Here is a 57,671-nt window from a genome sequence, read left to right on the forward strand (position 1 = left end):
CTTTCATAGTCGAGACCATATTTCTCAAGACCACCAAGCTTGAAATTCTCAATCACCACATCCGCATCACTTATGAGCTTATACACAAGCGCCCGCCCCTCATCAGAGCGAAAATCCGCAATAACGGATTGTTTGCCACGATTACAGGCATGAAAATAAGCCGCTGACTTTTCGCCTTCAACCTCGATAAAGGGTGATCCCCATGTACGAGTGTCATCACCTTCAGGACTTTCAACTTTGATAACATCTGCACCAAGGTCAGAAAGTGTCTGCCCAACCCATGGGCCAGCCAGAATGCGGGCCAATTCGATGACTTTCAGACCCGCAAGCGGTGTATTTTGCATCTCTCAAAACCTCACTGAACGATAGAAAACACGATCAGAAAAATGCCTGAATGCCGGTCTGCGCACGTCCGAGAATCAGCGCATGAACATCATGTGTGCCCTCATAGGTGTTGACCGTTTCAAGATTCTGCGCGTGGCGCATGACGTGATATTCGATCTGGATACCGTTGCCGCCATGCATATCACGGGCCTGACGTGCAATATCGAGCGCCTTGCCGCAATTGTTACGCTTGACGATAGAAATCATTTCCGGGGCCATTTTGCCTTCATCAAACAAACGGCCAACACGCAAGGATGCCTGTAGGCCAAGCGTAATTTCAGTCTGCATATCAGCCAGTTTCTTCTGATAAAGCTGTGTCCCGGCCAAAGGCTTGTCAAACTGCTTGCGGTCAAGACCATATTGACGTGCGCGGAACCAGCAATCCTCTGCCGCGCCCAGCACACCCCAGGAAATACCATAGCGTGCACGGTTGAGGCAGCCGAATGGACCTTTGAGGCCGGATACATTCGGCAACAATGCATCTTCCGATACTTCCACACCATCCATGACAATCTCGCCGGTAATCGACGCACGCAGAGAAAGCTTGCCGCCAATCTTGGGTGCAGAAAGCCCCTTCATACCCTTTTCGAGCACAAAGCCACGGATAGCATTGTCATGAGCTGTCGATTTGGCCCAGACTACGAAAACGTCGGCAATCGGCGAATTGGAAATCCACATTTTGGAGCCACTGATGCGATAACCGCCATCGATCTTGTCTGCACGGGTTTTCATGCCGGCTGGATCAGAGCCGGCATCAGGCTCAGTTAAACCAAAGCAGCCGATCAATTCGCCGGAAACCAGACCCGGCAGATATTTTTTACGCTGCTCATCAGAACCATAGGCATAGATCGGATACATGACGAGCGAGGATTGCACGCTCATCATCGAACGATAACCCGAATCTACACGCTCAACCTCGCGTGCCACCAGACCATAAGAAACATAACCGGCATTGGCCGCACCATATTCTTCAGGTAACGTGACGCCAAGAAGACCGGCCTGCCCCATCAAGCGGAATAATTCAGGATCGGTCGTTTCATCCAGATAAGCTTTTTCAATGCGCGGCAGCAGAACGTCACTCGCAAATGCCTGTGCCGAGTCGCGAATCATCCGTTCATCTTCGGTCAATTGCTCATCAAGCAGAAACGGATCTTCCCAGTTAAATGCGGCACGTGACATGAAGTATCTCCTCAATTTTGATTGCCAGACTATGGCGCAGCATTATTCCGCATGCAATTTACGTTTACTCATCGATCTATTCCATTTAGTAATAGATAATGACTTCATTATCGAGACGCCTGCTTCCATCCACAAATGCGCTTGCTGCCTTTGATGCAGTGGCGCGGCATGAGAGCTTTTCTACTGCTGCGGAAGAGCTGTCCCTGACACAAGGTGCAGTCAGCCGCCAGATTGCAGCGCTGGAAGAGCAGCTTGGCGCCACTTTGTTTGATCGCACCAGCCGCCGCGTCATGCTAACCGATGCCGGACGCGCCTACCACGATGTTATAAGCACTGCCCTCGCCTCCATTCGTGCAGCATCATTGCAGGTCATGTCACAAATGCGTGGGACAACGCTCAATCTCGCATTTCTGCCCACTTTTGGTACCCGCTGGCTGATCCCGCGAATACCGCGTTTTGTCGAGCAACATCCCGGTATTATTCTGAATTTTGCAACGCGCATCGGTCAATTCGACTTTGAGCGTGAAGGTCTTGATGCGGCAATCCATATAGGTCAGCCAGACTGGCCCAATGCCGATTGCACATTCTTAATGGAGGAGATGGTTGCGCCGATATGCAGCCCGGATTTTCTGAAACAGCACGCGATCAACGAGCCGACTGACCTGCTGCACCTGCCACTTTTCAATATGGCATCACGTCCTGACGCTTGGAACCACTGGTTCAAAAGCCTCGACATTGCTGCACCTGTGACAAGTGGAATGCGTTTTGAGCAGTTCTCGAATGTTTCGCAAGCCTGCATCGCAGGCCTTGGGGTTGCGCTGATGCCGCTATTTCTGATCAGTGCTGAAATTGAAAGTGGGCAGCTTGTTGTAGCCTATCAGCATACAGTCAAAAGCCCGAGCAGCTATTACTTTGTAACACCGCAGGCGCGTGCAAACACGCCTGCGGTTAAAGCCTTTCGCGATTGGCTTCTTACTGAGGTCAATCGCGCGTTCGATCCTCACGCCATCGAGTTGCTGACAATCTCATAGGAGCGAAGCCGCTTCTGATGGTCATAGATCATGCCGGTTATCATCAGTTCATCAGCGCCGGTACGTTGGGCAAATTCGCGAATGCCCTTGTCGACGATTTCGGGACCACCCACGACACGGCATGACAGCATCTGACGCACAAGTGCCTGTGCTGAGGGATCAAGCTGTTCCTGATACCCCGCAACAGGTGCTGGCAACTTACCCGGGCGACCACTGCGCAAATTCACAAATGCCTGCAATTGCGAGGTAAAGATGAAATGCGCTTCTTCATCCGTATCAGCTGCGATAACGTTCAGCCCAAGCATGACATAAGGCTTCTGCAGATATTCAGATGGCTCAAAACGTTCGCGATAAAGCTCAACCGCGCGTTCCATATCTGCCGGTGCAAAATGCGAAGCAAAGCCATAAGGCAGCCCCAGCATAGCAGCCAATTGCGCACCAAACAGGCTGGAGCCGAGAATCCAGACCGGAACATTCAACCCCGCACCGGGGACTGCCTGCACCCGCTGCGCCGGATCAACCGGCTTGAAGTAATTAAGAAGCTCGACCACATCACGTGGAAAATCATTGGCACTGCTTTCGAGATTTCGGCGCAGTGCATGCGCAGTCAGTTGATCTGTGCCTGGCGCACGACCAAGCCCCAGATCGATACGCCCCGGAAATAGCGAAGCCAGCGTGCCGAACTGTTCAGCAATCACCAATGGCGAATGGTTCGGCAGCATGATGCCGCCGGCACCAACACGAATGGTTGATGTGCCTGCCGCCACATGGCCGATCACAACGGAAGTTGCGGCACTGGCAATGCCCGGCATGTTATGATGCTCGGCCAGCCAGTAACGCGTAAAGCCCAGTTTTTCAGCATGCTGGGCGAGTTCAAGCGTATTACGCAGAGACTGCCCTGCATCGCTGCCTTCAGGAACGGGTGAAAGATCGAGTACGGATAAAGGTATCATGCTTTCTCATATGGTGTGGAACAGCTGGAATGCAAATTTATCCCAATAAAAAGGGCGACCCACATGTGGCCGCCCTTAGTCTGATTATTCAATACAAGTTTCAGTGATGTACTGCTGGCGCTGGCTCTTTGCCCTCATCCTGTTCTGGAACAAACTCGCCTTCCACATCCTTTTCGGCAATGAATGTGTAGAACATCGGAACAACAAACAGCGTGAAGATCGTGCCGATTGTGATACCGCTGAAGATAACCAGACCCATCGCGTAACGAGCAGCCGCACCAGCGCCACTGGCAAGAATCAGTGGAACAACGCCAAGCGCCATAGCCGCTGTGGTCATTAGAATCGGACGCAGACGGGTTTCCGCAGCAAGAATGATAGCTTCGCGACGCGAGTGCCCATGCAGACGACGCTGCTGATTGGCAAACTCCACCATCAAAATACCGTGCTTGGTTATCAGCCCCACAAGGGTGATCATGCCAACCTGCGTATAAATATTGATCGTACCCAATCCGAGATTAAGCGGAACAATCGCACCGAAAATCGAAAGCGGAACCGACATCATAATAATGAAGGGATCGCGGAAGCTTTCAAATTGTGCAGCCAGCACGAGATAGATCACAATAACAGCAAGGCCAAAGGCGATCAGGATCGTATTGCCCTGTTCAACCTCCAGACGGGACTGGCCTGAATAATCGAGAAAGAAACCCTCCGGCATCTTGGAGCGCGTCAAGTCAACAAGGGTTTGCAGACCCTGACCAGTGGTGACACCCGGTAAAGGCAGCGCAGAAATTGTTGCTGAATTGAGCTGGTTGAACTGCTCAACAGCCGCAGGAGCACCAACCTGTTTGATCTCGATGAGTGCTGAGAGTGGCACCATCTCACCTGACATGCTGCGAACATAGAAATCGCCCAGCTTTTCAGGATTTGAACGATAGACATCCGGCACCTGCGTGATGATGTCATAGCTGTTTGAATCACGGTCAAACTTTGCAACAGACGCACCACCCGTCAAAAGACCAAGCGTGGAACCGATTTCGCTGACCAGAACACCAAGTGTCGCAGCACGGTCGCGATCAATGGAAATCCGTGTCTGCGGCGCGTTGAACGACAACGAGTTCTGCACAATGATGTACTGCCCGGATGCCTGTGCTTCGTTCTTGATCTCTTCTGCAAGTTCAAAAACCTGATCAGCAGGACCAGTTGATTGCAGGGCAATCGAAATAGGCAGCCCACCACCGGTTCCCGGCAATGAAGGTGGGGCAAAAATAAACGACTGAACACCAGTCACTTTCGCAAGGCGATCAGTCAGATCCTGCTGGATTTGCTTTTGTGAACGATTGCGATTGTTCCAGTCATCAAGAACCCACAGAGCAATACCGGAATTGGTGCCACCATCCATACCAACAATCTGGAAGCGTGTTTTAATATCTGGCGTATCTTTCGTCAGATCATCAATTTCACGTGCATAAAGATCGGTATAGGCCGAGGTTGCATATTGCGGCGCATTGATAAGAGCAAACAAAGCCCCTGAATCTTCTTCAGGTGCCAGTTCGCTTGATGTGTTGACGAACAAAAACCCTGTCAGCGCAATCAGTGAAGCAACAATGAGCAAGGTTACTGGCCGATAATTGAGCGAGCCGGAAACCAACCGATGATAGATTTTTTCAAGCTTTGAAAATCTGGTGTCGATGAATGTCTGAAACTTCGAAGCATTGCCATGTTTGAGCATGCGTGCACACATCATTGGCGAAATCGTCAATGCTGCAATACCGGAAATAATAACCGCACCTGCAAGTGTGAAAGCAAATTCCCGGAACAAAGACCCCGTCAAACCACCGGTAAAGCCAAGAGGCGCAAACACCGCAGCCAGAGTAATTGTCATCGCGATAATCGAGCCGGTAATTTCCTTCATACCCTTGAAGGCCGCATCCATCGGTCGCAATCCTTCCTCGATATGCCGATGGATATTTTCAAGCACGACGATGGCATCATCGACCACCAGTCCAATCGCAAGAACCATTGCAAGCAGCGACAGAAGATTGATCGAAAAGCCAAGAATATAAAGGAAAAAACAAACACCAATCAGTGAAATCGGAATTGTAACGATTGGAATAAGAACCGAGCGGAACGAGCCAAGAAAGACAATGATAACCAGAATAACGATCGCCACTGCTTCGCCGATGGTGGAGAACACTTCATTGATCGATGAACTGATCTGTTCTGTCGCATCATAAACCAGCACTATCGTCATGCCTTCCGGCAGCGAACTCTGGATGGAGGGCAATTCCTTACGCACGGCATTGGCCATATCGATCGGATTGGCAGCAGGCGTCGGATAAACACCAAGGAACGTACCGGCAGACCCATTGAATGAAACAATGGTATCTGTGCTCGCCGCAGCAAGCTCGACCTTCGCCACATCGCGCAACCTTACGATTTCATCACCCGATGACTTGACTGGCATTGCACCAAAGGCTTCAGGCGTCTGCAATGTAGATTCAAGCGTGATCGACGAAGACACATATTCATTCTTCGTTTTTCCAGGCGCCGAAAGAAAGTTGGAAGCCTTGATGGCAGCGAGAACCTCTGGTGCTGTTATCTGACGCGCTGCAAGCTGGATCGGATCCAGCCAGATACGCATCGAATAGACTTGCCCACCCATAATTTCAGCATTTGCAACGCCCTGAATGGTGGACATGCGCGGTTGAATAACCCGCTCAAGATATTCCGTAATCTCTTCATTGGACATATTCGGATTCTGAGCCGCAAGATACATTGTAGCAAAGCTTTGCCCTGTACCTTTGGAGATCACAGGATCATCAGATTCATCCGGCAACTTGCCACGAACCTGATTAACCTTGGCAATAACCTCTGTGAGCGCCGCATCCGGGTTTGCTCCAAGTTTCATCTGCACGGTCACTGTGCTTGATGATGAGCGGCTTGAAGATGTCACATAATCGATGTTTTCAGTGGTCGCCACGGCTTCAGCAATCGGTGCTGTGATAAAGCCCTGTATAAGTTCGGCGCTGGCACCCGCATAAGTGGTCGAAACTGTAATAACAGTTTCATCCACCTTCGGATATTCACGCACTGATAATTGAGCAATCCCCTGCAAACCAAGAAGAATGATCATGAGTGCAACCACAGTAGCAAGCACTGGTCGCCGGATGAAAATATCTGAAAAACTCATCTCTAGCGCCTATTTCTTGTCTGCTGCGGGGATCGGATTCACACTATTGTCGATTTTGACCGACATGCCTGCGGAAAGCTTGTTCTGGCCAGCCGTAATCACAATGTCGCCATCCTTGATACCGCTGGTAATTTCAGCGACTTCACCAAACCGGCGCCCAACTTTAACAAAAACCTGATGCGCAATAAGGCTATCAGCTTCAGGGGCTTCTTCGCCCTCTTTCTTTTCAGCAGGACGTACGACAAAAACATAATCGCCATAAAGGCTGGATACGATAGTCGTCTGTGGCAATGTGATAACGTCATTTTCGGTTGGTAGCTCAACGCGAACTTGCAGGAACTGACCCGGCGTTAGCTTATGATCCGGGTTCTCAACCTCAGCACGCACGGATACGAGACGTGTTGAAGGATCAATCTTGGGGTCGATACCGGTTATAACTCCGGTAAAATTAAGAGAATTCATATTTTGACCCAGCTTGATGGTCTGACCAAGCCGGATATTGGGGAGCGAAAGCTCAGGAATTGTGAAATCAACACGCATCGTATCGATCTGCTGAAGTGTTGCAATCACGGTTCCCGGCGTAAGATACTGCCCCAGATCAATCTTGGCGATACCGATAGTTCCACTAAATGGTGCAACTACAAATTTCTGATCCAGAACAGCCTGAGAACGGACGACAGCGGCTTTTTTTGCACGGGCTGTCGCTTCGGTCGTGTCTGCGTCGGACACAGTACCAAACCCGCTGGAACGCAAGCTCTGAGCACGCTTGAGATTCTGATCTGCCAGAATGGATTCCGCTTTCGCAGCCGCCAGTTCTGCTTTTTCAATGCTGTTTTCCAATTCAAGCAGCAAGTCGCCCTGCTTCACATCCTGATTGGCTTTAAAACCAATATTCTGCACGATGCCACTAAGCTGAACAGTCAGGTCAACACCGTTTTTCGCATTTGCCGTGCCTATAGCCTCGATACCCGGTGTCCAGCTCGAGGGCGAAACAGTAATCGTCGAAACAGTCTGGGCAGGCTGTTTCATATTGGCAAAAAAGTCTTTAATGGCTTTATCTCTGAACAAATTAAAGCCAACCAGCCCTCCAACGACAATCACCAGAAATATTATAGCCAGAATAAGGCGTTTGATCATCGCGGTCGCACTCCAGGACGGCTCAAGCGCATATCTGCCTGTGGCAGAAATTGCGCGTATTTTAGTTGAATGTTATGCTGAAATAACTGTACCGTCTGGACGGTATTGTCAACCTTCGAACTGTCAGGAGACCCACAGAATTGCATATAAAAAAGAAGGTCTCTTCGCGCGAGCGAATCCTGCGGGCGGCAGTGGAGCTTGCTCAGGAAGTCGGTCCTGCACATATTTCGCTCGAAGCAGTTGCGGCGCGTGCAGGTCTTTCAAAAGGCGGATTGCTCTATTCTTTTCCAACCAAGGCAAAACTTCTGGAAGCGGTGGTTGAAGAATATATGAAAGTGCATGAACATGCGATGGAAGTTCAGGAACGCCTGCAAAGCGGTGATAAAAACCGTATTGCCAGAGCTTTCTTTGATGTTTTCCGCGTTCAAGCCGATGATGAGCCGCCAGCAAGTGGAATTCTGGCAGCACTGGTTGAAAATCCAGACTTCATGATTCCTGTCAGACATTATCATCGCACTGTACTGGATCGAATGCTTGAAAATGCCACCGATCGTAATCTTGTGCTGATGACCTATCTGGTACTTTCCGGCCTTGAATGCGGTCGGCTGCTGGATTGTGACATCATCAGTGATGAAGAGCGCCATTCACTTCTCTGCCGATTAGAAACCCTTCTTGAAAAAGGTTAGAGATATCGTCCAGTTAAATATAAAAAACGCGCCTTAAAAAGCGCATTTTTATTAAAGAGCAGGGATATCGCCCCTCTCCCAACCATTGGTCGTTTCTGCAGAAAAATCAACAAAACAACCTTCCGATATGGCCTTACGAATACCCTGCATCAAATACTGATAATAAGCCAGATTATTCCAGGTCAGCAGCATTCCACCCAGCGCTTCACCTGATTTAACCAGATGGTGTAAATAGGCACGACTGTAATCACGCGCCGCCGGACAGCTTGATTCAGGGTCCAGAGGTCGGTGATCATCGGCATGACGTGCATTGCGCAGATTCACCTTTCCAAAGCGTGTGAAAGCCAGACCATGACGACCGGCTCGCGTCGGCATCACACAATCGAACATGTCTATGCCGCGGGCAACCGATTTCAAGATATCATCGGGCGTGCCAACACCCATCAGATAACGTGGTTTTTCCGATGGCAAAATCGGGCAAACCACTTCAAGCATGTCGAGCATGACATTTTGTGGTTCACCAACGGCCAACCCGCCGACAGAATAGCCTTTGAGGTCCATTGCCTTCAATGCTTCAGCCGAGCGTTCCCGCAGTCGCGCATTATCACCGCCCTGCACAATCCCGAACATCGCCTTGCCAGCCTGTGTGCCAAAAGCCGCTTTGCAGCGCTCTGCCCAGCGCAGCGACAATTCCATCGCACGCTCGGTATTTTTTTCAGGTGATGGCAGCGCCACGCATTCATCGAGCTGCATCTGAATATCACTATCAAGCAGTCCCTGAATCTCGATGGAACGCTCCGGCGTCATTTCATAAGGCTTGCCGTCAATATGCGAGCGGAAAGTCACACCGTTTTCATCAAGCTTGCGTAATTGTGCGAGCGACATAACCTGAAAACCACCGGAATCGGTCAGAATAGGACCTTTCCAGCCACCAAATTCATGCAATCCACCAAGACGAGCAACGCGCTCCGCCCCCGGACGCAGCATCAGATGATAGGTATTGCCAAGAATGATATCGGCACCCAAATCTTTCACCTGATCCATATACATGGCCTTGACGGTTCCGGCTGTACCAACCGGCATGAAGGCAGGCGTACGCACCACGCCGCGCGGCATGGAGATTTCACCCTGACGGGCTGCGCCATCACGCGCAAGCACTTTGAATTCAAAATTTTCGCTGGTCATACCATGTCTTTAATGAATTATGCCGAAAAAGGAAACGGGTTCATGCACGCTCTAACAGGCTTGAATCTCCATAGGAGTAGAAACGATAGCCTGTTTTGATTGCGTGTTTATAAGCATCATGCATCACCTCGAAACCGCTAAAGGCTGATACCAGCATGAAAAGTGTCGAACGTGGCAGGTGGAAATTGGTCATCAGCAGATCAACTGCCCGGAACTTATAGCCCGGTGTAATAAAAATATCGGTCGGACCTGCCCATGGGCGAATGATACCATCAGCACCAGAAGCACTCTCAATGAGACGCAGCGATGTCGTACCAACACAGATGATACGACCACCGCGTGCATGCACGGCATTCAGCGCATCCGCCGTTTCCTTTGAGACATAACCAATCTCGGAATGCATCTTGTGGTCTGTCGTATCGTCGGCTTTTACAGGCAAAAAGGTGCCAGCCCCCACATGCAACGTCACGAAATGTTCTTCGATACCGCGTTCGCGGATTTTTGTGAGCAGTTCCGGTGTAAAATGAAGCCCGGCAGTCGGAGCGGCGACAGCTCCCTCCTCACGCGCATAAACTGTCTGGTAATCGCTGCGATCACGCTCATCTTCAGGACGTTTGGATGCAATATAAGGCGGCAAAGGAATATGGCCCACAGCAGCAATCGCTTCATCAAGCATTGCGCCTGAAAGGTCGAATACCAGCAGCACTTCTCCTGCATCACCCTTTTCGGCAACCGTTGCACCAAGCGTGCCCATGAAACAGCTTGAGCCGGAATGACCGAAACGGATTCGGTCGCCCTCCTTCACACGTTTGGCCGGACGCAGGAATGCTTTCCAGCGATCAGCACCAATACGCATATGCAGTGTAGCACTCACCTGCGAAATATTACCGTCGCGCTCGCGCATACCTTCCAACTGTGCGGGAATGACTTTTGTATCGTTGAAAACAAGTGCATCACCCGGTTGCAACAGATCCGGCAATTCAAATACCTGCCGATCTTCAAATGGCTGGCCGGGGCGCACGCGCAAAAGCTTCGCATGGTCACGCGGTTCAGCTGGACGCAGGGCAATGCTCTCGTCCGGCAAATCGAAATCGAAAAGATCAACACGCATTATGAACCTCGAACCAAGAGCGGCCCCGGCAAAACCGGAGCCGCTATAATTTTATTAAAGCAAAGAAATCAGATATCGGAAGCGATACGTGCCGTTACGATCACGTCAGGATCAGTAACAGGTTCGCCGCGCTTGATCTTGTCAACATTATCCATGCCTTCGATAACCTGACCCCATACGGAGTACTGACGATCAAGCCATGGAGCATCGGTGAAGCAGATAAAGAACTGCGAATTTGCCGAGTTCGGGTTCTGCGAACGAGCCATCGAAGCAGTGCCACGCTTATGCGAAGTATTGGAGAATTCAGCCTTGAGGTCAGGCTTGTCCGAACCACCCATACCAGCCCGTGAGCCATTGAAATGCGCACCACCGGTCTTACCGAACTTGACATCGCCCGTCTGGGCCATAAAGCCGTCGATCACACGGTGAAACACAACACCGTCATATGCACCTTCACGCGCCAGTTCCTTGATGCGTTCGACATGGCCAGGAGCCAGATCAGGGAATAATTCAATAACAACATTGCCCTTGGTGGTTTCAAGAACGAGTGTATTTTCCGGGTCTTTATAAGCCATCGGGCCTCTCCTGTTGAGCATATCCACAAAAGTTTAGATGATTTTTGAGACAGGGATATGCGTTATATTAAAAACTTATTTCTTGTCGATCGTGGCTTTGATGATTTTGTCAGGGTTTTCAACCGAGCCATTGTCAGATTCACTACCCTTTTTGATCTTATCGACAACATCCATACCACTGACAACCTTGCCAACAACAGTGTATTGACCATTCAAAAATGCACCATCATTGAACATGATAAAGAATTGCGAGTTAGCAGAATCCGGTGACTGGCTGCGTGCCATACCAACCGTACCGCGCACAAAAGGTTCCTGAGAGAACTCAGCTGGAATATTGGGCAGGTTTGATCCGCCAGTGCCAACGCGCGATGCATTGTAACCCTTGTCTAGATTGCCAAATTTCACATCGCCGGTCTGAGCCATGAAACCAGGAATCACGCGATGGAACGCCACCCCATCATAAGCGCCTTCCTTCACAAGTTTTTCAATCTGTTCGACATGTTTTGGCGCAAGCTTGGGGTCGAGTTCAATAGCGACATTGCCGTCTTTAAGCTGCAAATTAAGTGTGTCAGCGGCGAAAGCAGCGCCTTGGGAAAGCACAACAATAGTGGCTGCGGCAAAAGCCGAACGGATGAATGACATGATTGAGAAACTCCCTGGATCAGGATTTGAATTTTGCTTCCAGTGCCTTAGCTACAGCAGCTGGAACGAAGGGCTTGATATCCCCCCCCATTGAGGCAATCTGACGAACCAATGTGGCAGTAATTGTGCGCACCGCCGGATCAGCAGGCAAAAAAACAGTCTGCAATTCTGGTGCCATTGTCCCATTCATGCCAGCCATCTGCATTTCATAATCGAGATCAGTACCATCCCGAAGACCACGCACCATTAACTTCGCATCATGCTCACGCGCAGCATCAATCACCAAAGCATCAAAAGAAATCACAGAAACACGCTTTGCATCTTTGCCCAGCACGGCTTCAGCACTTGCATTGATCAGCGCAACACGCTCTGCGAAGCTAAAAAGCGGTTTTTTGCCGGGATGCACACCAATAGCGACAATCACTTTGTCTGAAAGACGAAGTGCGCCTTTCAGAACATCCATATGGCCGTTGGTGATGGGATCGAAAGAACCCGCGTAAATCGCAATCGTCATTTCTTCCAGCTAGCCTTTTCTCATCAGATTTTCAACAACAACCACAATTGGAAAGAAATCAGAAACCAAGAAAACAAATTTAATGAGCGATAAAGCCCATTTTCCCATGAGATTCACAACCAGTTTACCAGCAAAGGTGCAGGTTTGGTGCAACCTTTTTGCTTCTCAAGCGTATCTATAATGAAAGGATACCGCGATGATGATATTTCTTCTGGCATTATCCATGATGGTAGCAATGGCTGCGTCGGCAATTATTCTGCTTCTGGAAGAAAATGAAGCAAAGCGCAAGCGTGTTCGTCCTGCCGCATTCAGTCTGAGCGCCATGCGCAAACTGGGTTCGCATTAAAACTATTCTTGAGTTTCAAAGAATCGTCAGTCCCCTCCAATATTAGAGCGCCATGCTCCCTTCCAGCGCACAAAACTCGCTCTAACAACTAAAATCATACGAAGAAATTTCAAAAAGGCCGATGGCTTCCGCCACCGGCCTTTTAATTATAAAGAACATCCTGACACGTTGCGCATCAGGAAATTCCATTATTCCTCCTCACCAGCCAAAGGCACACCACCTTCAGAAGCGGTCCCTTCAGCTTCCACAGAGCCATTCTCTTCATCGCTTTCCGTCTCCGAAATGCGCTCGACCGAGACAACTTTTTCGCCGTCAGCCGTGTTGAAGATCGTGACACCCTTGGTCGAACGTCCGGCAATACGAATACCACCAACCGGCACACGGATCAGCTGCCCACCATCGGAAACAAGCAATATCTGATCACTTGCTTCAACCGGGAACAGTGCAACAAGCTTGCCGATTTCGTCTGTCTTCGACGTATCAGTTGCACGAATGCCCTTGCCGCCACGGCCTGACACGCGGAACTCGTAAGACGAAGAACGCTTGCCATAACCATATTCACTGACAGTCAGAACGGTCTGCTCGCGTGCTTTCAGTTCCTGATAACGCTCATCATTGAGTTCGGTTTCATTTTCGACGTCTTCACCGACAACAACAATATCATCCGCATCGTCCGCTCCCTGCGCACGACGTTCAGCAATTGAACGCTTGAGATAGGCAGCGCGTTCAGCGGCATCCGCATCAACATGATGCAGGATCGCCATCGAAATGACCTTGTCACCTTCAGGCAGATTGATACCGCGAACACCGATAGAGTTACGGCCCGCAAAGACGCGAACATCGGTCACGGGGAAGCGAATGCACTGGCCACCGGCACAAGTCAGGAGAACATCATCGAATTCAGTACAAGTATCGACCGAAAGGATTTCATCGCCATCTTCTTCCAGCTTCATCGCGATCTTACCATTACGGTTGACCTGAACGAAGTCGGAAAGTTTGTTACGACGCACCGTACCGCGAGTCGTCGAGAACATGACATCGAGATTTGCCCAGGATTCTTCATCCTCCGGTAGCGGCATGATCGTGGTAATGCGCTCACCCTGCTGCAATGGCAACATGTTAATGAGTGCCTTGCCGCGCGATTGCGGATTACCGACCGGCAGACGCCAGACTTTTTCCTTATAAACAATGCCGCGCGAAGAGAAAAACAGAACCGGCGTATGCGTATTGGCAACAAACAGACGTGTTACGAAATCCTCGTCTTTCGTTGCCATGCCTGAACGGCCCTTACCGCCACGGCGCTGCGCACGATAAGTCGCCAGCGGCACACGCTTGATATAGCCTGCATGACTGACGGTAACGACCATATCTTCACGGGCGATGAGATCTTCATCATCCATTTCGGCACCGCCGAGACCAAACTCGGTACGGCGTGGCGTTGCAAACTCGTCACGAACGGCAATCATCTCTTCCTTGACGATTGTCATAACGCGCACACGCGAGCTCAGAATATCCAGATAATCGCGGATTTCTTCGCCGATCTTGTTAAGTTCATCTGCAACTTCATCGCGGCCCAGCGCAGTCAGGCGCTGCAAACGCAGATCAAGAATGGCACGGGCCTGTTCTTCAGACAGATTATAGGTATTGTCTGCATTGATCGCATGGCGCGGATCATCAATAAGACGGATCAGCGGCGCAACATCTGCCGCAGGCCAGCGACGCTCCATCAACTGCTCACGCGCAGTAGCCGGATCCGGCGCACGACGAATGAGAGCAATGATCTCATCAATATTTGCAACCGCAATTGCCAGACCAACCAAAACATGCGCACGATCACGCGCCTTGTTAAGAAGGAATTTGGTACGGCGCGTAACGACTTCTTCACGGAACGCTACGAATGCACGCAGCATATCGAGCAGATTAAGCTGTTCCGGCTTGCCACCATTCAGCGCCACCATGTTGCAGCCAAACGATGTTTGCAACGGGGTGTAGCGATAAAGCTGGTTCAGAACGACATCGGCAACGGCATCGCGCTTGAGTTCGACCACAACGCGATAGCCTTCGCGGTCAGATTCATCACGCAGATCGGAAATGCCTTCGATACGCTTGTCGCGCACCAGTTCAGCCATTTTCTCGATCATCGAAGCCTTGTTCACCTGATATGGAATCTCGGTGATAATAATGGCTTCGCGATCGCCACGCATTGGCTCAATCGCCACACGTCCACGCATTATGACCGAACCACGGCCCGTGCTGTAGGCAGAGTTAATGCCGGCGCGTCCGAGAATGATACCGCCGGTAGGGAAATCCGGGCCAGGAATAATTTCCATGACCTCTTCCAGCTCGATAGCCGGATTATCAATCAACGCTATACAACCGTCGATAACTTCGCCCAGATTGTGCGGCGGAATATTGGTTGCCATACCAACCGCAATACCACCCGAGCCATTGACAAGCAGGTTTGGAAAACGCGCAGGCAGAACCATTGGTTCGCGCTCACGACCGTCATAATTATCCTGAAAATCAACCGTATCCTTGTCGATATCCGACAAAAGGGATTCTGTGACTTTTTCCAGACGGCATTCGGTATAACGCATCGCCGCTGGCGGATCGCCATCGATGGAACCGAAATTACCCTGCCCATCCACGAGCGGATCACGCAACGAAAAGTCCTGCGCCATACGCACAAGGGCATCATAAATCGATGCGTCACCATGCGGATGGTATTTACCCATCACCTCACCGATCACACCTGCCGATTTACGGTATGGGCGATTGTAAGCGAGATTCATCTCGTTCATGGCGTGGAGAATACGACGATGTACGGGCTTCAAACCATCGCGAACATCAGGAAGCGCACGACTCACGATAACGCTCATCGCGTAATCGAGATAGGAGCGCTGCATCTCTTCAATAATAGAGATCGGTTCAATACCACTCGGGCCGCTTGGACCACCATGCATATCTTCAGAACCGGGTGGAGGCGTTAGATCTGACACTATTCAGATATCTTTCTCAACAGAATCGATAAAGTCACTTTATAGAGCAAACTGACACAAAATGCCAATTTAGAGACCATTTCAGGCAGATAAATTCCATCATCATATCAATAAGTTGAAAGATATTCACATAAACCTCGCGCAATGATGTTGTGTGAAAGCATGCATAGCGTCGACCATGCGTCTCTGATCGGCTACAATCCACTTCACAAATCAAACAACAAATACCAAAAACAGGGGCAAATTTAGCATGGGTTTCTACGATACGGTTTTCAGCGCCTTCGTCACCCTGCTCGTCACCATTGACCCGCCCGGTCTGGCGCCGTTGTTTCTGGCATTAACACCGGGGATGGACCGTAACCATCGCGGTCAGGTCGCCTTACGCGCGACTATCATCGGATTTATTGTCATGGCACTGTTTGCAATTGCTGGTGCTCAGATACTCACCATGTTTGGCATCTCGATCGGCGCATTCCGCGTAGCCGGTGGCCTGCTGCTTTTCTGGATCGCTTTCGAAATGATTTTCGAAAAACGCACCGAGCGTAAAGAGAAGAGTGCTGAAGTTGCCATCACAAAGGATCACATACGCAATATCGCAGCCTTTCCACTCGCAATACCACTCATCGCAGGCCCTGGCGCTATCTCTGCAATCGTGTTGACATCAGATTCCTTTAACGGCATCGGTCCCCGCACAGCCCTTCTTGGCGTGATAGCTGTCTGCCTTTTGATTACCTATATCGTGCTCTTGCTTGCAGAGCGCGTTGACCGTTTTCTTGGTGAAACAGGTCGTTCCATATTGACCCGTCTACTCGGCGTCATCCTTGCAGCATTGGCCGTCCAGTTTGTTGCTGATGGCGTAAGGTCACTGATCAGTGGTTGAAAATCAGCGTTTCTGAAGATCATATCTTCATACAACAAAGCAATCTAATATGCTGATTTAGATGATATTTTTATGAGGTGATCGACAAATAGACCTGTGGCTGAATCAATGTCACCTGAATTATCTATCGTGACAATATTACCAGCCGGATCATCCAGTCGAACCTCACGCGCCAGACGCTTTTCTATCTGTTGGCGGGTTTCCCTTCCTCGCGAAGATAATCGCTCAACAAGAATGGATGGTTGCGCAGTTATCAGAACCACTAAATATGATTGATATTGCCTGCGGATATCCACCAATACCTGTCGCGATACATTTGCGACCACAATGGCACCTTCTGCAAGCCTGGTGTCCATTGAACATGGCAAACCATAACGTAAACCATGGGCCTGCCAATGAAGTGAATAAGCCCCCTCATACGCAGCTTTCTGAAAGGATGCAGCATCGAGAACATCATGATCCTCATTGCCGGGCATCCCTTCCCGGGTGATAACACGGCGTACAAAATGAAAACGGGGATTATTTTTCAACGCACCACGCGCCGCATTTATAATTGTATCCTTGCCAGCCCCGCTGGGACCAACAACAGCAACAAAACACCCCTGCTCACCAGAACAAACCTGCATCACAGAACGTACTCAAAACCAGACAGAAGATCAGATAGAGTTCTGCTGCCCACGCAGATACCCACAGGATCAGCGTGGGCAGCAGAAACAACAATCTTGCGTCTATCAACTCTCATCTTATCAATCTACATAACAATAAGCTAAATCAGTAACTTATAAAGCCAATTTAACTTATCAATATAATTAAAAAAACGGGCGCCAAATGCGCCCGTTTTTTATCATCAGAATGGAATTTCGTCGTCGAGATCACGGGAGAAACCGCCACCGCCGCCGCCCTGACCCGATGGGCCGGACGATCCAAAATCACTGCCACCGCCAGAGTAATCCGACATCTGGTTGCGATTACCGCCGCCGCCGCTACCACCGAACGAACGTCCCTGATCGCCACTATCACCACGGCTATCAAGCATCTGCAATTCACCACGGAACTTCTGCAACACGATTTCAGTCGTGTAACGGTCATTACCGTTCTGATCCTGCCATTTGCGGGTCTGCAACGCACCTTCGATATAAACCTTGGCGCCCTTTTTCAGATATTGTTCGGCAACCTTGGCAAGGTTTTCATTGAAAATCACAACGCTGTGCCATTCGGTACGTTCCTTGCGCTCACCAGTCTGGCGATCACGCCAGCTTTCCGAAGTGGCAATGCGCAGATTAGCAATCTGATCGCCCGAATTAAGGCGGCGAATTTCAGGATCGGCACCAAGATTGCCAACCAGAATGACTTTATTGACACTACCAGCCATCGAAAACTTACTCCGGGTCTTACAAACACCGCTTTGTACATTACTGCCTGCAGAATGCTTCCGGGTTTACCGGACAAGGTGCTTTCCAAAATAAAGATCAGGCGCAAATAAGCGCCATCACAAAAAACTCAGGTAACACTCTACAACAGCTATTTCCGATAAGCGCTTACCTGAAAGACGATTTTAAAAATGTTCCACAGAAGTTATGTTCCTGTTTTGTTCATAAAGCAACAGTTTTCAGGTTTTTTGGCCCATAAAATGTGTTTAAAACAAAGCGGGTAAAATAATGGCCATTTAGAGTCCTGACCCTAGCAAGGGTAGCCCTGCCGCTCACTGTTTCTTAGGCGCGCAGGGCTTGTAGGTGAGCAAAGCTCTTATATCGACACTTCTTCGCCGATAAATCATTTCGGAAACACACGATAAAAAAACGCATGATTTCCGCGCATAATCCAGATTTTCTGCAATCAACCAACGCTATCAATGTCGTATCTAAACATAGATGACAATACATCAATAACGGAAGTGATTGTGCTTTCACTCCTGTGAAAGCCAGGCAACTCAGTCAGGTGGACTCATGCTCCTTTACCTCCCTGTTGCATTCACTCGACTGGCTGGACCTCTTGCCGATATCGTTTCATCTCTTCCGATATCTCTCCACCATCAAGCAAAGATAGTTTGCTCCTGTCAGGAGTAAAGGTCAACGCTCTTGCGTTCACATTTCGTATCGCTTATCAGAAACCTGGTTGTTCGATCTTTGTTCCGGTGATAAATCTGCATCGAACGATTGACTGGCCCCCTTCCAAAGAAGGGATTCATCCCCATATTATGGAGCGGTGCGACCTGAACTTCGGCGCCCGGATACTCCATGGCATGACCAGACAGGCAGGACGCGGAATGAGCGATCAGAAATTCATTTCCATACGTGGCGCACGTGAACACAATCTGAAAAATGTCGATCTTGATCTGCCGCGCGACAAGCTGATCGTGATGACTGGACTTTCAGGCTCGGGCAAATCATCGCTGGCCTTCGACACAATTTATGCGGAAGGTCAGCGCCGTTATGTCGAAAGCCTTTCGGCCTATGCACGTCAGTTCCTTGAAATGATGCAAAAACCGGATGTCGATCAGATCGACGGTCTGTCGCCTGCTATTTCCATCGAACAAAAGACAACAAGCCGCAATCCGCGTTCAACTGTTGGTACCGTAACCGAAATATACGACTATATGCGCCTGTTATTCGCGCGTGTTGGCGTGCCCTATTCGCCAGCCACGGGCCTGCCTATTGAAAGCCAGACTGTCAGCCAGATGGTTGATCGTGTTCTGGCTCTGGAAGAAGGCACACGTCTTTATATCCTCGCGCCTATCGTTCGCGGTCGTAAAGGTGAGTACAAGAAAGAGCTGGCAGAGCTTCAAAAAAAGGGCTTCCAGCGCGTGAAGGTTGACGGCACTTTCTACGAAATCGCCGATGTCCCTGCACTCGACAAGAAATACAAGCATGACATTGATGTCGCTGTGGATCGTGTCGTGGTGCGTGGTGATCTTGGAACCCGTTTGGCTGACAGTCTCGAAACCTGCTTGAAGCTTGCTGATGGTCTGGCGATTGCAGAATTCGCTGACAAGCCTTTACCATCAGAAGAAACAGCCTCCGGCGGCGGCGCAAATAAATCAGCCAATGAAACGCATGAACGCATCATGTTTTCTGAAAAATTTGCCTGCCCGGTTTCCGGCTTCACGATTCCCGAAATCGAGCCGCGCCTGTTCTCGTTCAACAACCCTTTTGGTGCCTGCCCCACTTGTGATGGCTTAGGTACCCAGCAGGCGATCGATCCAAATCTTATCATTCCGGATGAAACAATCTCCCTCAAAGATGGGGCGGTTGCACCATGGGCACGCTCGTCCTCGCCTTACTACAATCAGACGCTCGAAGCGCTCGGCAAAGCCTATGATTTTAAGGTCAGCACCAAATGGTCAGCTCTTTCTGATGAAGCAAAAGAAGCTATTCTATATGGCACAAAGGGCCGTGAAATCACCTTCCAATATGATGATGGTCTGCGCTCCTATCAAACCACCAAGGCTTTTGAAGGAGTTATACCCAACCTTGAACGCCGCTGGAAAGAAACAGATTCGGCATGGTCGCGTGAGGAAATCGAGCGTTTCATGTCTTCGACGCCCTGCCCTGCCTGTAAAGGCTTCCGCCTGAAACCGGAAGCTCTGGCGGTCAAGATTGGCATGAAGCATATTGGCGAAATCACTGGCATGTCGATCCGTAATGCTGATGCCTGGTTTCGCGAAATCGATAACACATTCAATGACAAGCAGCGCGAAATTGCCGCCCGTATTCTCAAGGAAATCCGTGAACGCTTGGAATTCCTCAACGATGTCGGCCTGGATTATCTGACACTTGCGCGTAATTCCGGCACATTATCGGGGGGGGAAAGCCAGCGAATCCGCCTGGCTTCACAGATCGGCTCAGGTCTGACCGGTGTGCTTTATGTGCTCGATGAGCCATCGATTGGTTTGCATCAACGCGACAATGCCCGTCTGCTCGACACGCTTCGTCACCTGCGCGATCTCGGCAATACCGTTATCGTTGTTGAACATGATGAAGATGCAATCCTGACCGCAGATTATGTGGTCGATATTGGCCCGGCAGCAGGTGTTCATGGTGGTAAAATCATTGCACAAGGCACACCAGAGGACGTCATGTCCAATCCGAATTCTCTCACTGGCAAATATCTGTCGGGGGCGATGGAGGTTGCTGTTCCTGCCGAGCGCCGGAAGCTCATCAAAAACAAGCATATTCGAGTTGTTGGCGCACGCGGCAATAACCTTAAAAATGTATCGGCGGATATTCCTCTCGGCACATTCACCGCTGTTACCGGCGTTTCCGGCGGCGGCAAATCAACCTTCCTGATTGAAACGCTGTTTAAGGCTGCATCGCGACGTATCATGGGTTCGCGCGAACATCCCGCAGAACATGATCGCATAGAAGGTCTTGAATTCCTTGATAAGGTCATCGATATCGACCAGTCGCCGATTGGCCGCACACCGCGTTCTAACCCGGCAACCTATACGGGCGCTTTCACACCGATCCGTGACTGGTTTTCAGGTCTGCCGGAGGCAAAGGCTCGCGGTTATCAACCGGGGCGCTTCTCGTTCAACGTAAAAGGTGGTCGTTGCGAGGCCTGTCAGGGTGATGGTGTCATAAAAATCGAGATGCACTTTCTGCCGGATGTTTATGTAACTTGTGACGTCTGCCATGGAAAACGCTACAATCGCGAAACTCTGGAAGTGCAGTTCAAGGGCAAGTCCATTGCCGATGTTCTCGATATGACGGTTGAAGAAGGGGCGGAATTTTTCACAGCCGTTCCCGCAGTGCGCGACAAGCTCGAAACACTTGTCAAGGTTGGCCTCGGCTATATCAAGGTCGGCCAGCAGGCAACGACACTTTCTGGCGGGGAAGCGCAGCGCGTCAAACTCGCCAAGGAGCTTTCACGCAAGGCAACCGGAAAAACGCTCTATATCCTTGATGAGCCAACCACGGGCCTGCACTTCCACGACGTTGCCAAGCTTCTAGAAGTGCTGCACGAACTGGTCGAACAAGGCAACACGGTTGTGGTCATCGAACACAATCTGGAAGTTATCAAGACTGCCGACTGGGTTATTGATCTGGGACCTGAAGGCGGTGACGGTGGCGGTGAAATTGTGGCAGTCGGGCGCCCTGAAGACATTGTGAAGGAAAAACGCTCTTATACAGGGCAGTTTCTCAAAGAGCTGCTTGAACGGCGTCCGAAAAACAAGGCAGAGGCTGCTGAATAGAGCATAAGTCCAACCTGATTCAACCGGATCAAAACGCGCTTTAAACAAAAAACCGGGTGTAAAGCCCGGTTTTTTTTATAGTTCTTTATTCCACCAGTCCGATAATCGGACCATATCCACCATGCCAGGAAATATTATTTCTGCCCATGGCAGGATTATAAATTCCTGCACCATTGCCCCCATCAAGAAACAATACATTGGGACATTTCAGCTCATCGCGAAACAGCCTGGCAAAATCATAAAAATTCACGGCATCTTCGCTGATGGCAAAGCGGATGGATTGATCAGCACAGACACCCACACCGCTTCTGCGTGTCCGGTCTGTCGATCCATTGATCAAAATCGGGTTGAGTTTGTTCTCAATAACCAGCATAGGCCCGGATTGTGTGGCAAAGCGCAGCTTCGGCCGTTTTTTCAAAAAACTGTCCGTCGAAACGATACCGGCATTCTCTTCATCAAAATAGAAAATACCATTGGGCTTTTTATAAAAATTCGGAACCGGACCAGAGACACGCGGTGGCGCTTTTGTATCAGCAGAAACCAGTTCCTGCCCATCCTCAATATAAAGACCAAGCGGAGTGAAATCGACCTGATACATTCCCGCATTCAAGGCAAATGTTAATGTCTTGCCTTGCAGGGCCACAGCATCTGCAACTTTCGAGAAATTACGATAGGGCTCACCCTCGGCATTCTTCCAGAACAGACGCAGATTTTCCTTATCCTTCACCGTGCAGACAATAAATTTTGTGTCCTGAAAGACCTGCGGGCTACAGACACCCGCCTGTGACGACTGGATGCCGAAAAACAGTCCTGCAAAACCAAAAACCGGGAGTGCTACACTCATTTTACGAAAAAACATCGCTAAACCTCCCTCAGCCAAACTATCAAAATAAAAAAGCCCGACCAAGTAGCCGGGCTTTTTAAATCTACATTATTATAAACAATTACTGTGCTGGCTGCTCAGGCTCGGCGGTTGCGCCTGCCTGTGCAGCAAGAACTTCACCAACAGAGGTTGCCAGATCGCGAGCAATACCGTTCTGCCAGATATTTGCAGCCTTAACGACTTCACGGGTTACGAGTGGACCCTCTGCAAGGAGCTTCTTGCCTGCATCCGAGGTATAGAATGCAGTGATTGCCTTGAGTTCATCTTCGGTAAACACATTGGCATAAGCACGGGCAGATTCAGTTTCGAGGTCTGCGCGACGGGCAGCAAGCGCAATTGCCTTGTCATCGACCGTCTTGGTGATAAGCGCTTCAAGGTTTGGATCCTTCTGGATCAATTCACCTTTAAGAGCGCGGGCAGCACTTGGCAGGATTTCATCGAACTGTTCAGTTGCCTGAATAGACGCAATCGCCGCACGGGCAGCATCCAGATGCGAAGCGGAAATTTCCTGTGCAACAGCCGCATGGACGCCCGACAGCAGGACGAGTGCGGATAACGGTGCAATCAGACGGCGAAAGCCAGTTGCCGGGATCATATGGTCAATACTCCGTTCAAACAATTCGTATCGGCGGTTTAAGGCCGGTTCATAGTTCGGATACCGTCAGCACCAGCAATGATTGCTGTGCGTGCCAGTCCGATAAATAATCCATGCTCTACAACACCCGGTATGGCGAAGAGAGCGTCTGATAGATTCTTTGGATCGGGAATGCGGCCAAAAGATGCATCCACGATATAATGTCCACCATCTGTAACAAATGCTACGCCGTCTTTTAAACGCAGGACAAGTGAACCTGCAAGACCGCATTGCGCAGCCGCTGCTTCAATAGCAAGTAAGGTTGCTTTAAGACCAAAGCGATTGACTTCGATTGGCAGCGGAAAGCGACCAAGTGTTTCGACAACCTTCGAGCGATCGGCAATGACTATCATCGAATCGGATGCTGCCGCTACAATCTTTTCACGAAGAAGCGCACCACCGCCCCCCTTGATAAGGGTGAGAGCACTATCGACTTCATCTGCACCATCAATGGTCAGATCAAGATGCGGGGTTTCTTCAAGTGTTGTCAGTGGAATGCCCAGTTCTGCACAAAGAGCAGCCGTGCGTTCAGAGGTTGGCACCCCGATAATCTGGAATCCATCATTAACTTTTTCAGCGAGGAGACGGACGAATTCTTCAGCAGTAGAACCGGTGCCAATTCCCAGACGCATGCCATCCTTGACATGTGTCAATGCTTCTGCAGCAGCGGCTATTTTAAGCTTTCTTGCTTCATCCATGCCTGAATTCCTGTTTTCCCAACGGATTCTCATCCGGCTCCGCAAACGCCTCTAGCATGTGCGTGCAGTACAACAAAGCTTCTATTGCAATTATAGCATTTTTTTAAGAATGCCTCTCGTTTACGCTGCACCTTGAGCCTATCTGAAAGATCGTTTAGCAATTTGCTGTCATTAAATATCCTGAAATATCGTGAGGAAGCCATGTCTGTCGCCAGCGCAAAACCCATTATCGTTTTTGATCTCGATGGAACATTGGTTGAAACAGCACCTGACCTTCTGGACAGCTTGAATCATTGCCTGTCGATTTCAGGTTTGCAGACGGCAGATAATGATTCACTTCGCCGTTTTGTCGGTCAGGGTGGACGTGTCATGATTGAACGAGCTTTCGCAGCCCAGCAAAAACAGGTGCATGATGCAAGGCTTGATGAATTGGTTGAAGAGTTCCGCGAACATTATGCAGCACATATGCCCGGACACTCCTCCTTTTACCCGGGCGTGCTTGAAGCAATGGATCGCTTTAGTGCGAATGGCTATACACTGGCCGTTTGCACGAACAAATATGAAGCGCTGGCTGTAAAGCTGCTAACCGCAATGGGTGAAGCGCATCGTTTTGCAGCAATATGTGGTGCGGATACATTTGCATTTCGTAAGCCGGATCCTCGCCATCTGACAGAAACAATTACTCTGGCCGGCGGTCAACACGATAACGCCATTATGGTTGGAGATAGCCGAACTGATATTGATACGGCAAAAGCAGCAGGTATTCCTGTCGTTGCAGTTGATTTCGGCTATACTGACTTGCCAGTTCATCATTACGAACCAAGCCGTGTCATTTCGCATTATGATGAATTTACGCTCAAAATGGCAGATCAGCTTCTGGAATCCGTTGCCGACAGAATATGAGAAAATGGAGTAATTTTATGAAACAAACCGTTATAATTACTGCTATTTTCTCGTTGCTGCTCTCAGCCAGCGCCTATGCAAATGAACCGTCACCAACGGGGCTTCCCGGCGTAAGGACGCAAACGCCGATTGTATCAGCGCCACCGCCTGCACCGGAACCAGACAATCAACCTGCCGGGACGTGGAAACATTTTCGTGTCGGCAATACTGATGTATCCATTTCAGGGAGTGTGAACGTTGATGTCGGCACCGGCAACAGCCGCAGATCAGGCCGCTGAATTTTCAAGTGCAGACAAAACAGACGGCAACAGCTCTGGAAGATCCTCGGCAATCAAACCATAACCGAAGCGCCGGGCAGCATCGGCATGCATCCAGACAGCTGCACTGGCAGCTTCAAATGCAGGCATTGCTTGCGAAATCAATCCGCAGACAATGCCGGCAAGCACATCGCCTGACCCGGCAGTTGCAAGAAGTGGCGTGCCGTTGGAATTGATCGCCGCGCGTCCGTCCGGCGATGCAATGACCGTATCCGGCCCTTTGTAAATCACCACAGCATTGGCGCGGCTTGCTGCCTTGCGTGCCTTATCGAGCTTTGATGTATCTTTTTCATCCGCAATATCAGGAAAAAGACGCCGAAATTCTCCCTCATGCGGGGTTAAAACAAGGGCAGTACCGGCATTTCTTTGCGCTTTGAAAAGCTGCTCCGGCTGATCTTCAAAAGATGTAATGCCATCAGCATCCAACACAAGCCCTTTGAGTTGCTTTGCGCGATCATTGACTGCGCTCAACAACAAAAGCGTATGCGCACGCGCAAATGTAGAATTTCCGTAACCGGGACCGAGAACACAGGCTGCGACCTTGCGTTCAACAATAAAACTTTCGACATCTTTGATGCTTCGGGTTTCACGCACCATAATGCTGGTCAGATGGGTGGCATTGATGGATACAGCGTCTGACGGTGATAGAACTGTAACAGCACCTGCACCGCTGCGTGCTGCACCCTTTGCTGATAATCGTGCAGCGCCAGTCGCATGCCCCGGCCCGGAAAAGACCGCCACATGGCCACGGCTATATTTATGCATGTTGATAGCTAATAGCGGTAGCTGATCACGCCAGTTTTCTGGTGCATTTTCATATGCATCTGGCCTGATTGATGCCAGAACATCATCATTGATACCAATATTTGCGACATGAAGAACACCGCAATGCGCCCTGCCCGGTTGCAAAATGTGCCCCGGCTTTTTACGAAAAAAAGTCATGGTTGCACGTGCATTGATCGCCGCACCATACACCTGCCCACTTAGGCCCGAAATGCCGCTTGGTAAATCCACAGCAAGAACAGGTATATCAGATGCATTAATGTCTGCGATCACTGCAGCCTCGACATCATCAATATTGCGAGCCAAGCCTGCCCCATAAAGCGCATCAATAATTCCTGTAAATATTGTCGGCAAGAAATCACTGAGCCTGCGGAGTTCACCCTTATAAAACTTTAAAGCTTGCATGGCATCGGTGTCTGGCCGGGGTTCTGCGGTTGCAAAACATATGACATCCCGACCAGCATCCCGCAAAAGCTGAGCGGCAACATAACCATCACCACCATTATTTCCCGGGCCACACAGAACAGCTATCGGACCAGTGGATGAAAACATTTTCAAAGCTATATCTGCCACCGCCCGGCCTGCGGCAAGCATAAGAGAAAAACCATCATATTTGCCGGATTCGATAGTCATTCGATCCGCCAGTGACATTTGCGCAGGTGTCAGCAGTTCAAACATGACATCCGTTTCCCTTATGGCTGAAGTGATTAATTAAACAGCATTCGATGAAAATCAAATTGACTAACTTATACGCATAATGTCTTTTTTTTAATCATCACCAACCAAGTTTAAACCTTGTTGAAAATCTTTCATCTGCAAAGCCTTGTTTCGATGACAATTATAATGCCAATCTAATGCATGGAAAGTTGGACTTCTGAATCTACTGAAAATGCGCTAGCGTCAACTCAAGCGCGGTTTTGATGGGCAAAATTAGTACAACTTGAGAAAAAACATGCTTGAAAAAGCCTGAATCGTAAAAAGATTGATCGATATGGATCAAATTGGCACAGTTCCTGCTTCTATATCTTTGAAACGGGCACAATGTCCATTTCCGAACAAGAGCGGAGACCATTCTCTGATGAAAAAGATCGAAGCCATCATTAAGCCTTTCAAACTTGATGAAGTGAAGGAAGCCCTTCAGGAAGTTGGTTTGCAGGGTATTACTGTAATTGAAGCCAAGGGTTTTGGCCGACAGAAGGGCCATACCGAGCTTTACCGTGGTGCGGAATATGTCGTCGATTTTCTTCCAAAAGTGAAAGTCGAAGTCATCGTGGCTGACGAAACCGTCGATGGCGCTATCGAAGCTATTCGCAAGGCAGCCCAGACCGGGCGCATCGGCGACGGTAAGATTTTCGTCTCGAATATTGAAGAAGTTATCCGTATCCGTACCGGTGAATCCGGCGTGGATGCGATCTGATAAAATCACAGCCTATCGAACCCAGCCTACCGAAAATCGTCGTGCAAACAGGATATTAAAATGACGACTGCCAATGACATTCTGAAACAGATCAAAGACAACGACATCAAGTTTGTCGACCTCCGCTTCACTGACCCCAAGGGCAAGCTGCAGCACGTCACGATGGATATTGGCCTCGTCGACGAGGAAATGTTTGAAGATGGCGTCATGTTTGACGGCTCTTCAATCGCTGGCTGGAAGGCCATCAATGAATCCGACATGGTTCTTATGCCGGACCCGGAAACGGCTCACATCGACCCATTTTTCGCACAGTCCACATTGGTAATTCTTTGCGATATTCTCGATCCTATTTCGGGTGAAGCCTATAGCCGTGATCCACGCACGACTGCAAAGAAGGCCGAAGCATATATGAAGTCGCTTGGTATCGGTGACACCGTATATGTTGGCCCGGAAGCTGAATTCTTCGTTTTTGATGACGTTAAATACAAGGTTGATCCGTTCAATACCGGTTTCAAGCTCGATTCAACCGAGCTTCCATCGAATGATGATACCGATTATGAAACAGGCAATCTCGGCCACCGTCCACGTGTCAAGGGTGGTTATTTCCCGGTTCCGCCAATTGACAGCGCACAGGATATGCGTTCGGAAATGCTCACCGTTCTGACGGAAATGGGCGTAACCGTTGAAAAGCATCACCACGAAGTGGCTTCGGCTCAGCATGAACTGGGCGTCAAGTTTGACAGCCTCGTTCGCAATGCCGACAAGATGCAGATCTACAAATATGTTGTCCATCAGGTTGCCAATGCCTATGGCAAGACTGCCACCTTCATGCCAAAGCCGGTTTTCGGTGACAATGGTTCGGGGATGCACGTTCACTTTTCGATCTGGAAAGATGGCAAACCTACCTTCGCCGGTAACGAATATGCCGGTCTATCGGAAAACTGCCTTTACTTCATTGGCGGCGTTATCAAACATGCCAAGGCAGTGAATGCATTCACCAACCCGTCCACCAACTCCTACAAGCGTCTGGTTCCGGGTTATGAAGCACCGGTTCTGCTGGCTTACTCAGCGCGTAACCGTTCGGCTTCCTGCCGTATTCCTTTCGGTTCTTCTCCAAAGTCAAAGCGTCTTGAAGTTCGCTTCCCGGACCCGTCCGCAAATCCATATCTCTGCTTTGCAGCCCTGCTGATGGCTGGTCTTGACGGTATCAAGAACAAGATTCATCCGGGTCAGGCAATGGACAAGGATCTCTATGATCTTCCTGCAAAGGAACTCAAGAAGATCCCAACCGTCTGCGGTTCGCTTCGTGAAGCTCTACAGTCGCTCGACAAGGATCGTGAATTCCTCAAGGCTGGCGGTGTATTTGAAGACGACCAGATCGATAGCTTCATCGAACTCAAAATGGCTGAAGTGCTGCGTTATGAAACAACGCCACATCCAATCGAGTTCGACATGTACTACTCGGTTTAATTGAGATTGCGGGCTGGAAACGGCCCGCTGCCGTCAAGACAGTTACCGAGGGGAACGACGTGCAAAAATGCACGCGAAAGAAAACCCGGCGAAAGCCGGGTTTTCTTTTATTATCAATTCATTACATTAATTAGATGAATATTTAATAGAGGGCCTTCAGCACCCGGTCGGCAACCATCATTTCGCCTTCACGCATCTTGCGTCGCGCCTGTGCTTCAGCATCACTACCCCAATGCTCGATAGTCCAGTCTTCATCAAGATGTGCACGCTTCCAGCCGTCCTCGACCGAAATTTCATTTTTAGCGATTGCCAGCGCAATCAATGCAGAACCTGTAAGGGTTGTCATGGTATGAAGCGATGCAAGCGCGATTGGATTTTTAAATTCTGACAGGTGTACGCCAAAAGCTGCAATTGCTTCACGCGATTGTTCGATATGCATCACACCTTCGGCCAGTGCAAAACGTGCGCCAAGGCTTTCCGCCCAGTCGATCAGCGAATCCCATTGCTCAGTCTGACGCGCGACCAGTTCTTTTGGACTTGCTGCGCGATAACAGATCATATCGGTCCCGGCAAAACGTAGAATATCTTCGAAAACGGCCTGAGGGTCTTGTGCAATACCATCAATGGCAGTGTTTACAAGCCGCGTCGCAGGCATTTTGGAGGGGTCGATAACTTCTATCTGCGCACGAAATTCTTCGGCAATGATTTCAGCAGCTTCCGCTTTTGGCAGAAGCAGAACAGCCCGCGCAGGCGTTTTGACCGGACGATCATCCAGATGCACAGTGAAACCACCTTCGGTTTCAGCCACTTCCGCCTTTTCGTAAAAGCGTTTTGGCAAAGGTGTGCGCATCAGTTCCTGCGAGCGCTTTACCGGGTCGATTTGTGAAACAGGCATTTCAGCTTGAGGGTCGCTCAGTGTGTCGCGCATAATTTGTCCAGTTCAATAAGCTATCGGTCAAACAACCGGGGCATTCATTTGATGCAAGATAGCATGGAGCTCTTCAGGCTTGTTAATGAGATGATGTGCGCCTGCATCTCTGAGTGCATCGGGACTGTGATAACCCCATGAAACACCTGCGGCACGCGCACCTGCTGAACGAGCCATTTGCATATCGTAAATTGCATCACCAATCACGATTGTTCGTTCTGGTTCTATCCCCATTTCGGCACAGGATTCAAGCACCATGGCCGGATGTGGCTTGGATGGGCAATCATCGGCTGTGCGAATAATCATGAAATGATGCCCAATCCCATGGCGTTCAAAGACTGAACGCACGCCGCGCTGCGACTTGCCCGTGACAATACCCAGCAGCAGATCATCGCGACTGCCAAGCTCATTAAGAAGTGGCAGGATACCGTCATAAAGCGGCTCTGCGAAATCGGGACTCTGACGGTATTTTACAAAATTTTCTTTGTAACGCTGCGTGAGCCAATGCGCCTGTTCATCCACTTCGCGACCAAGCAATTTTGCAATGGCGTGCGGTAGCGAAAGGCCGATGATTGAATGTGTCTGCTCAATTTCCGGCGGCTTTAGGCCGGCATCTATAAAACATGCTGCCATGCAATGATGAATAGTGTCGCCGCTGTCGACAAGTGTCCCGTCACAATCAAAAAGAACGAGTTTCATCTTGCGGCTCCGGCTTTTGCTGGTCGATTGATAATGATGAGTCCCAGACCGATCAGGGCAAGAGCTGCCAGGATTTTCCAGCCGAGTGGTTCATTAAGCAGCAACCCGCTCAGCAGCACGCCAAATGCAGGCGTAAGAAATGCAAAATTCGACAATTTGGAAGCGGGATAGCGACTTATCATCCAGAACCAGAGCGGATAAGTCACGGCAACCACAAACATTGACTGAAACAGGAATGACAGTACCGAAAGCATATCAGGATCACGGATTAACGGGCCGCTTAAATACATGAATGGCAGCGGCACGAGTGCAGCCACCGCCAATTGATAAAGCAAAGTCTTTTCAGGTGCAGCACTTGCAAGTTTCGAGCGCTTGATGACGAGCGTGGTCATTCCCCAAAGCATACCGGAAATCAGTGCAAGAAGATCGCCATAAACCGCATCAGGACCGGGGCGACTGATATGGTCTGAAAAGACCACGAAAACACCAATAAAAGCAATGCACATACCAATGAAGGCACGCATGGACATGCGCTCGCCCAGCAGAAAATGACTGCCGATTGCGACCCAGAATGGCATGACATTCATCATCAGCGTAACACGCCCGACGCTGGTCAGTTCCATTGCCAGAAAGATTAAAACAAATTCGATACCAAACAGAAGGCCAGCCAGAATGCCGGGTTTCAATGTATCATCATGGCCAAACAGTGGAATACGCTTCCAGTAGCACCAGAGAAAAACACAAACACCACCAAGTGCTGCACGACCGGAGGCCATGAGCATGGGATTAAAACCACGATTGCCAATTTTAATGGCAACCTGATTAAGTCCCCAGATGAACATAATGAACATCACAAGGGCAATTGCCAGCCCGTCAAATGACATTCGGCCCTGAACATTTCCCCCTCGCGCATCCGACATATTTATTCTTCCGCGTCTGCCTCATCAAAGCCCAGCAAATTCCACGACTGCACCATATGCGGCGGTAATGGTGCTGTAACATCAATCAGGCCGCCAGCTGGATTTGGAATGCGGATACGGCGCGCATGAAGATGCAATTTCTTTTGAATGCCGCCCGGAAATTCCCAATTTTGATCAGCTTCAAAATATTTGGGATCACCTATGATCGGGTGACCAATATGCGCCGCATGAACGCGCAACTGATGGGTACGCCCTGTATAGGGCTCCATTTCCAGCCATGTCAGATTGTTGCCGATCTTTTCTATAATCCGGTAATAAGACACAGCGTGATCGGAGTCAGGCTCCCCGTGCTGGCAAACACGCATCTTGTCGCCATCCGGTGTCTGATCCTTGACGAGCCAGGTCGAAATCTTGTCTTCGCGCTTGCGCGGAACCCCTTTAACCAAAGCCCAATAGGTCTTCTTGGTATCACGTTCGCGAAAAGCGGCTGTCAGCGCCTGTGCGGCACCGCGCGTACGCGCAACCACCAGAACACCCGACGTATCGCGGTCGATACGATGTACGAGACGAGGCTTCTCACCCTTCTTGTTGCGCCATGCTTCCAGCATGCCATCGACGTGTCGGGTAAGCCCTGAGCCACCCTGCACTGCAAGACCTGCCGGCTTGTTGAAAACAAAGACCTTTGGGTCCTCATAAATCAACATCTGCTTGAGAACATCGCCATCCTGTTGACTGCGAATGGTTCTGGCCGTGACCGGACCATTTGCCTTTTCATCAACGCCAAGTGGCGGAATGCGAACCGATTGTCCTGCCTGCAAACGGGTATCTGACTTTGCACGCCCCCCATCCACACGTATCTGACCGGAACGCAGTAATTTCTGCAGATGCCCGAAACCCAATCCGGGAAAATGGACTTTGAACCAGCGATCAAGGCGCATACCCGCCTCGTCTGTAGCCACATTTTTTTGCTCAATGCCTGCCATGAAAAACCCGATCAATACTTCTTTGGGACACAAGTTCGTGTGCCTGTCTTTATGTCTGTCAATAGCTGCGCAAGGAGCAGATTACTAGGCATAAAAAAAATAGCACTGTTAGGGTCATGACCCTACATAGAACCATAGCGTCTTCACGCTCGGTTACATCTGTTTTTAATTTATGGTCAACCTTGCCACCCATTCGCCACTTCTTGCCATCATTGCATATTGATAGAATAAAGCGACTGCACCATGTAGTCGTTTGAAATAGACCGAGCGGGAGTCCCAAGGTGTCATTGCTCAAAATCTACTGGCGTGCCATGGAATATCTTGCAGCTGAGAAAGCTGCAACAATCACCATGTGTATTGCAAGCGTGCTGGTTGCCCTTGTCATGCTGGCTGAACCGATCCTTTTCGGTCAGGTCATTCAGGCTATTTCGGATAAGGGTGCTATATTTACGCAGCTCGCCATGTGGGCAGCATTGGGTGTGTTTAACATTATCGCAGCCGTGTTTGTGGCCCGTGGGGCTGATCGCCTCGCCCATCGCCGCCGCCTTGGTGTGATGATCGACTCTTATGAGCGTATCATCACCATGCCTCTGTCATGGCATCAGAAGCGCGGCACATCAAACGCGCTGCATACGCTGATCCGTGCAACAGATTCGCTCTTCACACTCTGGCTTGAATTTATGCGCCAGCACCTGACAACCGTTGTGGCTCTGGGTGCGCTTATTCCTGTTGCCATGACCATGGATATGCGTATGTCCATGGTTTTGATCGTGCTTGGTGTTATTTATGTGATGATTGGCCAGCTCGTCATGCGCAAGACCAAAGATGGTCAGGCCGCAGTTGAAAAGCATCACCACAAGCTGTTTGAACATGTAAGCGATACAATCAGCAATGTGTCGGTTGTGCAGAGCTATAACCGCATTGCATCTGAAACACAGTCACTGCGTCAATATGCAAAGAACCTGGAAAATGTTCAGTTCCCGGTTCTTAACTGGTGGGCACTGGCAAGCGGTCTCAACCGTATGGCATCGACTCTCTCCATGGTTATCGTGCTGCTGCTGGGTGCCTATTTCGTTACAAAAGGTCAGATGCGCGTTGGCGATGTCATTGCCTTTATCGGTTTTGCACAGTTGATGATCGGGCGTCTCGACCAGATCAGCGCTTTCATCAACCAGACTGTTACGGCGCGTGCCAAGCTTGAAGAATTCTTCGAGATGGAAGACGCAACAGCCGATCGCCAGGAACCGGAAGGTGCCGTCGATCTTCAAGACGTTAAAGGCGACATTGTTTTCGACAATGTAACCTTCGAGTTCCCTAATTCAGGCCAGGGCGTTTATGACGTATCGTTTGAAGTAAAACCCGGCCAGACTGTGGCCATCGTTGGCCCAACGGGGGCTGGCAAGACCACCTTGATTAATATTCTTCAGCGCGTGTTTGATCCGGCAGCCGGTCGCATTCTGATTGATGGAGTGGACACACGCACTGTCAGCCGCCGCTCGCTGCGCCATGCCATTGCGACCGTGTTTCAGGATGCGGGTCTGTTCAATCGTTCGATTGTCGATAATATTCGTGTTGGTAATGAAGAGGCTTCCAACGAAATGATCCATGCGGCTGCCAAGGCTGCAGCTGCGCATGATTTTATTCTGGCAAAAGGCAATGGCTACGATACGATCGTCGGCGAACGCGGTTCACAGCTTTCCGGTGGCGAACGTCAACGTCTGGCAATTGCACGTGCGATACTCAAGGACTCGCCAATCCTTGTGCTTGATGAGGCAACCAGTGCACTCGATGTAGAGACCGAAGAAAAGGTCAAGCAGGCCGTTGATGATCTGAGCCAGAACCGCACAACCTTCATTATTGCGCATCGTTTGTCGACCGTCCGTTCTGCCGATATCGTCCTGTTCATGGACAAGGGACATCTGGTGGAGCATGGCAGCTTCGATGAATTGGCTGCTCGCGGTGGCCGCTTCTCTGATCTGCTTCGTGCAGGCGGCTTACAGCTAGAAGACAAATCGGCAAAGATCGAAAATACAGAAACTGAAACCAGCAATGTCATGCCCTTCCCGGTCAAAGGGACAGCTGCCTGATCATGGGATTGATTATGAAAAAAGCCCGCTGCGAGATTTGCAGCGGGCTTTTTTATTCAACAGGCACTTTAAAACTTAATCCGTCATAGCCGGGTTCTACATGATCCGGCGTTTCACGCATGAGTGTGTCATAATCGAGGGGCACATGCATATGAGTCAGGATTGCACGTTTTGGTCCAAAAAACTCGATCCATTCCAGTGCCTGCTCCAGTGAAAAATGACTGGGATGCCGTCGATATTGCAGAGCACCGATAATCAGCACATCAGCATGGCGGATATATTTCAAACTTTCATCAGGAAACGCGCTGACATCTGTACAGTAAGCAACATTGCCAATACGAAAACCAAGCGATTCAATATCGCCATGTATCTGGCTGAATGGTTCAAAGCGGATTGCCCCGCCCGCCCCTGTGATTGAGAATGACGTTTCAGCCATGATGTCGTGCATCGACAGAATTGGCGGATAGCTTGATCCCACAGGTGTCTCAAAACAATAACCAAAAGCATCAAACAGCCGGTTGCGTGTGAGCCGATTGGCATAAACATCCATTAATTTGCCGTTTTCAACGACATAGGTCCGCAAATCATCAATGCCATGAATATGATCAGCATGGGGATGAGTATAGATGACAGCATCCAGCGATGTCACATTCGCACTGATCATCTGCTCTCTGAAATCCGGGCCAGTGTCGATAACAACACTTGTGCAGTTCCCTTGATCATCAAATCTCTCAACGAGCAAAGAGGCGCGGCGGCGTTTATTTTTCGGATTTTTCGGATCGCAATTGCCCCAATCCCCATTGATGCGCGGCACGCCGGGGGATGAACCGCAGCCGAGAATTGTAAAACGCAGACAATTGCGAGAAGAAACCACGATGATTATTCCCCGGCAGGTTGTGGCATTTTGGAAAAAAGCCGGAAGGTGTTTGCGCTGGTAATATCAGCGATCTCTTCGCGACTTACACCAATCGTTTCGGCTAGCACGGCAGCAGTATGCTGCACGAATGATGGTTCATTACGCTGCCCACGATGCGGCATTGGTGCGAGATAAGGTGCATCTGTTTCAACCAGCAGACGCTCACGCGGAACAATCTGTGCGATTTCGCGAATCTCAGCCGAATTCTTGAACGTTAAAATGCCAGAGAACGACACATAGCCGCCAAGTTCAATACCCTTTTCAGCCAATGCTTTTCCTGACGAGAAGCAATGCAGAATGAAAGGAAATGCACCCTTCGCCGTCTCAGATTCCAGAATATCGGCCATATCCTGATCGGCATTGCGTGCATGAATTACAAGTGGCAATTGCGTGCGGCGTGCCGCTTTAATATGTGTGAGAAACCCCTGACGCTGGGCTTCAGGCGGCGCATAATCATAATGATAATCAAGCCCTGCCTCGCCTATGGCGACAACTTTTGGATGTTCTGCCAGCCGCACCAGATCATCGGCAGTCACATCCAATTCTTCATGGGCATTATTCGGGTGAGTACCAACCGAGCAATAAACAGATGGATATTGCTCAGCAAGTGCAAGGATCGTATCGAACTTGCGCACACGCGTTGAAATTGTGACCATGCGTTTGATACCGGCATCAAGCGCACGCTGAATGACAGCGTCGCGCTCTGGTTCAAAATCCGCAAAATCGAGATGACAGTGACTATCAACAAGCATGTTCAGTTCTGTTCTTCCGCTTCAACAAAGCGCGGGAAAACCGGCTGCGGTGCGGGAAGCTCTCTGCCTCCAACAAGCGGGCTTTTTGCAACATCAGAGAACTGACGCTGGTCTGCCGGGATTGCCAGAGTATCAAGGAGCTTCTCTGCCGACTGCGGGATAAATGGCTGCACCATGATACCAACGCGGCGGATCACTTCTGCTGTTACATAAAGCACAGTGCCCATGCGTTCAGGATCGGTTTTGCGCAGTGCCCAAGGCTCCTGCCCTGCAAAATAACGATTTGCTTCAGCAACGACTGCAAAAATGCCGCCTAGTGCGATATGCAAAGCCTGATCACCAACTGCCTTACGCGCAGTTTCCAGCGCGGCATCAGCCTGATCAAGAATAGCTGTGTCCGCATCCGAAAATTCACCCGGAACCGGAACTTTGCCTTCGCAGTTTTTAGCAATCATCGACAAAGAACGCTGTGCCAGATTGCCAAGATCATTGGCGAGATCGGCATTGGTGCGGTTAACGATTGCATCATGGCTGTAGCTGCCATCCTGACCGAATGGCACTTCGCGCATCAGAAAGTAGCGTAGCTGATCAAGACCGTAACGTTCGACCAGTTCAAACGGATCGATAACATTGCCGAGCGACTTCGACATTTTCTCACCACGGTTGAACAGGAAACCATGTGCAAATACGCGCTTAGGGAGCGGAATACCTGCTGACATCAAAAATGCCGGCCAGTAAACGGCATGGAAACGCGAAATATCCTTGCCGATAATATGTGCATCCGCAGGCCAATAGCCCCATTTGTCACTCGTCATATCAGGATAGCCGAGTGCGGTAATATAATTGGTCAGTGCATCGACCCAGACATACATGACGTGTTTTTCATCGCCCGGAACAGGAATGCCCCAGTCAAAGGTCGTACGCGAAATCGACAGATCTTTCAGGCCGGACTTCACAAAACTCACAATCTCGTTGCGTCGTTCAACCGGCATGATGAAATCAGGGCTGTTTTCATAAAGTTCAAGCAGCCTGTCCTGATAGCTCGACAGGCGGAAGAAATAGCTTTCCTCTTCAACCCATTCGACTTGTGTGCCCTGTGGACCATAACGAACATTATCGGCACGAACTTCGGTTTCTTCCTCGCCGTAATAGGCTTCATCGCGCACTGAATACCAGCCCGCATAACCACCCTTATATATATCGCCATTGGCAGACATGGCCTGCCAGATCGCCTGACTTGCCTTGTAGTGGCGCTCTTCCGAGGTGCGAATGTAATCGTCGTGTGAGCTGTTTAAAAATGCGCCCATACGCTGAAAAGCGGCCGTATTGCGATCTGCCAGTTCACGTGGGCTTATGCCTTCCTTGCGTGCGCTCTGTAACATCTTGATGCCGTGCTCGTCAGAGCCGGTCAGGAAATAAACATCCTTACCATCCAGACGCTGAAACCGCGCCATGGCATCGGTCGCGATCAACTCATAGGCATGGCCGATATGCGGCTTGCCATTGGGGTAGGCAATTGCTGTGGTGATATAGAATTTTTCGCGGCTCATCGAAATCCGGCTTCTTCAAGTGTGATGTTCAAAAACGTTAGCGGTGACATAACGCATGTGAAGCACCATGTCACGCAAGCGGAGGCACGCCAGACCCAAAAGCGCGATAGGTTTTTTGCAAAAGGATCATAACAGCCTGTTTACGGTCCAGATTATAGGTCTCGGCATTGGTAATTTCGCGGCTGAGTTCGCTCCAGTAGCGCGACCATTGATCAGCTTCACGGGTTTGTCCCGAATCTGCATAACGACGCGCCTCATCAGCAATGCGACTCAATAGATAATCCCGAAACAGTTCATACTGTGTTTCGGCCTCACGGCCATTAAGAACGTTTGAAAGTGCCTGCGCTTTAGGCAGATCAAAAGTTTTTCCCTGCAAGATTGAATCAACCGTGTCCGATATTTCCAGACCACCATGCGCCACAAGCAGCAGGGCTTTGCGAACGCTGCCTTCTGAGCGAAAAAGAAGTGCAGGCGTGATATTATCCGCATCAAGCCCTATCTTCGGGCCAATATGTATCAATGCATCACTAAGTGCTTTATCCGTCAGTGGCTTGAACTGAATGCTCTGGCAACGCGAACGGATGGTTGGCAGCAATCGGCCAGACGAATGCGAGATCATAATAAAGATCGCACGCGCCGGTGGCTCTTCAAGCGTTTTAAGCAGCGCATTGGCTGCATTTCGGTTCATGTCATCAGCAGGATCGATAATAACTATGCGCCAGGCGCCGTCCGAAGCTGTACGGGTCAGAAAATGAGTGACGCGGCGAATTTCCTCAATTGGAATGCCTGTTTTGAATTTGCCCGTTTTCTGATCAAAAGGTCGATTGATATGCAAAACAGCCGGATGCATACCGCCTGCTATCTGGCGCCATAATGGTTTGGTAAAATCAGGTGATTGAATTGTTTCCGGTGCCAGGACCGGATCGCCATGCGCCAGCATGTGACCTGCCAGATGAAAGGCCAGTGTTGCCTTACCGATCCCCTGCTCACCTTCAAAAAGAAGCGCATGATGCATACGGCCTTCATGATAGGCCTGCGCAAGAAATGCTGCAATTTCATCATGTCCTGTCAGATAATCGCTTGCGGAAGGCTCAGGCACGCCATCAATTGAATCATGGGTTTTGGGGACATCGAGTTCTTCGATCACAGAAGCCCTCTTTTCTTGAGAAGTTCATCAACAATGCCAATAATATTGGCAGAAATGGTTGCCTGAGGCCGGTCGGCCTGGATCACCGCGCATCGATCGGGTTCGGCTTTGGCAATCGAAAGAAACGCTTGCCTTCGTGCTTCATGCACGGCAATCGCTTCTTTCTCGAAACGGTCTGCTACATCACTCCCTCGCCGCTTGTTGGCGCGGGACAGCCCCTTTTTTGCAGGAATATCAAGTATAATCGTAAGATCGGGCAGGGTTCCGTCAATCGCAATACGCTCAATCGCTGCCATATAGGTAGGGTCGAGATTACCGGTCACGCCCTGATAGGCACGGCTAGAATCGATATATCGGTCGCACAATACAATGCGATTTTCAGCAAGTGCCGGACGAATAAGTTGATCAACATGATCTGCACGGGCAGCAGCAAATAACAAGGCTTCCATAGCCGGACCATAGCTTTCAGCATTGCCACTTAAAATTACATGTCGAACCGCCTCTGCCCCCGCAGAGCCTCCCGGCTCCCGGGTTATCAGCGGGTCAAGACCAAGAGTGCGCAGATGCTCTGCCAGCAAGCCTATCTGTGTAGACTTACCCGCACCTTCTCCCCCCTCGAATGTAATGAACAATCCGCTCACACTGACTTCCGCAAATAGAGTTCTTGCCTGTTCAGGCTTTCAACCTGTTTACCGGCGATTATAGCCAAGGTCGAGGGCTTACAAATATTTCCTTAGCCAACCAGTAGAAACTTCCATGAGTGCCCCCATTGCGCGCTGCGACAAGCTACCAACAGGGACAGGCTGCGTGGTATATAGCGGTATTTGCTGCACCACATTTTCATTTAATTCAAAAGTGAGCGTACCTATCTGTATATCAGCTTCAACCGGCGCATTCAGTGGTCCCTCATAGGAAATATGCGCTTTGAGTTTATCGCGCCCTTCTTTTGGCAAAAGCAATTCGACGTCATGTTTGACTTTGAGAGGAACAGTTGATGCAGCTCCGCCAAAAACCTGCGCCGCCCCCACCTCTTCATTAGCCGCATAAATATTGACATTATCAAAGGATGTCATAGCCCATTGAATAAGCCTTCTGGCTTCTTCTTCACGTTCTTTGGTGCTGGCAAGACCGCTCATTGCAAGGAAAAGACGGCGTCCATTTTGCTCGGCAGACCCTACGAGCGCATAGCCGGATGCTTGTGTATAGCCAGTAGCCATGCCGTCGGCACCAATATCGAGCCGTAACAGGGGATTTCGGTTACGCTGGAAAATCTTGTTCCATGTGAAAGCTTCCTGCGCGTAATATTTATAAAATTCCGGGTGCTCACTATGGATATGCCGCGCCAGTCTTATCAGATCGTTCAGAGTGACCGTCTGGCTGGCAGCAGGCAAGCCGGTCGCATTCACAAAATTCGAGCCGGTAAGACCAAGCTCTTTGGCTCGCTTATTCATGGCAACCGCAAAGGCATTTTCACTGCCGGACAATCCTTCAGCCAGAATAATTGCCCCATCATTTGCCGCCTGAACGATCATGCCTTGCAACAGATCCGCGACGGAGGGTGAGGACTTTATGGCTGCAAACATGGTTGACGTGCCCGATGGGGCACCACCCGTGCGCCATGCATATTCTGTTACCGGATATGTTGTTTCCAGTGTTGTTTCGCCTTTTTCAAGCGCCTCAAAAACAACCTCTGCCGTCATCAGCTTTGCAAGTGATGCAGGTGGTATTTTCATATCTGGTTTTTTGGAAAGCAGAACAGTATTGCTTTTATCGTCCAGCAAAAGCACCTGTGGTGCTTTTGTGTTAAAGCCTGTCTGATTATTCTGCGCATAGGCTGGGAAACCGACCAAGGCAGCTCCAGCCAACGCCGTTGCAAACTGGATGCTTATTATTATGCGCCTCATGACACACCTATCAACCTTCATCATTGATGAAGAAACGTGGCGTTTACGAGCAATGTCAGTCAGCACGAACAATAAAGGCGTCCATTGCTCCCGCCTTCCATGCAGCACGCAGCAAATCGTCGTTATTGCCCTCTGCCGCAAAAGCGGTCAGTTCATAAATACCCCCCTGCTCTGTCGGTGTTTTGGTACGGGTTATATGGGCAGAACGAGGCAGAGATTTTTCAAGCTTTACAGCATCCTCAAGCCTGTTGAACACGCCAAGTTCAACATATTCGCGCTTTTCTTCATCATTTCGGCGCTTCCATGCATCAGAAACAGCATTTGCGGTCAATATGTTGCCGTAAGTGCTCTCACCTGCATAGGCAGAAGCAGCCATATTCTCGGACGCATAACCAAGCCCACCCAAACGGGCAACAGTTGCAACACCAAAACCGCCTGTTGGACGCTCTGATGGAACAGGAACATTAGCCGGAAGCAATGGCACTTCGTTGTCACTATAATCAGGATTAATCTCAAATGGTGAGTTTTGCGGAACAGGCATTGCAGCGATGCCCGCAGGTGTCGGCGTTGGAGCATTCATAGCCATCATAACACCAGTGGCTGGCTGACCAATCGAATCCGCGTTGCCAGGTTGAAAAGATGCCATCAGATAGGCATCGTCCTGACCATGAAGCGGTGCACGCCCTACATATTCGACCTTGACGTTTGCAGTACCGTGATGCTGATAATCCAGCATTTCTGCGGCTTTTTGCGACAGATCAATCACGCGATTACGCGCAAATGGCCCACGGTCATTCACACGGACAATGATAGAATGACCATTATATGTATTGGTGACACGTGCGTAACTTGGCAGCGGCATCGTCGGATGTGCAGCCGTCAGATGTGTCATGTCGTAGATTTCGCCATTGGCCGTCAGGCGGCCATGAAAAGCGCTGCCATACCATGAGGCGCGACCCGTTGAGGTGTAGTTTTTGTTTTCTTTCGGATAATACCAGCGGCCTTTGACCTGATAGGGTTTTCCCACCTGATTACGACCGCCACCCCGCGGCAAAGGCTTTCCCTGAACACCAGTGACGCGTGGGCTGGCTTTGACGCCATATTTGGATTCAGCAAAATATTCTTTAGATTGTTTTTTCTTCGACGGCTTCGTCTGAGGCGTGCTTGAACACCCTGCCAGTGCTACGGCCAAGGCCATAAACGTCATAATTGCAACCGATCCGCGTTTTTCACACTTGATCAATTGCCCTACATTTCCAGCACGGTTTTGCCATCCGTTCGAAATCATACGCCATACGCCCGCATTTTTTAAACGATCAACCGATCGAAAATATCTTCTAGCAAAGAGTGATGTCACCGAAATATTGACGGATCATTAAAGTTTAAACAAATCCCATGAAATGAGTCGAGTCATTAACCTTTGAAAATAAGCATTTTAGCGGAACGAAATCCTCTCCTTAACGTTGATCTTACAATATCAAGGAGGAAAACATGTTCCGAGCACTCATTCTTTGGCTTCTGGGAGTCCCTTTTATTGTCGTGCTGTTTATCTGGTATTTTTTCTTCTGATCAGGATAGCTTTGGCTCATTCGACCTCAGGACCACCTCCTAAACGTCATAATTCAGGCCCGTTCTATATAAAGGACGTGCTGTTTTTTAGAGCAAGCGACCGATTCAATCATGGATTGAAATGGGTTTTCAAAAATTAGTGATACCGTAAAGTTCAGATCACATACAGTTTTCTTGTATTTGATCCGATAAATGCAGATGATCCAGAAATGAAAATTCTTCTCATCGCAATAGCCGTTTTGGTTCTGCTTGTTTTAGGCTGCTTTCTGCAGACACATTTTGGCATGAAGCCATAATAGCGCCCCTGGAGCATTTCCAGATTAAGTTGAATCACTAGCAATGCTCTATCTATTTGTATTTACGCGCATCCTGTTCCGAAAGCCAGCTCCCCCTTTTCGGGATGTGCTCTAATAAACGCCCCTTGATTAGCTGCATTGTAAGCCTATCTTGCATCATACGACAGTTAAAGGAGCCCTCCTATGCGGCGCAGTATATATGTGGCCATTATTGTAACTGCAACTTCAGTCGCTGCTCTCGCAGCCCCTCCTGAAGGCACAAAGCTCTCGGAAATAATTGCCAAAATCGAGCAAACTCCCGACATGCAATATATTGATGAAGTCGACTGGAATGACCACGGCTATTATGAAATTGAGTATTTTCTGAAAAATGGCACAAAAATCGAGGTGAAGATTGATCCAAAGACCGGGGAATCTGTTCGCTAAACGAATCTCCCCCAAACCTTTACTCCTTGTCTGCGGTTTGAAACCCGATCATTCACATGCAGTGTCACCTTTTCTGAGCAAAAAACTGCATGTTTATCCACAAGAGCAACCATAAATTAGAAATATTCAATTTTTTTATGGTCTTAAGCATAGAAACGATTGACGCAGATGACGTTCCCGCATACATGAGCATCGTTCTCGATTGAAAGAAATCGAAACAATGCGCGGGTGTAGCTCAGTTGGTTAGAGTGCCGGCCTGTCACGCCGGAGGTCGCGGGTTCGAGCCCCGTCACTCGCGCCATTCCTTTTAATGGAATGATATTTATCTCAGGTATAAATCAAATATTTTTTATATTTGAAGTATTTTGGCAGTACTCAGGTTAAATACGCATGAGTATATCTTTATATCCATAACTGTTGGCTATGCCTATAATATGCCACGAGCGAACGTCTCCCTAAATCAAGCCATAAGCGGGTTTTTCTTTTATCCGAATCGTGACACTTATTCTGCGTCACCGCAAATCCCGAATAGTGACACCCTAGTGACACCCTAGTGACACTAAGTTCTAAATTACTTAAAATATATCGATAAGTCATTGATTTTATGGCGCGCCGCGCCGGGCGATGATGAGAACTATACCTACGCTATAGCCCTCTGAACTCGGCATCAAAAATAGGCAGAATCCCACTCGAAAACGATTTACTCAGCGCGCGATATGAGTGCGGAGCAGGCTCTTAATCTCCGCATAGTTGCTATCACTCCGTTTCATGTAAATATGAACTGCCTTATGACAATTGGGGCAGAGGAGTGCCAAATCATCCGGTGTTACGACATACTGAGACGTAAAGGTCGAGATTGGTACTTTATGGTGAGCTTCTATATATCTGACCCCATAGCGAACAGAGAAATCCTCTTCGCAGATATCGCATGTCGAGGGCGTCGATCCTTTCAGAAAATCGACCACACGCCTGCTCCTCTCGGCAAGGAGGTGCGTTACATAGCGCCGACCGCCCTCACGATACGTGATTTCATCCTGTGCCCCAACTGACGGCATGTATGACCCCTGTCGCTCCAAGACGACATAGACTTCCCCGATTTCCGTTACGGAGAATTGTCCTTCAAAGACCCAGCCGACCTGCCCCTCCGTGAACAGCATGATAGGATATAAATGCTGAGGCTGTGCAATAAGCACCCGATTTGCAGTCTCGTTATAGGAAATAACCGAATTTCGCGCCTTGAAAGAATATCGATAGCTATTCCGGCTTTCGTCTAACCAACCATCCAACTCGTAAGAACCGGGCCGCGTTTTGATGACAACACCTTGAACATGTGGGGGAGAGCCTATCCAGTTGATGCCCTGCTGCGGCGTGTTACCGATCGAGAATTCATGACCGCCCCAGAACTGCGAACCTTCGACTTTCGAAAATTGGATCAGGTCGAAGAGATTTCTCTTCAAGACGGTATCGCCGATAGAAATTCGGAAAATATCTTGCGGCTTTTGTAGGTTCATGTGTCCCCCTGAAACTGAAATCAGACTCTGAGTCTTTGAATGTTCCGATGAGAATCATAGCGCAATGCGACTTGAATGATACGGTGCAGCTTCATAGCAGTTGACCAGCGGCACGAGATGAGGATGGCGTCATGGGCAGCCACGTCGAGGCAACTCAAAAGTTGCGGATCGCAGCCCCACGACCACAGTCAATTTGCTTATTGCAATAACCCACGGAATAGCCAAAATAGCTATTTTGTGGTAAATGCGGTGATGCCTATGCGAACGATGTCCGCGAAAGACGCAAAGAACAGCTTCGGAATGCTTCTGGACTATGCGCGCGCTGCGCCGGTTCAGGTCGAGAAGCATGGCAGGCCGGTTGTCGTCGTGATGAGCGTGGAGGAGTTCCAGCGTCTGAACAAGCCGGTTAACCGGTCACATGACGCAATGCGGAAAACGGTGAAGGTCGGTCGTTGAGAATGCTGGAACAGGGAGAGCTTCAAACACAAACGGGGTCCGCTTCGGAATCGGCTCCGCACCACTCCGACGCCATAGGCGAGCCGGTTACCGGATACCCTGTCGTAGACGTCTTCGCCGGCCCCGGCGGACTTGGGGAAGGTTTTGCGTCGGCGCTTGACGATAAGCAGCGTCGCCGGTTCCGCAGTGTCGTATCGATTGAGCGGGATACCTTCTCGCACCAGACGCTCCTGCTCCGTCATTTCTTTCGCCATTTTCATGACGGGGAAGTTCCCGACGATTATTACGATTTTCTGGCTGGCCGCATTTCAGAGGCTGAACTGTTCGCTCGGCACCCTGCTGCGCATGCCCACGCAATGCGAAGCGCGCTGCAAATCTCGCTCGGACGCGAAGCTCATGCAGAGGTGCGTAGCATCATCCAAGATCGCCTCAAGGCCAACGAGCTATGGGCGCTCGTTGGCGGTCCGCCCTGCCAAGCATACTCCTTGGTTGGCCGTTCCCGCATGATGGGGCAGCCGGGGTTCGAAAAAGACGAGCGGCATACCCTCTATCTCGAATATCTGAGGATCATCGCGGATCATCGCCCTCCTGTTTTCGTCATGGAGAACGTGAAAGGGCTTCTTTCGGCGACAATCGAGGGGAAGTCGGCCATTTCCCGTATAGTGCAGGACCTGGCGAAGCCGGCTACCGCAATTCATGACGCGCCGGCCGACCTTACCTACAAGCTCTACTCGCTTACGCAGGAAGAGGCAGCCGAGGGAGAAGTCGATCCGCGGCTGTTTTTGGTTCGAGCGGAGGATCATGGCGTTCCGCAGGCGCGACACCGAATGTTCATTGTCGGCGTCCGCGGTGACCTGAAAGCTCGACCGGCATTGTTGAAGAAGATGCTCGCGCCAACGCTACGGGACACAATTGGCTCGCTGCCTGCGATCCGAAGCGGGTTGTCGCGGGAAGAGGACAGTCCAACGGCGTGGCTGCGAGAAATCCGGAAAATTTCGAGCATGAACATCCGTCGCGAGCTGAATGGAGCCACATATGCAGGTCCCGTTGCGCGCAGCCTTAAGTTTGAAAATCTCATTGAGATGCATTCACCGCGCGCCACTTCTTCGGCGCGCTATAAATTTCGGCGGCCGAACCACGGCGTTCTGCGCAGCTTATATGATGAACGGTTGCCGGTTCTGACCGCACATGAAGCGCGCAGTCACATGGCGTCCGACCTTCGCCGCTATCTGTATGCTGCGACCTTTGCGCAGGAAACCGGCCGCAGTCCGAAACTCGCGGACTTTCCTGCCAATCTTCTTCCCGACCACCAGAACGTTGAGGAAGGACGAGCCGGAAAAATGTTCTCGGACCGGTTCCGAGTGCAGCTTGCCGAGCAAGTGTCGACGACAATTACGTCACACATTTCCAAAGATGGGCACTACTTCATTCACTACGATCCGGCCCAGTGCCGAAGCCTTACGGTGCGCGAAGCCGCGCGCCTTCAGACTTTCCCGGACAATTATCATTTTGCGGGACCACGAACAGCACAATATCACCAAGTTGGCAACGCGGTGCCACCGCAGTTGGCGAAACAAATTGCGGAAATCATTGCTCAAGTGCTGGATTCCGTCCGGAGCGGACGATGATGGCAGACACTCTGACGAGCGAACGTAGAAGCTGGAACATGTCGCGGATCAGAGGTCGGAACACCCGCCCTGAACTGGTGCTGCGTTCGCTGCTGCACCGCGCAGGATTCCGCTTCCGGCTCCACGCGAAGCAGCTTCCCGGTCGCCCTGACATTATCCTTCCTAGATACCGGACCGCGATCTTCGTTCATGGTTGCTTCTGGCATCGGCACTTTGACTGCCGGAATGCAACCACACCCTCCACACGTCGCGAATTCTGGCAGGCGAAGTTCGATGGAAATGTCAGCCGCGACGCTCGCAACCAAGCCGCGCTCGAAGCAGCCGGCTGGACCGTCCTGACCGTTTGGGAATGCGAGCTCAAGTCGGATGCGGAACGCGTTGTTCGTCGTCTGGCGACCGAATTACGGACGGACGATTGATGGCGCGCACTCACCATCTTCCGCCCAGCGCCTCCAGCCTGACGGCATCTCTCCGCGATCTCGGCTACTCGCTCGAAACCGCCGTAGCCGACCTGATCGACAACAGCATTTCGGCCGACGCGACCGACATTCAGATCTTCTGCGATATGAGCCGCAGCGTTCCGATACTTGTCATCGCTGACAACGGTCGCGGGATGACGGAGGACGAGGTGATCGCCGCGATGCGCCACGGCGCCACCGACCCGCGCAAGGAGCGAGGCCCAAAAGACCTCGGGCGCTTCGGCCTCGGCCTTAAGACCGCGTCGTTCTCGCAGTGCCGCCAGTTGACCGTGGTCAGCGCTGTAAAGGACTCACTCGCCGGCGCCGAATGGAGTCTCGCCCGAATCGAGGAGGACGATGACTGGTTTATCTCCATTCTTGAGCCTGACGAGATCGCGGAGCAACCTTTCTTCGACACGCTCGGCGAGACCGGCACGCTGGTCATCTGGCGCGACCTTGACCGATTGTTGGAGGACGAGACCGGGCAGAAGCGGGACGAGATCGTCAATGAGAAGCTGGCGGTTGTCGAACGGCATCTGTCACTCGTCTTCCATCGTTTCCTCGCCGGCGAGGTTAAAGGGCGACGGAAGCTGTCCATCCGGATCAACGGCCATTCAGTCGCTGCCTTCGATCCCTTCTGCCGGAAGAACGAAGCGACCCAGATGCTCCGCGAAGAGAAGGTCTGGATTGGCGACGTGCCGGTTGTGATGCAGCCCTACATCCTGCCTCACCACAGTCGGCTCTCTGCTTCCGAATACGACTATTACCAGGACCGCAGCGACTTCATTTCCAACCAGGGCGCCTATGTCTACCGCAACGGCCGCCTGATGGCTTGGGCCGACTGGTTCCGGCTGGTGCCCAAGGGCGAAGCCACCAAGCTGGCACGGGTGCAGATCGATTTCCCTAACAGCCTCGATGAAGCCTGGACCATCGACATCAAGAAGTCGCGCGCCCGCCCGCCGCATGCCGTGCGCGAGCGCCTGCGCCAGATCATCAGCCAGATCACCGCCCGCAGCGTTACCGTGCATCGCGGTCGCGGTCAAAAGCTGTTCCAGGAAAGCCAAGCCCCGCTCTGGGAACGCTACGCCGATCATGGCGGCATCCGGTTCGCGATCAACGCGGAGCACCCGCTGATCGCGTCCCTCGGCGCACGGCTGTCTGCTCCCAATGCCGCCTCGCTGCGCGTGCTGCTCGATTCGATCGCTGCCACCCTGCCGGTCGAGATGATCTATTCCGACTATTCGACGCACCCGCGCGAGGTGAGCCAGGCGGCTGTGGATCAAGAGCAGACGATGGATCGGCTGAAAAGCCTCAAACAGGTGCTCTACGGCGACGGGCCGGGCGACCCGAAGACCTTCCTCCAGATCGTACGATCGACGCGCCTTTTCGACGGGCAGATCGAGACGGTCGAGAAATTCATCGCAGAGGCTTTCGCATGACCGCGACGATCATCACGGAAGAACGCAACATCGCCAACGCGCTGATCTCGGGTCTCGCCAACCTGACCGAGACGCCGACGCGCGAGCAGGTGGAGGAGAAGGCCAAGCAGATCGCCGCCATCTTCAGTTACACCGGCGACCTCCGCAACATCATCACCGAAGCGATGATCTCGGTCTACACGCGCATGGGTGCCGGCGTTTCGCTGGTTGATGTCGCCGCGAAGCATGACGATCAGTGGGTCCGCAAGCGCGAGGACATCACCTGGACCTATTCCGGCGCCTACGAGAACTTCCTACTGAAGGACGGCTGGTCGCCTCGCCTGGTCCAATCGCTGAGCGACGTGACAAGCCGCATCCTGGGGCATCTCCAAGACCCGATCAGCGAGGGGACGACCTGGAACCGCCGCGGACTGGTCATCGGCCACGTCCAGTCCGGCAAGACCGCCAACTATACCGGCTTGATCGCCCGCGCCGCCGATGCCGGATACAAGTTCATCATCGTCATCGCTGGCATTCACAACAATCTGCGCAAGCAGACCCAGGAGCGCATCGATGAAGCCTTCATCGGGCGGTCCAGCGATCCCGAGGATCGCCGGTCCATCGGTGTCGGGCTCGACCCCGGCTATCCCCACCCGGCGACGCTCACCAACATCAACGAGGACTTCAACAAGAACACGGCGGCAAAGAGCGGCTGGAAGATCAACGATTTCTCCAAGCCGATCATCCTCATCATCAAGAAGAACGTCACGACGCTGACGGCGCTGCACAAATGGCTGAAGGCGCTGAACGCGGAGGGCGACGGCCGGATTTCCGACGTGCCCATGCTGCTGATCGACGACGAGGCCGACAACGCCTCGATCAATACCAACAAGGACGATCTCGACCCGACCCGGACGAACGCCATGATCCGGCGCATCCTGGGGCTGTTCGCGAAATCCTGCTACGTCGGCTACACGGCGACGCCGTTCGCCAACATCTTCATCAATCCCGACGCCTATGACGATGACGTGCGCGAGGAGCTATTCCCGCGCGACTTCATCTACTGCCTCGACGCGCCGACGACCTATTTCGGTGCGGAGAAGGTGTTCCTCGACGATGAGACCAGCCAGTCGATCGTGAAGCCGATCGATGATTGCGAGGACTTCCTTCCCTACCGGCACAAGCGCGGCGACCCCGTGCCGGAGCTGCCACCCAGCCTCTACCGCGCGCTGGACGAGTTCATCGTCGCGCGTGCCATCCGCAACCTGCGCGGGCAGACAGGCAAGCACTGCTCGATGATGATCAATGTGTCGCGTTTCGTGCCGGTGCAGCAGGCTGTGCGCGACTTCCTCAGCCTTCGCGAGAAGGCGATGCGCGAGGCGGTCCGCGTGAACTATCTCATGCCGGAGTCTGTCTCCTCGACGAACATCCACATGCAGCGCCTGAAACAGGCGTTCGACGCCGAATATGCCGATGCTGGATTCACGTGGCCCGAGGTCAAGGCGGCGCTCAACAGCGTGTTCGACCACCTCCACCTCTACGTCATCAACAGCAAGAGCGACGAGGTGCTGGATTTCACGCGGTACGAGAAGGAGGGCGTCGGCCTCACCGCGATCGCGGTCGGTGGTCTCAGCCTGTCTCGCGGCCTGACCATCGAGGGTCTGACGGTCAGCTATATGTATCGCAACACCAAGATGTACGACACGCTCATGCAGATGGGCCGCTGGTTCGGCTACCGGCCGGGCTTCGAGGATCTCTGCCGCGTTCATCTCTCGCGCGACTCCATCAACTGGTATTCCCATATCGCCGAGGCCGCCGAGGAACTCACGCAGCAGGTCAAGCGGATGCGCCGTGACGGTCTCAGCCCGAAGGATTTCGGCCTGTATGTCCGCTCGCACCCGGACAGCCTGCTGATCACCGCCGCCAACAAGATGCGGTCCGGTCAGGAAGTGACGGTTGAGCAAAGTTTCAGCGGGCGGCTGCGGGAGAGCTACGTCGTCTCGACCGACCCGGACGTGAATGCCCGAAATTTCGACCTGATCGCGGAGCAATGGCGCGGAGGCTTCGGCGGGCGGCCGGAGGAGGACACCGGAAAGGGCCTGATCTTCCGCGACGTTCCGATCGCGGCGGTCGAGGATTTCCTTACCCGGTTTGAGTGCCACTCGACCTTCGCCGGCATCAAGTCGGACGTGGTGACTTACCTCGAACGGATCGCGGAAAAGCGTCCGCTCGCCGACGTGCTGCTGATCTCGCCCGGAGGGACACCGGGCGACGGCGGGCCATTCACCCTGAACAACCAAGTGCGCGTCGTCGGCAAAGGTCAGCCCGATGGAACCGCCTGGCGGCTGAACAAGGATCGTGTCGCCTCCCGCGGCGACGAGAAGCTCGGGCTCAACGATGCGCAGCGCAAGGAGGCGGAGGCGCTGGCCGGTGGCGAGGACGGAACCGGCGCGGTGTCCGACACACACTACCGGATGGTCCGGAACAGGCCGCTGCTCATGATCCACAGCCTCGAACCCAGGGATGCTGCTGTGGCAGGGCCGATCGCCGCTTTCGGCGTGAGCTTTCCATACGGGGACTACTCGACCACCATCAACGTCGTCGTGAACAAGGTCTGGCTCCAGCAGATGCAGGGCTATGGCGACGATCCGGACGAGGAGGAGGACTACGATGTCTGAGTCCTCACCCTGGGATGACATCGCCGTCCCCGGCGCGGACTTCAACGTCCGCCAAGTGCCAGGCGAAACCGCCGTGCCCTGCTTCTGGGGACGGGACACGACCGGCGCCTGCCTGTTCATTGTCGAGCTGGAGGGCGACCACACCGATCCGTTCCGGAAGAATGTGGTCACGGTGCATGGGATCGACGTCGATCTTCGTGGGGGCGAGCCGGGGCAGCAACGCCTTGTCCTGACCCTCGAAAAGCAGGTCGACCGCGATCTTTTCGAGGGCCTCTGCCGGACCCTCGCATCCGCGCTGGAGCGCGCCACCGATTCCGCCAGCTCGCTCTCCGTGGCACTGGCGCATATCCGGCGGTGGAAGACCTTTCTATCCGGCCGCGGCCAGCACCTGTCGGCCGAGGAGGTCCGCGGTCTATTCGCCGAACTTACCTTCCTGCTGGAGCTGATCGAGCGGCAGCCATCATCCGCTGATGCCCTCGAAGCCTGGCTCGGCCCGGAAAGGTCTCATCAGGATTTCATCTTCGGCAATACTGCGGTGGAGATCAAATCGCTGTCCGGCACCGAGCGCAGCAAGGTGCGCATTTCGTCGGAGGACCAGCTTGAGTCCCTCAATGACGCGCTGTTTTTGCGCATCTACCGATTGAGCAGTCTGCCGGACGCGGGGAACGCGCAATCCCTCAACGGGATCGTCGCCGCGGTACAGGCGCAGCTCGGCGAGGCGGAGGCCGTCGAAGCCTTCGACCGCAAGCTGGTGGCGCATGGCTATGCTCCGCTTCCCGACTACGACGCGCCGCGCTTCATCGTCAGCGATGTGCATAGCTATCGCGTGGGCGACGGATTTCCGCGCCTGATACGGTCGCAACTGCCGACTGGCATCGACAGGGTCGCCTACGATATCCGGCTGGAAACCATTGTGCCCTACGAATGCGACAATTCGGGAGTCTTCGGGGGGAACTGATGGAACAGACCGTAGAGGAGTTCTTTCACGATTTCCGCCAAGAAACGCTGGCCGACGCCGAGGCGAACAGCACCTATCAGCTTGAAGCGTTCATGGAGGCGGTGTCCACCGAGCTGATCGAGACCGGCTTCATCGAAGGGTTCGAGCACTGCCACTACCGCGCACCGCGCGGCATGCGCGTCGATGGCTACTGGTTCAACGACGAGGGCGCGCTCGACATCTTCGTCGCCGACTTCGACTGCCGACGTGAGCTTGAGACGCTCACGCGCACCGACGTGGACGCCGCCTTCAAGCGCGTCATCAACTTCTTCGAGGCGAGCCTCCAGGGAACGCTGGAGCCCGATGTCACCACCCCCGAATACGGGCTGGTCCGGCAGATTGCCGACCGGCGGGCGATGCTGCGCCAGGTCAATTTCTATCTGACCTCCGAGCGGGTGCTGAGCGATCGCTTCCAGGGATTTCCCGACGGCGAGGTGAGCAGTATCCGTGCCACCTACCACATCTGGGACATGGCGCGGTTCCAGCGCCAGCGCAGCTCGCGTGGGCACAAGGAGCCGCTCGACATCGATTTTGTCGAGATGTTCGGAAACGGCATCAACTGCCTGCCCGCGAATCTCGGCTCGGATTCCTATCAGTGCTACCTGATCGTTATGCCCGCCTCCATCCTGGCCGCGCTCTATGACCGCTACAGCGCACGCCTGCTGGAGCAGAACGTGCGAACCTTTCTCCAGGCACGCGCGCAGGTAAACAAGGGCATCCGCGCGACCATAATAAATGAGCCGCAGATGTTTTTCGCCTACAATAACGGCATCACCGCGACGGCGCAGGAGGTCGAGACGCGGACGACCGACAGCGGCCTCCAGATAATCCGCATGACCGATCTCCAGATCGTCAACGGCGGCCAGACGACCGCTTCACTCTTCCATACTCAGCGCCGCGACAAGGCGGACCTATCGCGCATCTTCGTCCAGATGAAGCTGTCGGTGATTGACAGCGAGCAGAGCGAGATGGTTGTCCCGCGCATCTCCGAATATGCCAATACCCAGAACAGGGTGAACGCAGCCGACTTCTTCTCGAATCACCCGTTCCACGTCCGTATGGCTGAGTTCTCGCGCCGCATCTGGGCGCCCGCCCAGCAGGGCGCGCAGCGCGAGACGAAGTGGTTCTACGAGCGTGCACGCGGTCAGTATGTGGACGCACAGTCGAAGCTCACCGCCGCCGAGCAGAAGCGGTTCCGGGCAGAATATCCCAAGACGCAGATGTTCACGAAGACCGACCTTGCCAAGTTCGAGAACGTCTTCGACGATCATCCACGCTGGGTAAACCTCGGTAGCCAGAAAAACTTCGCTCGCTACGCGCTGCGGGTCGGCAAAGAATGGGAAAAGTCGTCCGACGGCTTCAACGAGTTCTATTTCAAGCGTGCCATCGCCCGCGGCATCCTGTTTCGCGCGACCGAGAAGCTGGTTTCGGTGCAGCCTTGGTATAACGGCGGCTATCGGGCCAACATTGTGGCCTACACGCTCTCCATGCTCGGCGAGGTCACGAAGCGCCGGAAAACGACCGTCGACTATCAGCGCATGTGGTCCGCCCAAACGATCGATAACGTTCTGTCAGAGGCCCTGATCACCATTGCGACGGCCGTAAATGAGGACATCACCCGACCTCCGCAGGGCATCTCCAACATTTCTGAATGGTGTAAGCGGGAGGGATGCTGGACGCGCCTGCTCGACCAGGCCGACCATATTGCCGAGCTTCTGACCGACGAGTTCTGGACCACACTCGCGTCGGTCGAGGATAATCGGCACGAAGCGAAAACTGCACGGCAGACTCAGAAAATCGACAACGGAATCGAGGTGCAGAAGCGGGTCTTCGATGTACCAACAGCGCATTGGTCCCTCATTCTCAAGGAAGGCACAAGCCGTCGCCTTTTAACTCCGAAAGAGATGGGCATACTCAGAATTGCGGAGCAGATGCCCACAAAGATTCCCACGGAAAGGCAGAGTGCTGTCCTTATCGAAATCCTCGATAAGGCTCAGCAAGATGGGATACTCTGAGGGCTCCGGCCTTGCCTTCGCCATCCCCGCAGGGAAATGTCGAATGGTGGGGCATCCGTGAAGCACATCACCCCGGATTCCGAAAAGCCGCATTTCATTGATTTCAAAGGATAAAGTGGACTAATTTGTGCGGTAATCGGCGGTATTTGGCGCGCTGCGCCGGGTGAATATGACAGCTACATTTACGCTATAGCCCTCTAAAGTGCGCTTCCGTTGGGATTTACGAGGTCGAACCTCTGGAAGCGAGCTTACTGCTCAGGAAATATCTTCGCTCATGTCAAAATAGGAGCGATCCCCTGCGTTCGAATCCCTCCCGTTCCGCCAGCTTGGCCTGGAATGGCCGGTTCAGCGAATGACAGACCGCCGAAGGCAGCCCTTTTCCCACGTTCGTGTCATTTTGAGGCAGGAGGATTTCCGAGCAGTCATTAGGTCGTCCTAACGCTCGACGGCCGCATGGCTCGATCGCGCTTGCTCACAATCCCTTGGACTCGAGCGAAACGGCCAGCTTTCGAAGAAGCTCCGCCAAAGCTTCGCGCTCCTCTGCCGACAGGCCGTCGAGCAGTTCTGCTTCGGTCCGCATGTCCTCCACGATCGTAGAGCGAGCCTTCTCAAGCCCATCTGCAGAAAGCCCGACGAGCATGCTTCGCCCGTCTGCCGGGTCCGGAACCCGTTCCACGAGGCCGCGCTTCTCCAGCCGGGATACCCGCGCGGTCAGCCCGCCTGACGTTATCATGAGCCATCTGAACAACTCTGTCGGGCGAAGCCGGTAAGGCTGGCCTGAGCGAAGCAGCGTTGAAAGAACGTCAAAATTGCCGGTATCCAGACCGTGACTGTCGAATACCTTCTCTATCGCCGGGCGGACACTGAGCGTGATCACACGCGCTCGGCCAAGGATGGCCATGCCGCCCGTATCAAGGCTGGGCATTTCAACAGCCCATTGCCTTCGTCTCAACTCGACCCGGTCATCCAAATTCATCGTCCCTCCCATTATCTTGATTGCAAGATAAATATCTTGACGTTAAGATAATGTACAATGCCGACCGCTTGCAACCATCCTTCCAGCGGAGACAAGATGAAACATAGTGACACTGCTCAGAGCGAGCCTGTGAAAGGGCCAGCCTCCTACTTTCCATCGATCGAAAAGACGTATGGTCGGCCTGTCGAGGAGTGGTTCGGCATGATCCGCGCCAAGCCGGGCCTGAAGCACATGGAACTGGTTGCTTGGCTGAAGGAAACGCATGGGCTGGGGCATGGTCATGCGAATGCACTCGTGGCGCATGTGCTCGCCGAAAAGAAGAAGACGGGAAAAGGGAAATGACCCAGAAGACACGGAATGCCATGGGATGGACCCTGACCGGCCTGTTTGCCCTGTTTCTCCTTCTCGCGTCCATCGCTCCGAAGCTCGTCGGAGCGGACGTTGCGGGAGAAACGCTCCGCCAGCTGGGCTGGCCGGACAATCATGTCTTCATGCTCGGCATGATCGAACTGGTCTGCCTAGCTCTCTATCTCTATCCACGATCTTCCGTTGCCGGGGCGATTCTGATGACTGCCTATCTGGGCGGCGCGGTCTCGACACAGCTCCGCGTCGGAAACCCTGTCTTCAGCCATCTCCTGTTCGGCGTCTATCTGGGCCTGTTCATGTGGGGCGGCCTTTGGCTGCGCGACGCTTCGCTGAGAGCGATATTTCCGCTACGCGCCGCAGAGCGCCCGAAACAGGCAAAGTGACGCTGCCGGTCTCAGTCGATGACCGCAGATCGGGAGGATAGTCGGCGTCATGCACCATATCATTCGCGCAACCGAAATATCGAAGGCGCCCAACCGGACGTGGAAGTTCGAGGGTGAACCCTTTGGTGCCAGCATATCATTCTTCGCCGTTGATCTCGATCGCGGCCAAGGCCCGGATATGCACACCCACCCCTATGCGGAGACATGGCTCGTGCTATCCGGGACTGCGGATTTCGAAGTGGAAGGTAAGGACCTCCTCGCCTACTCGGGCGATGTCGTGATCGTACCAGCACATACGCCGCACCGGTTTACGAACAGCGGCAACCAACCGCTGAAAATGGTGTGCATCCACGCCCACGGGCGTGTCATCCAGCATTTTCTGAACGAGCGGCTGCCAGAGCTGGCCCGGCGTGACGCGGAGTATGGTTCTCTATGACGATGACGATATGAGCGCGCTGGTTCCGCGAGTCATTTTGGAGGGCCGAAGCCGATGAAACAGAGAACTACACCTACGCCATAGCCCTCCAAGACGCGTATAAATAAGGCGATTCAGGCCGAGAAGCCCCATCTAGCAGGAGGCCACACCGCAACGACCTTCTATGAAACCGTCGCACAGCCGATGGTTCAGGCTTGCCTGGAGCGAAGCGACCCTTAGTAGTCGAGGCTCGACAAAGCTTCAAGTTTCATCAATAAGGATATTCAGGGGGTGCACGCGCGTTGACGAAAACACGGAATACGGCGCGGCTTCGCGTCGAGAGCATAGTATAAACATGTTGAACTGCGTGGATTTGTTCTCGGGCGCGGGTGGATTTAGCTTGGCCGCACAACTGTCCGGCCTACAAATCCGCCTAGCAATTGAAAGCGACAAGCACGCGGTCTCTACCTATAAAAGTAATCTGTGCAAAGGATCGCAAGCGCCGAACGTGCTCAACGAAGACATTACCAAGATCAATGCTTCGAAGGCTTATCGTGACGCCTTTCCCGACCGTGATCAATGCGACCTCATGTTGGGTGGCCCCCCGTGTCAAGGCTTTTCCACGCATCGCATTAACGACGCAGGGGTCGATGATGATCGAAACGATCTCATCCATACTTACTTCGATTTTGTCCGCGCGTTCTCGCCCAGTGTTTTTCTCATGGAGAATGTTCCAGGGATGCTCTGGCATCGGCACGCTGCAGCGGTCGACCGCTTTTATCTGGAAGGGGCGCTCGCTGGCTATGACGTCAGAGACGCGGTGGTGATAGATGCTCGAAATTATGGGATTTTCCAACGCCGAAAGCGAGTTTTCATCTTGGGAATTCGCAACGGACTGGACGCATCAGATCTGAATTGGCCACCTAGTCCCACACATGGGAACGAGGCCGCCCGCCGTCGAAATCCCAATTTATTGCCTTGGAACAACTGTGCAGCGGCCTTCGCCGTGGCACCGGAGGATGATGAGAACGACGTTCACATGAGCCATAGCGCAGAAATTGTTGAAGCCTTCCGCAGGACACCTG

Annotated in this window: 52 protein-coding genes and 1 tRNA gene (2 of these 53 only partly in view); 23 read left to right on the forward strand and 30 right to left on the reverse strand. The window is 51.9% G+C overall.

Annotated elements, in window-relative coordinates:
- Positions 1–344, reverse strand: the start of a protein-coding gene (locus tag FHY56_RS07930; RefSeq protein WP_140904626.1) for a CaiB/BaiF CoA transferase family protein. 781 nt of this gene lie to the left of the window's left edge; 344 of the gene's 1,125 nt are visible here — the first part of the coding sequence; its start codon is at positions 342–344; its stop codon lies beyond the left edge, outside the window.
- A gap of 34 nt (positions 345–378) precedes the next feature.
- A complete protein-coding gene (locus tag FHY56_RS07935) occupies positions 379–1,563 on the reverse strand; it encodes an acyl-CoA dehydrogenase (RefSeq protein WP_140904627.1) in 1,185 nt (394 codons plus the stop codon).
- 98 nt (positions 1,564–1,661) lie between these two features.
- Here FHY56_RS07935 and gcvA point away from each other — a divergent pair, with 98 nt between their 5' ends.
- A complete protein-coding gene (gene gcvA, locus FHY56_RS07940; RefSeq protein WP_140904628.1) occupies positions 1,662–2,594 on the forward strand; it encodes a transcriptional regulator GcvA in 933 nt (310 codons plus the stop codon).
- On the opposite strand, the gene FHY56_RS07945 is transcribed toward gcvA, so the two are convergent.
- From FHY56_RS07945 to FHY56_RS07955, 3 genes are all read right to left on the reverse strand, one after another.
- A complete protein-coding gene (locus FHY56_RS07945) occupies positions 2,564–3,547 on the reverse strand; it encodes an LLM class flavin-dependent oxidoreductase (protein WP_140904629.1) in 984 nt (327 codons plus the stop codon). The two genes, gcvA and FHY56_RS07945, sit on opposite strands and share 31 nt — an antisense overlap.
- 100 nt (positions 3,548–3,647) lie before the next feature.
- The gene (locus FHY56_RS07950) at positions 3,648–6,737 is read right to left on the reverse strand and encodes an efflux RND transporter permease subunit (protein WP_140904630.1); all 3,090 of its coding nucleotides are present in this window, start codon (positions 6,735–6,737) and stop codon (positions 3,648–3,650) included.
- Between the two features lie 9 nt (positions 6,738–6,746).
- Complete coding sequence (locus FHY56_RS07955) at positions 6,747–7,874, reverse strand: efflux RND transporter periplasmic adaptor subunit (protein ID WP_140904631.1); 1,128 nt, start codon at positions 7,872–7,874, stop codon at positions 6,747–6,749.
- Between the two features lie 140 nt (positions 7,875–8,014).
- Between FHY56_RS07955 and FHY56_RS07960 the strand changes: the two genes are divergently transcribed.
- Positions 8,015–8,560, forward strand: a complete 546-nt coding sequence (locus tag FHY56_RS07960) for a TetR/AcrR family transcriptional regulator (protein WP_140904632.1) — start codon at positions 8,015–8,017, stop codon at positions 8,558–8,560.
- Between the two features lie 51 nt (positions 8,561–8,611).
- Here FHY56_RS07960 and tgt read toward each other — a convergent pair whose 3' ends face one another.
- The 5 genes from tgt to coaD form a co-directional block, all read right to left on the reverse strand.
- The gene (gene tgt, locus FHY56_RS07965) at positions 8,612–9,745 is read right to left on the reverse strand and encodes a tRNA guanosine(34) transglycosylase Tgt (protein WP_140904633.1); all 1,134 of its coding nucleotides are present in this window, start codon (positions 9,743–9,745) and stop codon (positions 8,612–8,614) included.
- 40 nt (positions 9,746–9,785) lie between these two features.
- On the reverse strand, positions 9,786–10,856 hold the full coding sequence (queA, locus tag FHY56_RS07970) for a tRNA preQ1(34) S-adenosylmethionine ribosyltransferase-isomerase QueA (RefSeq protein ID WP_140904634.1): 1,071 nt from the start codon (positions 10,854–10,856) through the stop codon (positions 9,786–9,788).
- A gap of 68 nt (positions 10,857–10,924) precedes the next feature.
- Positions 10,925–11,431, reverse strand: coding sequence for a peptidylprolyl isomerase (locus tag FHY56_RS07975; protein WP_140904635.1), 507 nt, complete (start codon positions 11,429–11,431; stop codon positions 10,925–10,927).
- Positions 11,432–11,506: 75 nt separating this feature from the next.
- The gene (locus FHY56_RS07980; RefSeq protein ID WP_140904636.1) at positions 11,507–12,073 is read right to left on the reverse strand and encodes a peptidylprolyl isomerase; all 567 of its coding nucleotides are present in this window, start codon (positions 12,071–12,073) and stop codon (positions 11,507–11,509) included.
- A gap of 19 nt (positions 12,074–12,092) precedes the next feature.
- Positions 12,093–12,587 carry a pantetheine-phosphate adenylyltransferase gene (gene coaD, locus FHY56_RS07985; RefSeq protein WP_140904637.1) on the reverse strand — a complete coding sequence of 165 codons (495 nt, stop codon included), beginning with the start codon at positions 12,585–12,587 and terminating at the stop codon, positions 12,093–12,095.
- A gap of 196 nt (positions 12,588–12,783) precedes the next feature.
- Between coaD and FHY56_RS17905 the strand changes: the two genes are divergently transcribed.
- On the forward strand, positions 12,784–12,933 hold the full coding sequence (locus FHY56_RS17905; protein ID WP_168927596.1) for a hypothetical protein: 150 nt from the start codon (positions 12,784–12,786) through the stop codon (positions 12,931–12,933).
- A 188-nt stretch (positions 12,934–13,121) separates the two neighbouring features.
- Here FHY56_RS17905 and gyrA read toward each other — a convergent pair whose 3' ends face one another.
- Positions 13,122–15,896 carry a DNA gyrase subunit A gene (gyrA, locus tag FHY56_RS07990; RefSeq protein WP_140904718.1) on the reverse strand — a complete coding sequence of 925 codons (2,775 nt, stop codon included), beginning with the start codon at positions 15,894–15,896 and terminating at the stop codon, positions 13,122–13,124.
- 286 nt (positions 15,897–16,182) lie between these two features.
- Between gyrA and FHY56_RS07995 the strand changes: the two genes are divergently transcribed.
- On the forward strand, positions 16,183–16,812 hold the full coding sequence (locus tag FHY56_RS07995) for a MarC family protein (protein ID WP_140904638.1): 630 nt from the start codon (positions 16,183–16,185) through the stop codon (positions 16,810–16,812).
- 44 nt (positions 16,813–16,856) lie between these two features.
- Here the strand turns inward: FHY56_RS07995 and phnN are convergent, their stop codons facing one another.
- Both phnN and ssb read right to left on the reverse strand, forming a co-directional pair.
- Positions 16,857–17,438: a phosphonate metabolism protein/1,5-bisphosphokinase (PRPP-forming) PhnN gene (gene phnN / locus FHY56_RS08000; protein WP_140904639.1), complete on the reverse strand. Its 582-nt coding sequence runs from the start codon at positions 17,436–17,438 to the stop codon at positions 16,857–16,859.
- Positions 17,439–17,659: 221 nt separating this feature from the next.
- Positions 17,660–18,184, reverse strand: a complete 525-nt coding sequence (gene ssb / locus FHY56_RS08005) for a single-stranded DNA-binding protein (RefSeq protein WP_140904640.1) — start codon at positions 18,182–18,184, stop codon at positions 17,660–17,662.
- An 894-nt stretch (positions 18,185–19,078) separates the two neighbouring features.
- Here ssb and uvrA point away from each other — a divergent pair.
- Complete coding sequence (uvrA, locus tag FHY56_RS08010; RefSeq protein ID WP_140904719.1) at positions 19,079–22,003, forward strand: excinuclease ABC subunit UvrA; 2,925 nt, start codon at positions 19,079–19,081, stop codon at positions 22,001–22,003.
- Positions 22,004–22,088: 85 nt separating this feature from the next.
- On the opposite strand, the gene FHY56_RS08015 is transcribed toward uvrA, so the two are convergent.
- The 3 genes from FHY56_RS08015 to rpiA all read right to left on the reverse strand — a co-directional run bounded on the left by FHY56_RS08015 (position 22,089) and on the right by rpiA (position 24,218).
- The gene (locus FHY56_RS08015; protein WP_140904641.1) at positions 22,089–22,862 is read right to left on the reverse strand and encodes a phosphodiester glycosidase family protein; all 774 of its coding nucleotides are present in this window, start codon (positions 22,860–22,862) and stop codon (positions 22,089–22,091) included.
- 85 nt (positions 22,863–22,947) lie between these two features.
- Positions 22,948–23,481 carry a DUF2059 domain-containing protein gene (locus FHY56_RS08020; protein WP_140904642.1) on the reverse strand — a complete coding sequence of 178 codons (534 nt, stop codon included), beginning with the start codon at positions 23,479–23,481 and terminating at the stop codon, positions 22,948–22,950.
- A 38-nt stretch (positions 23,482–23,519) separates the two neighbouring features.
- Complete coding sequence (gene rpiA, locus FHY56_RS08025; protein WP_140904643.1) at positions 23,520–24,218, reverse strand: ribose-5-phosphate isomerase RpiA; 699 nt, start codon at positions 24,216–24,218, stop codon at positions 23,520–23,522.
- 201 nt (positions 24,219–24,419) lie between these two features.
- Between rpiA and FHY56_RS08030 the strand changes: the two genes are divergently transcribed.
- Both FHY56_RS08030 and FHY56_RS08035 read left to right on the forward strand, forming a co-directional pair.
- Positions 24,420–25,121 (forward strand): phosphoglycolate phosphatase, encoded by a 702-nt coding sequence (locus tag FHY56_RS08030; RefSeq protein WP_140904644.1) that lies wholly within the window; start codon positions 24,420–24,422, stop codon positions 25,119–25,121.
- Positions 25,122–25,138: 17 nt separating this feature from the next.
- Positions 25,139–25,399 carry a hypothetical protein gene (locus tag FHY56_RS08035; protein ID WP_140904645.1) on the forward strand — a complete coding sequence of 87 codons (261 nt, stop codon included), beginning with the start codon at positions 25,139–25,141 and terminating at the stop codon, positions 25,397–25,399.
- Here FHY56_RS08035 and FHY56_RS08040 read toward each other — a convergent pair.
- Positions 25,388–26,899, reverse strand: a complete 1,512-nt coding sequence (locus tag FHY56_RS08040; protein ID WP_140904646.1) for an NAD(P)H-hydrate dehydratase — start codon at positions 26,897–26,899, stop codon at positions 25,388–25,390. The two genes, FHY56_RS08035 and FHY56_RS08040, sit on opposite strands and share 12 nt — an antisense overlap.
- A gap of 400 nt (positions 26,900–27,299) precedes the next feature.
- Between FHY56_RS08040 and FHY56_RS08045 the strand changes: the two genes are divergently transcribed.
- Both FHY56_RS08045 and glnA read left to right on the forward strand, forming a co-directional pair.
- Positions 27,300–27,638, forward strand: coding sequence for a P-II family nitrogen regulator (locus FHY56_RS08045; protein WP_007874909.1), 339 nt, complete (start codon positions 27,300–27,302; stop codon positions 27,636–27,638).
- Between the two features lie 60 nt (positions 27,639–27,698).
- On the forward strand, positions 27,699–29,108 hold the full coding sequence (gene glnA, locus FHY56_RS08050) for a type I glutamate--ammonia ligase (RefSeq protein ID WP_140904647.1): 1,410 nt from the start codon (positions 27,699–27,701) through the stop codon (positions 29,106–29,108).
- 142 nt (positions 29,109–29,250) lie between these two features.
- Here the strand turns inward: glnA and FHY56_RS08055 are convergent, their stop codons facing one another.
- The 4 genes from FHY56_RS08055 to FHY56_RS08070 are packed head-to-tail and all read right to left on the reverse strand — an operon-like array spanning position 29,251 to position 32,638.
- Positions 29,251–30,036 carry an ATP12 family chaperone protein gene (locus tag FHY56_RS08055; RefSeq protein ID WP_140904648.1) on the reverse strand — a complete coding sequence of 262 codons (786 nt, stop codon included), beginning with the start codon at positions 30,034–30,036 and terminating at the stop codon, positions 29,251–29,253.
- 27 nt (positions 30,037–30,063) lie between these two features.
- Complete coding sequence (locus FHY56_RS08060) at positions 30,064–30,735, reverse strand: HAD-IA family hydrolase (protein WP_140904649.1); 672 nt, start codon at positions 30,733–30,735, stop codon at positions 30,064–30,066.
- Positions 30,732–31,655, reverse strand: a complete 924-nt coding sequence (locus FHY56_RS08065) for a DMT family transporter (RefSeq protein ID WP_140904650.1) — start codon at positions 31,653–31,655, stop codon at positions 30,732–30,734. The genes FHY56_RS08060 and FHY56_RS08065 overlap by 4 nt, the downstream gene beginning before the upstream one ends.
- 2 nt (positions 31,656–31,657) lie before the next feature.
- Positions 31,658–32,638 (reverse strand): RluA family pseudouridine synthase, encoded by a 981-nt coding sequence (locus FHY56_RS08070; protein WP_140904651.1) that lies wholly within the window; start codon positions 32,636–32,638, stop codon positions 31,658–31,660.
- 281 nt (positions 32,639–32,919) lie between these two features.
- On the opposite strand from FHY56_RS08070, the gene FHY56_RS08075 reads away from it, so the two are divergent.
- A complete protein-coding gene (locus tag FHY56_RS08075; protein WP_140904652.1) occupies positions 32,920–34,725 on the forward strand; it encodes a glucan ABC transporter ATP-binding protein/ permease in 1,806 nt (601 codons plus the stop codon).
- Between the two features lie 52 nt (positions 34,726–34,777).
- Here the strand turns inward: FHY56_RS08075 and FHY56_RS08080 are convergent, their stop codons facing one another.
- The 7 genes from FHY56_RS08080 to FHY56_RS08110 all read right to left on the reverse strand — a co-directional run bounded on the left by FHY56_RS08080 (position 34,778) and on the right by FHY56_RS08110 (position 42,282).
- Positions 34,778–35,599 (reverse strand): MBL fold metallo-hydrolase, encoded by an 822-nt coding sequence (locus FHY56_RS08080; RefSeq protein WP_140904653.1) that lies wholly within the window; start codon positions 35,597–35,599, stop codon positions 34,778–34,780.
- A 5-nt stretch (positions 35,600–35,604) separates the two neighbouring features.
- Entirely contained in the window at positions 35,605–36,393 is a 789-nt protein-coding gene (locus tag FHY56_RS08085; RefSeq protein ID WP_140904654.1) for a TatD family hydrolase, read from the reverse strand.
- Between the two features lie 2 nt (positions 36,394–36,395).
- Positions 36,396–37,943 carry a methionine--tRNA ligase gene (metG, locus tag FHY56_RS08090; RefSeq protein WP_140904655.1) on the reverse strand — a complete coding sequence of 516 codons (1,548 nt, stop codon included), beginning with the start codon at positions 37,941–37,943 and terminating at the stop codon, positions 36,396–36,398.
- 70 nt (positions 37,944–38,013) lie between these two features.
- Entirely contained in the window at positions 38,014–39,090 is a 1,077-nt protein-coding gene (locus FHY56_RS08095; protein WP_140904656.1) for a DNA polymerase III subunit delta', read from the reverse strand.
- Entirely contained in the window at positions 39,087–39,731 is a 645-nt protein-coding gene (tmk, locus tag FHY56_RS08100) for a dTMP kinase (RefSeq protein WP_140904657.1), read from the reverse strand. The genes FHY56_RS08095 and tmk overlap by 4 nt, the downstream gene beginning before the upstream one ends.
- Positions 39,732–39,809: 78 nt before the next feature.
- Positions 39,810–40,994: a D-alanyl-D-alanine carboxypeptidase family protein gene (locus tag FHY56_RS08105; protein WP_140904658.1), complete on the reverse strand. Its 1,185-nt coding sequence runs from the start codon at positions 40,992–40,994 to the stop codon at positions 39,810–39,812.
- Positions 40,995–41,049: 55 nt separating this feature from the next.
- Entirely contained in the window at positions 41,050–42,282 is a 1,233-nt protein-coding gene (locus FHY56_RS08110; protein WP_140904659.1) for a septal ring lytic transglycosylase RlpA family protein, read from the reverse strand.
- Positions 42,283–43,042: 760 nt separating this feature from the next.
- Here FHY56_RS08110 and FHY56_RS08115 point away from each other — a divergent pair.
- Together FHY56_RS08115 and FHY56_RS08120 are read left to right on the forward strand one after the other, a co-directional pair.
- Complete coding sequence (locus FHY56_RS08115; RefSeq protein ID WP_140904660.1) at positions 43,043–43,285, forward strand: PepSY domain-containing protein; 243 nt, start codon at positions 43,043–43,045, stop codon at positions 43,283–43,285.
- A 224-nt stretch (positions 43,286–43,509) separates the two neighbouring features.
- Positions 43,510–43,586 (forward strand) — tRNA-Asp (locus FHY56_RS08120).
- A gap of 403 nt (positions 43,587–43,989) precedes the next feature.
- On the opposite strand, the gene FHY56_RS08125 is transcribed toward FHY56_RS08120, so the two are convergent.
- A complete protein-coding gene (locus FHY56_RS08125; protein WP_140904661.1) occupies positions 43,990–44,796 on the reverse strand; it encodes an HNH endonuclease in 807 nt (268 codons plus the stop codon).
- Between the two features lie 258 nt (positions 44,797–45,054).
- Between FHY56_RS08125 and FHY56_RS08130 the strand changes: the two genes are divergently transcribed.
- The 7 genes from FHY56_RS08130 to FHY56_RS08160 are packed head-to-tail and all read left to right on the forward strand — an operon-like array spanning position 45,055 to position 54,446.
- Positions 45,055–45,252 carry a type II toxin-antitoxin system Phd/YefM family antitoxin gene (locus FHY56_RS08130; RefSeq protein ID WP_140904662.1) on the forward strand — a complete coding sequence of 66 codons (198 nt, stop codon included), beginning with the start codon at positions 45,055–45,057 and terminating at the stop codon, positions 45,250–45,252.
- Between the two features lie 2 nt (positions 45,253–45,254).
- Positions 45,255–46,880: a DNA cytosine methyltransferase gene (locus tag FHY56_RS08135; protein ID WP_140904663.1), complete on the forward strand. Its 1,626-nt coding sequence runs from the start codon at positions 45,255–45,257 to the stop codon at positions 46,878–46,880.
- Positions 46,877–47,299 carry a very short patch repair endonuclease gene (locus tag FHY56_RS08140; RefSeq protein ID WP_140904664.1) on the forward strand — a complete coding sequence of 141 codons (423 nt, stop codon included), beginning with the start codon at positions 46,877–46,879 and terminating at the stop codon, positions 47,297–47,299. Before FHY56_RS08135 ends, FHY56_RS08140 begins: the two co-directional genes overlap by 4 nt.
- A complete protein-coding gene (locus tag FHY56_RS08145; protein WP_140904665.1) occupies positions 47,299–48,777 on the forward strand; it encodes an ATP-binding protein in 1,479 nt (492 codons plus the stop codon). Before FHY56_RS08140 ends, FHY56_RS08145 begins: the two co-directional genes overlap by 1 nt.
- Positions 48,774–51,434, forward strand: coding sequence for a Z1 domain-containing protein (locus FHY56_RS08150; protein ID WP_140904666.1), 2,661 nt, complete (start codon positions 48,774–48,776; stop codon positions 51,432–51,434). The genes FHY56_RS08145 and FHY56_RS08150 overlap by 4 nt, the downstream gene beginning before the upstream one ends.
- A complete protein-coding gene (locus FHY56_RS08155; RefSeq protein ID WP_140904667.1) occupies positions 51,427–52,392 on the forward strand; it encodes a PD-(D/E)XK motif protein in 966 nt (321 codons plus the stop codon). Before FHY56_RS08150 ends, FHY56_RS08155 begins: the two co-directional genes overlap by 8 nt.
- Positions 52,392–54,446 (forward strand): AIPR family protein, encoded by a 2,055-nt coding sequence (locus tag FHY56_RS08160; protein WP_140904668.1) that lies wholly within the window; start codon positions 52,392–52,394, stop codon positions 54,444–54,446. Before FHY56_RS08155 ends, FHY56_RS08160 begins: the two co-directional genes overlap by 1 nt.
- Before the next feature lie 472 nt (positions 54,447–54,918).
- Here the strand turns inward: FHY56_RS08160 and FHY56_RS08165 are convergent, their stop codons facing one another.
- Complete coding sequence (locus FHY56_RS08165) at positions 54,919–55,398, reverse strand: MarR family winged helix-turn-helix transcriptional regulator (RefSeq protein WP_328595372.1); 480 nt, start codon at positions 55,396–55,398, stop codon at positions 54,919–54,921.
- Positions 55,399–55,518: 120 nt separating this feature from the next.
- On the opposite strand from FHY56_RS08165, the gene FHY56_RS08170 reads away from it, so the two are divergent.
- The 4 genes from FHY56_RS08170 to FHY56_RS08185 form a co-directional block, all read left to right on the forward strand.
- A complete protein-coding gene (locus FHY56_RS08170) occupies positions 55,519–55,764 on the forward strand; it encodes a DUF4287 domain-containing protein (protein WP_140904670.1) in 246 nt (81 codons plus the stop codon).
- Positions 55,761–56,171: a DoxX family protein gene (locus FHY56_RS08175; protein ID WP_140904671.1), complete on the forward strand. Its 411-nt coding sequence runs from the start codon at positions 55,761–55,763 to the stop codon at positions 56,169–56,171. Before FHY56_RS08170 ends, FHY56_RS08175 begins: the two co-directional genes overlap by 4 nt.
- A 49-nt stretch (positions 56,172–56,220) precedes the next feature.
- Positions 56,221–56,607 carry a cupin domain-containing protein gene (locus FHY56_RS08180; RefSeq protein WP_140904672.1) on the forward strand — a complete coding sequence of 129 codons (387 nt, stop codon included), beginning with the start codon at positions 56,221–56,223 and terminating at the stop codon, positions 56,605–56,607.
- A 334-nt stretch (positions 56,608–56,941) separates the two neighbouring features.
- Positions 56,942–57,671 carry the 5' portion of a DNA cytosine methyltransferase gene (locus FHY56_RS08185; protein ID WP_168927597.1) on the forward strand. 398 nt of this gene lie beyond the right edge of the window, so only the first 730 of its 1,128 coding nucleotides appear in the window; its start codon is at positions 56,942–56,944; the stop codon falls past the right edge of the window.

Source organism: Brucella gallinifaecis, assembly GCF_006476605.1.
Lineage (GTDB): Bacteria > Pseudomonadota > Alphaproteobacteria > Rhizobiales > Rhizobiaceae > Brucella > Brucella gallinifaecis.

Coding starts and splice junctions, on each gene's coding strand:
- ssb (WP_140904640.1), bottom strand. CDS start 18,184: ATGGCTGGTAGTGTCAATAAAGTCATTCTGGTTGGCAATCTTGGTGCC.
- FHY56_RS07935 (WP_140904627.1), bottom strand. CDS start 1,563: ATGTCACGTGCCGCATTTAACTGGGAAGATCCGTTTCTGCTTGATGAG.
- glnA (WP_140904647.1), top strand. CDS start 27,699: ATGACGACTGCCAATGACATTCTGAAACAGATCAAAGACAACGACATC.
- FHY56_RS08140 (WP_140904664.1), top strand. CDS start 46,877: ATGATGGCAGACACTCTGACGAGCGAACGTAGAAGCTGGAACATGTCG.
- FHY56_RS08015 (WP_140904641.1), bottom strand. CDS start 22,862: ATGTTTTTTCGTAAAATGAGTGTAGCACTCCCGGTTTTTGGTTTTGCA.
- FHY56_RS08085 (WP_140904654.1), bottom strand. CDS start 36,393: ATGCTTGTTGATAGTCACTGTCATCTCGATTTTGCGGATTTTGAACCA.
- uvrA (WP_140904719.1), top strand. CDS start 19,079: ATGAGCGATCAGAAATTCATTTCCATACGTGGCGCACGTGAACACAAT.
- FHY56_RS08065 (WP_140904650.1), bottom strand. CDS start 31,655: ATGTCGGATGCGCGAGGGGGAAATGTTCAGGGCCGAATGTCATTTGAC.
- FHY56_RS08105 (WP_140904658.1), bottom strand. CDS start 40,994: ATGAGGCGCATAATAATAAGCATCCAGTTTGCAACGGCGTTGGCTGGA.
- FHY56_RS08110 (WP_140904659.1), bottom strand. CDS start 42,282: ATGATTTCGAACGGATGGCAAAACCGTGCTGGAAATGTAGGGCAATTG.
- FHY56_RS07950 (WP_140904630.1), bottom strand. CDS start 6,737: ATGAGTTTTTCAGATATTTTCATCCGGCGACCAGTGCTTGCTACTGTG.
- FHY56_RS07955 (WP_140904631.1), bottom strand. CDS start 7,874: ATGATCAAACGCCTTATTCTGGCTATAATATTTCTGGTGATTGTCGTT.
- FHY56_RS08150 (WP_140904666.1), top strand. CDS start 48,774: ATGACCGCGACGATCATCACGGAAGAACGCAACATCGCCAACGCGCTG.
- FHY56_RS08145 (WP_140904665.1), top strand. CDS start 47,299: ATGGCGCGCACTCACCATCTTCCGCCCAGCGCCTCCAGCCTGACGGCA.
- FHY56_RS08035 (WP_140904645.1), top strand. CDS start 25,139: ATGAAACAAACCGTTATAATTACTGCTATTTTCTCGTTGCTGCTCTCA.
- FHY56_RS08180 (WP_140904672.1), top strand. CDS start 56,221: ATGCACCATATCATTCGCGCAACCGAAATATCGAAGGCGCCCAACCGG.
- FHY56_RS08020 (WP_140904642.1), bottom strand. CDS start 23,481: ATGATCCCGGCAACTGGCTTTCGCCGTCTGATTGCACCGTTATCCGCA.
- FHY56_RS08155 (WP_140904667.1), top strand. CDS start 51,427: ATGTCTGAGTCCTCACCCTGGGATGACATCGCCGTCCCCGGCGCGGAC.
- FHY56_RS08130 (WP_140904662.1), top strand. CDS start 45,055: ATGCGAACGATGTCCGCGAAAGACGCAAAGAACAGCTTCGGAATGCTT.
- FHY56_RS07975 (WP_140904635.1), bottom strand. CDS start 11,431: ATGGCTTATAAAGACCCGGAAAATACACTCGTTCTTGAAACCACCAAG.
- rpiA (WP_140904643.1), bottom strand. CDS start 24,218: ATGGATGAAGCAAGAAAGCTTAAAATAGCCGCTGCTGCAGAAGCATTG.
- phnN (WP_140904639.1), bottom strand. CDS start 17,438: ATGCAGGTTTGTTCTGGTGAGCAGGGGTGTTTTGTTGCTGTTGTTGGT.
- FHY56_RS08070 (WP_140904651.1), bottom strand. CDS start 32,638: ATGGCAGGCATTGAGCAAAAAAATGTGGCTACAGACGAGGCGGGTATG.
- coaD (WP_140904637.1), bottom strand. CDS start 12,587: ATGACGATTGCGATTTACGCGGGTTCTTTCGATCCCATCACCAACGGC.
- FHY56_RS08125 (WP_140904661.1), bottom strand. CDS start 44,796: ATGAACCTACAAAAGCCGCAAGATATTTTCCGAATTTCTATCGGCGAT.
- FHY56_RS08135 (WP_140904663.1), top strand. CDS start 45,255: ATGCTGGAACAGGGAGAGCTTCAAACACAAACGGGGTCCGCTTCGGAA.
- gcvA (WP_140904628.1), top strand. CDS start 1,662: ATGACTTCATTATCGAGACGCCTGCTTCCATCCACAAATGCGCTTGCT.
- tgt (WP_140904633.1), bottom strand. CDS start 9,745: ATGACCAGCGAAAATTTTGAATTCAAAGTGCTTGCGCGTGATGGCGCA.
- FHY56_RS08160 (WP_140904668.1), top strand. CDS start 52,392: ATGGAACAGACCGTAGAGGAGTTCTTTCACGATTTCCGCCAAGAAACG.
- FHY56_RS08060 (WP_140904649.1), bottom strand. CDS start 30,735: ATGAAACTCGTTCTTTTTGATTGTGACGGGACACTTGTCGACAGCGGC.
- FHY56_RS17905 (WP_168927596.1), top strand. CDS start 12,784: ATGATGATATTTCTTCTGGCATTATCCATGATGGTAGCAATGGCTGCG.
- FHY56_RS08115 (WP_140904660.1), top strand. CDS start 43,043: ATGCGGCGCAGTATATATGTGGCCATTATTGTAACTGCAACTTCAGTC.
- FHY56_RS07945 (WP_140904629.1), bottom strand. CDS start 3,547: ATGATACCTTTATCCGTACTCGATCTTTCACCCGTTCCTGAAGGCAGC.
- FHY56_RS08045 (WP_007874909.1), top strand. CDS start 27,300: ATGAAAAAGATCGAAGCCATCATTAAGCCTTTCAAACTTGATGAAGTG.
- FHY56_RS08055 (WP_140904648.1), bottom strand. CDS start 30,036: ATGCGCGACACACTGAGCGACCCTCAAGCTGAAATGCCTGTTTCACAA.
- gyrA (WP_140904718.1), bottom strand. CDS start 15,896: ATGCATGGTGGTCCAAGCGGCCCGAGTGGTATTGAACCGATCTCTATT.
- FHY56_RS08170 (WP_140904670.1), top strand. CDS start 55,519: ATGAAACATAGTGACACTGCTCAGAGCGAGCCTGTGAAAGGGCCAGCC.
- metG (WP_140904655.1), bottom strand. CDS start 37,943: ATGAGCCGCGAAAAATTCTATATCACCACAGCAATTGCCTACCCCAAT.
- FHY56_RS08030 (WP_140904644.1), top strand. CDS start 24,420: ATGTCTGTCGCCAGCGCAAAACCCATTATCGTTTTTGATCTCGATGGA.
- FHY56_RS07980 (WP_140904636.1), bottom strand. CDS start 12,073: ATGTCATTCATCCGTTCGGCTTTTGCCGCAGCCACTATTGTTGTGCTT.
- queA (WP_140904634.1), bottom strand. CDS start 10,856: ATGCGTGTTGATCTTTTCGATTTCGATTTGCCGGACGAGAGCATTGCC.
- FHY56_RS08040 (WP_140904646.1), bottom strand. CDS start 26,899: ATGTTTGAACTGCTGACACCTGCGCAAATGTCACTGGCGGATCGAATG.
- FHY56_RS08175 (WP_140904671.1), top strand. CDS start 55,761: ATGACCCAGAAGACACGGAATGCCATGGGATGGACCCTGACCGGCCTG.
- FHY56_RS07995 (WP_140904638.1), top strand. CDS start 16,183: ATGGGTTTCTACGATACGGTTTTCAGCGCCTTCGTCACCCTGCTCGTC.